A 54,827-nucleotide genomic window follows, 5' to 3' on the forward strand; every position below is an offset into this window, starting at 1 on the left:
AAGACCGCCACCGCTCGGCGCCCCGAGCTTGCAGGCCAACCATTCGCGCGGGGCGTCAAACCTTCGTCGAAACGGTAACCAAAACACAAAACTCCGGGCGAAGGCCCGGCGCCCCGCCCAGCCCTCCATAAACTTCGCAGCGAAAGCGCGAAGATGACGCCGCATGTCTGTAGCCTTCCGCCGCCCAACCCCTTAAATGCCGCCTGCTGACGAAAACGAGCCCCCCTTGTCCCTCGACGACTTCCAAAGCGACCTTCCGCAGGATCTCCAGGACGGCCTGATCGCCGTTGGCGAGGCCGCGCGCGATCTGCGCGAGCCCTGGTGGATCTTCGGCGGGGCGGCCATGGCCCTGTACGGCCTGACCGACCTGCATGTGCCCGACATCGACGTCCTGTGCGCTCCGCGCGACGCCCGCGCCCTGCTGGCGGCGCTGGGCGGCCAGGTCGTGCCCGACCCGGGCGAAGGTCTGTTCCGCTCGGCCGTCTTCGGCCGCGCCCCGGACCAGCCGATCCTGGTCGAGGTCATGGCCGATCTGGAGACCCGCGACGGCGCCGAATGGCGGCCGGTCGCCTTTACCTCGCGCCATGCCGTCTTCATCGACGACGTCCCGCTGTTCGTGCCCGACATCCGGGACCATATCGCCCTTTATCGCCTGTTCGGCCGCCCCAAGGATCTGGCGCGGGTCGAACAGCTTGAACGACTGATCGCCTGATGCCCTTCCCCTTCGAGATTTCCGCCAAAGAGGGCCGCGCCCGCACCGGCGTGCTGAAGACCGCGCGCGGCGACATCCGCACCCCCGCCTTCATGCCGGTCGGCACGGCCGCGACGGTCAAGGCGATGACGGTGGACCAGGTCAAGGCGACCGGTGCCGACATCATCCTGGGCAACACCTATCACCTGATGCTGCGCCCCGGCCCCGAGCGGATGGAGCGTCTGGGCGGGCTGCACAAATTCATGGGCTGGGACAAGCCGATCCTGACCGACAGCGGCGGCTTCCAGGTCATGTCCCTGGCCGGGATTTCAAAGGTGAAGGAAGAGGCCGTGACCTTCTCCTCCCACATCGACGGCTCCAAACACGTTCTGACGCCCGAACGCTCGATCGAGATCCAGGCCGACCGGATCGGCGCCGACATCTCGATGCAACTGGACCAGTGCGTGGCGTATCCGGCCGAGAAGGACGCGGCCCGCAAGGCCATGGAACTGTCGATCCGCTGGGGCGCCCGCTCCAAGGCCCGGTTCGGCGAGCGGGAAAACCAGGCCCTGTTCGGCATCCAGCAGGGCTCGACCTTCGAGGACCTTCGTCGCCAGTCGTCGGACCAGCTGCGCGAGATCGGCTTCGACGGCTACGCCATCGGCGGTCTGGCCGTGGGCGAAGGCCACCAGGCCATGTGCGAGGTGCTGGACTACGCCCCCGAGATGCTGCCCGCCGACCGTCCCCGCTATCTGATGGGGGTGGGCAAGCCGATCGACCTGGTCGAGGCGGTGTATCGCGGCGTCGATATGTTCGACTGCGTCTTGCCCACCCGCGCCGGCCGCCACGGCCAGGCCTGGACCTGGGACGGCCCCCTGAACCTGAAGAACGCCCGCTTCGCCGAGGACCAGGATCCGCTCGATCCCACCATCGACGGCCCGTCATCGCAGTATTCGAAGGCCTATCTGCACCACCTGATCCGCGCCGACGAAATCCTCGGCAAGGTCCTGCTCAGCTGGCACAATATCGCCTTCTACCAGGCCCTGACCGCCGCCATGCGCGCCGCAATTTCGGAAGGCCGATTCGAACAGTTCCGCCGCGACTTCCATGCGCGGCATGTGTCGAACTGACCCCCGGAACCATTTGATGCGCGTCGAGAAGTCAGGCTTCCACGCCTACAACACCTATCTGGAAGAGACGCCCCGCGACGCGGGGAACGAGACGGCCCTGCACCGCCACGTCATCATCATCGGCGGCGACAAATATTCCTTCTTCGCCCACTGGTCCGGCAAGTTCGCGCACAAGGGCGAACGGATCTCGTTCGACTGGGACTGGGACCGGACCGGCGAGTTCCGCAACATCGACAAATCGTCCTTCGAGGCCTTCGCCAAGGACGGCGCGGTACAGATCAGAGGCGATCGCACCGACAAGCGCCGGCCTGCCGGCAGACGTTAGATCCTGTCGGTCGTGGGTCGAACGGCCAAGCCGCCCCTACCGCTTCGGCCGGAACCAACTCGGCGCCGCCGGCGGGGCGCAATTCCGCTGCATCCCCATCCCCTTCAGAAAGGCGCGCCGCATCCGCCCCGACTGGATGGCCGACTGGACATGGCGGCTATGCTGATCGGCGCCGCTCAGGCGGCGGATCCAGCTTCGTCCGGGAATGAAATCGGTCGTCGTCCCGCGGATGGCGTCCAGCGCCGCCTTGGCCGCCGCATCGGCCGCCTGTTCGCTGCGGTACGAGCCGTCCTGGCGCGGCGGTTCGTCCGTATCCGGCCCCAGGGCCTCGTCCAGCCGCGCCACCTCGGCGCCGATGGTCGAGCACTGGTTCAGATTACGCAGGTCATAGGGATTGGCCTCGGCCTGCAGCAGAACCGTCGGAATCAGCTGACGCCGCAGGTTGAAATCGTCCAGCGGGGCGGTGACGGCGTCGCCCAACCCCGCCCCGACCTGTTCCGCGCCGCTCATGGCCGAACGCCCGGCGTTGCAACCGGCGAGCAGGACGGCCGCGAGGGCCAGAGGGAGGATTGGCTTCATCCGGCTCTTAGATCACGCCCGGCCGTCGCGATCAAAACCCCCACGCCCTTCGGCGGCGTCTATCCGCGATCAGGCGGCCAGATCCCGCGCCATCAGCATCGCCCCATCCAGCCCGGCGTGCTCACGCTCGGCCGCCACCAGATAGCCGCCCTCGCCCATCACCACCGCCGATCCATAGCCGTTGACCCGGCGTCGCGCCGCCGCCTCGACCTCGGCGATCAGGCCCGGCGTGGACATGACGCCGCCGCCGAACACGATCCGATCCGGCGCCCAGGCGAACACCAGGCCGGCGACCAGTTGCCCCAGATAATCGGCGACCGCCGCCCGCACCGCATCCGCGTCTTCCAGGCGTCGCCCCGCCAGCCGCGTCTGCACCGCCGGCCCCGCCGCCAGCCCCTCGACGCAATCGGCATGGAAGGGGCAGGCGCTGGGCTGGACGTCGCCCTCGGCCCGGCGCACGAACAGATGACCGATCTCCGGATGCAGCGCGCCCTTCAGCGTCCGGCCGTCCGCGCACAGGCCGCCGCCGATCCCCGTGCCCACGGTGACATAGGCCACGGCCCGCGCCCCACGGCCCGCGCCCAGTCGGGCCTCGGCCACGGCGGCGGCGTTGACGTCGGTGTCCACGGCGAAGGGGGCGTCCAGACGGTCGGCCAGGATCCTGGCCAGATTGAACCCGGTCCAGCCCGGCTTGGGCGTGGCCAGCATCAGCCCGCGCTGGGGCGAAGCCGGATCGACCACCAGAGGCCCGAAGCTGGCGACGCCCAGCCCGGCGACCGGCCGTTCGGCCGCCGCGGCGACAAGCGCCTCGACCGCCGCCTCAGGCCGCCCGGTCGCAAACCGACCCTCGTCCAGCACGACGCCCGCCGCATCGACGATGCGCCATACGATCTTGGTCCCGCCGGTCTCGACCGCGAAGAAGACGGGCTGGCTCATCGGGGGGGCTCCGCAAAAGGGAGAAATGGTACGTCCTCTCGGGCTCGAACCGAGGACCCTCTGATTAAAAGTCAGATGCTCTAACCAACTGAGCTAAGGACGCACCGTGCGACGTTCAGGACTGGCCCGAACCGTCGAAGGGCGCCTTCTGTTGCAATCCGCTCTTCCGGTCAAGACCGGGTCTGCTACTCAATGCGTATGAAACCGCTGAACGGACTGCGCATCCTGGAGTTCGACGGCCTGGGGCCGGTGACTTTCGCCGGCCTGATGCTGGCCGACATGGGGGCCGAGGTGCTGCGTCTGACCCGCGCGGCCTCGGCGGGCGCCCCCGTTTTCGCCGAGGTGGGCGGGGCCCTGCTGCATCGGGGGCGGTCCGCCGTGCCCGTCGACCTGAAGTCCGACAGCGACCGCGAGCGAATCCTGCGCCTGGTCGATGGCGCAGACGCGGTGATCGAGGGATTTCGGCCCGGCGTCATGGAGCGGCTGGGCTATGGTCCCGAGGTTCTGCACGCCCGCAACCCGACCCTGGTCTTCGGTCGGGTGACAGGCTGGGGCCAGACCGGGCCGCTGGCCGACGCCGTGGGGCACGACCTGAACTATATCGGCCTGTCGGGGGTGCTGCACGCCATGGGCGAGGCGGACCGCCCGCCGCCCCCGCCGCTGAACCTGGTCGGCGATTACGGCGGCGGGGCCATGATGCTGACGACAGGGGTGCTGGCGGCCCTGCTGGAGGCCAGGACCACGGGACGGGGCCGGATCGTGGACGCCGCCATGACCGACGGCGCGGCCCTGTTGGGCGGCCTGTTCCAGGCCCTGCGCGGCCAGGGGCTGTGGAGCGAGCGCCGCGGAGCCAACCTGCTGGACGGAGGCGCGCCCTTCTATCGCTGCTACGCCTGTCGGGACGGCGGCTTCGTCGCGGTCGCGGCGCTGGAGCCGCGCTTCTACGCCGCGCTGCTGGCGGGCCTTGGGATCAATCCGTCCGAAGCGCCTCAGCATGACAGGACCGGCTGGGCCGCCCTGCACGACCGGTTCGCCGGCCTGTTCGCGGCGCGGGACCGGGACGACTGGACGACGCATTTCGCCGGGACCGAGGCCTGCGTGACACCCGTCCTCAGCCTGGCGGAGGCGCCGGATCATCCGCACAATCGCGACCGGGCGACCTTCCGGAACGGCCTGCCCGGCCCTGCGCCCCGCTTCGACGGCGCCGAACCGCCAACGCCGACCGTCCCGCCCCTGACCGCCCTGGGTGAGGCGGCCTGGAGCAAGAGGCGGGATGACCCCTGAAGTTTTCCGCGCTATGGGAACGAGGCGGCGCCGAGGGCGTTGCAACGGACGATATCCGGGGAACTATTTCTGATGAGACGCTCGATCTTCGTTCTGACCGCGACGGCGCTGGGCGCGCTGGTGCTTGCGGGCTGCGACGACTACCAATCGAGGTCGCAGGACGACTACGCCGACGCCCCTCCTGTCGAAGAACAGGCTCCCGCCGCCGAGGATTCGGCCGAGCCGGTCGTCGCACCTGAAGTGACCGATCCGGCGCCGGCGCCCGCGCCAGCCCCCCTTCCGCCGGAAGAGCGGACGTCCGAACAGTCGGTTCAGCCGGAAAGCGAAACCCTGTTCTACTGAGGCGCGCCGCTTCGCCGCCACATCAGGATGCAAGGGCGTACCGAGACGCCGACTTGGAGTCCGCGCCCTTGACGAAAGCTAGAGTTTGACGTTCCGGCCCACCCTGTTTCTCGCTGCCCTGGCGACCTGCAGCCTTTCCGCCCAGGCCGCCTCAGCCGATCCTCGCGCCCAGATCCGCGGCGACATGGACGCCGAACTGCGCCGCATGCTGGAACGCGCGGTCGGCGAGGTGGACGGGGCCCCGGAAAGCCGTTTCGAAGCCCGCCGCCGCGCCCAGGGCGCCCTGTCGGCGGCCGAGGCCCTGCTGCGTTCCGAGGCCTATTACCAGCCCGTCCTGGAAGACGTGGTCGAGGGCGAGGATCGGCCGTCGGCCATCGTGGACGTCCAGCCTGGCCGCCGGTTCCTGCTGACCCAGCCCACAATCACCTGGACCGATCCCGCGCCCGACGCCGAAAGCGCCGCCGACGCCCTGGAGGCCATAGGCCTGAAGGCGGGAGCCCCCGGACGGGCGGTGGACGTCATCTCCGGCGAAGGCCGGGCGGTCGCCACCCTAGTTCGCGACGGCTACGCCGACGCCAAGGCCGATCCGCGCCGCGTCGTGGTTGATCACGCCGCCTTCACGGTCGCCCCGGAATACCGCATCGACTCAGGCCGACTCGTCCTGCTGGACGGCGTGGTCATGCCCCGGACCGGTCGCACCAACCCGGCCTGGGTCGCGGGCCTGGCCCCCTGGACCGAGGGCGATCGCTATGACCCCGACCAGGTGGCCGAACTGGAACGCCGGCTGCTGGACACCGGGGTGTATGACGGGGTCGGCGTCGCCCTGGCGCCCGTCGACCAGACCAACGCCGACGGGCATCGCCCCATCATCGTCAATCTGCAGGACCGGCCGCGCCGCGTGCTGGAGGCCGGCGCCACCTGGTCCACGGCCGAGGGCGCGGGGGTCGATCTGATCTGGACCCGCTACAACCGTTTCGGCCGCGCCGACACCCTTCGGCTGGAAACCCGGCTGGCCGATATCGACAGCCGGATCGGCGCCGACCTGTCCCTGCCCCACTGGCGCAAGCCGGGCCGGACGCTGAAGCTGAGCGCCGGCGTGGTCAAGGAAGACACCGACGCCTACGACCGCACCGCCCTGGTGCTGGCCGCCGAACTGCAGCAGCGGATCGGCAAGACCTCCTACTTCAACTATGGGGTCGGGCTGGACGCTGGCCGGTACAACGAGATCCGGTACGACTACACCTCCATCCCGCCCCGTGCGGTCAGCTTCGATCGCGATCTGGCCATCATCACCGGGCGGACCAGCGCCTATATCGACAACTCCAACGACCCGTTGAATCCGACCCAGGGCTGGCGCGTGACCGCCTCGGTCCAGCCGACCGCCGTCACCGGCCAGGACACGATCCTGTTCCTGCGCGGCGAAACCCAGGCCACGGCCTATCTGCCGCTCCAGGACGGGGCGCGCACGGTTCTGGCCGGCCGTCTCCGCATCGGTTCGATCATCGGCGGCGGCGAGCTGAGCGTGCCGTCGGACCGTCTGTTCTACTCGGGCGGCGGCGGGTCGGTGCGCGGCTACTCCTATCAGAGCGTCAATCCCAAACTGCCCGACCTGACCCCGCGCGGCGGCCTGTCGCTGTTCGAGACCTCGCTGGAGGTGCGCCGTGACATCGGTCAGAGCTTCCAGGCCGTGGCCTTCGTCGATGCGGGCGCCGTCGGCTTCCAGGAGACGCCGAACCTGACCAACATGCGGTACGGCGCGGGCCTGGGCGTCCGCTACAAGCTGCCGTTCGGTCCCATCCGTGCCGACATCGCCGTGCCGCTGGACAAGCGCGAGGGCGATTCCGCCTTCCAGATCTACATCAGCATCGGGCAGGCGTTTTGACCGAAGCCCCGCCCGAAAACACGCCAGACGCCGCACCGCCGGAAGAATCCGCGGCCGAGGTTCGCAAGAAGCGCAGCCTGCTGCAGCTGTTGGCCCTGGTCGTCGGCGGCGTGGTCGGCGGCCTGCTGGTGCTGCTGGTCATCGCCCTGATCGGCGGGCGGATGTACATCGTCTCGGACGGCGGGCGCGACCTGGTGACCGGCTTCGTCCAGGGTCAGAAGATCAGCCGCTATGGCCGGATCAACGTCTATGGGCTGAAGGGCGACCTGTTCGACGACTTCACCCTGGACCGGGTCACGGTGACGGACCGGGACGGCGTCTGGCTGGACGCCCGCAATGTCCGGGTCGACTGGTCCTACTGGCCGTTGATCACCCGTCGGTTCCACGCCACCGACATCAGCGCCGAGGTGATCCAGCTGGTTCGTCGGCCGGTTCTGGACGCTCCCAGCGGCGAACCCGGCGGCCCCCAACCCATCGACGTCGATATCGACCGCTTCTCCGCCAAGGTCGAACTGCTGGAAGGCTTCTCCAAGGAATACGGCCGCTGGAACCTGACGGGCGACGTCGCCCTGCCGCGACGCGGGGCCAAGACCGCGACCGTCAACGCCGACAGCCTGAACCGTCCCGGCGACTATCTGCGGCTGGCGGCGACCTTCGGCGGCAAGCTGGAAGAGACCCGCGTCAATCTGCGCGCCAATGAGGCTCAGGGCGGGCCGCTGGCCGGATCCCTGGGCTATTCGCCCGACCTGCCCTTCTCGGCCGTGGCCTTGGTGAACGCCGACATGGTCCACGCCAAGGTCCAGACCGGACAGTTCACGCCCCTGACCGTCGATGGCCGGTTCGGCGAAGACGGATCGCGCGTCTCGGGCTTCTTCGACTTCAGCGGATCGGACCTGTTCGAACCCTTTGTTCAGCGCGTGGGCCGCACCGCCCGGTTCGGCTTCGCCATGGTGCCAGCCAAGGACAAGGCGTTCCAGGGCGTGGGCTGGAAACTGATGTCGGACAATGTCGCGTCCGAGGCCCGCGGTCTGATCCGCATGTCGGATCGCAGTTCGCCTGATGGAATCAGGCTGGATCTCCAGACCGTCTCGCTGAGCCGTCTGGTCGGGTCCGACGTCGGCGGGCCGGCCGCCTATTCCGGACTGTTCAAGGGCGACGCCGAGACCTGGACCCTGGAAGGTCAGGCCAGCCTGCTGAACGCCAATCTGGCCAGCTATCGCGCCACCCGCCTGGCCGGTCCGCTGAACGTCCAGGTCAAGGACGGCCGGATCGATCTGGACGGGGACATCCGCGCCGTCGGAGGTTCATCCGAGGGGCTGATCGGCGGCCTGCTGGGCGCGACGCCGCGCGTGCAGATGGAGGCCGCCCGGATGAAGGACGGCGCCCTGTTGCTGGAAAAACTTGATCTTCAAGGCCAGGGGCTGACGCTGAAGGGCTCGGGCTCGCGCAATCTGCTGGGCGGCATGGGCTTCCGCGGCGATGCGCAACTGACCGACGCCTCGCGCATCCTGCCCGACGCCAAGGGCGCCTTTGGCGGTCCGGTCCGCGCCTCGTCGGCCAAGACCGGCGCGCCCTGGGTGCTGACCTTCGACGGCCGGGGCCGCAATCTGACGGTCGGGATGGACGAGCTGAACCGGCTGCTGGGCCGCACGCCCCGCCTGCAACTGACCGGCAAGCTGAATGGGAACCGGATCGAGGTGGATCGCGGCGAACTGACCGGAGCGGCGGGCCGCGCCGGGGCCAAGGGCCTGATCGAGACCGACGGCCGGCTGCGGCTGGCGCTGGACTGGAACGCGCGCGGCCCCTTCGCCGTGGGGCCGGTCGAGATCGGCGGCGACATGAACGGGCGCGGCGCCCTGACCGGCACATTGTCCCAGCCGCGCGTCGATCTGACCGCCGGATTCGACACGGTCACGGCCGGCGCCCTGACCCTGACCCAGGCCGACCTGATCCTGAGTTTCCGCAAGGGCGCGGATGCGTCGGACGGCCGGATCACCGTGACCAGCGGTTCGAACTACGGCCCGGCCCGGGCGTCCGGGAACTTCTTCCTGGGCGGGCGGCGGATCCGGCTGAGCGATCTGGACGTCAACGCCGGCGGAGTGACCGCCCAGGGGGCGATCGCCCTGTCCAACAACGTCCCCTCCAGCGCGGACCTGACCTTCACCGCCCGCACCGGCGCCTTCCTGGCGTCGGGCGAGGCCAACGGCCGCATTCGTCTGACCGAAGGCGGCGGATCCGAAAGCGCCATTCTGGACGTCAACGGCCGCAACATCCGCCTGGCCGGCCAGAGCTGGAACATCCGCACCATCGACCTGGACGGCCGCGGCACGCTGGACAACCTGCCCTTCACCCTGGCGCTGGACGTCGGCGGCGGCGTCCCGGCCCAGTTCAACGGCACAGGCGTCTATTCGCGGCGCGGGGCCGCCCAGACCCTGACCCTGCGCGGCGGCGGCCGGGTGCGCGAGGTGGCCTTCACCACCCGCAGCGCCGCCATGATCACCCTGAACGGCCAGAGCCGGACAGCCCATCTGGACCTGGGCGTCGGCAGCGGCGTGCTGCTGGCCGATCTGCGTCAGGACGCGCGCACGGCGATCATCCAGGCCGACCTGACCAGCGTGGACCTGCAGACCCTGTCGCCCAATCTCCGCGGCCGCGCCACCGGGCGGGTCGCCCTGCGCGGCGCGGGCGACGACCTGTCCGGGGCGGCCAACGTCACCCTGGCGGATGTCCGCAGCATCGACGCCCCTAGCGGGCTTTCGGTCGACGGCCGGCTGGACGCGACCCTGATCAACAACAGCCTGACGATCAAGGCGACGGCGTCCGACGAGGGCGCGGTCCAGGCGGCGGCCGATGTCGTCCTGCCGGTCGAGGCCTCGGCCGCCCCGCTGCGTCTGGCCATCGCCCGCCAGCGGCCCATGTCCGGCAATGTTTCGATCAACGGCCAGATCCAGCCGATCTGGGACCTGTTCCTGGGCGGCGACCGCAGTCTGGCGGGCCAGGTGGCGGGCCAGGCGACCCTCGGCGGCACCCTGGCCGCGCCGCGCCTGAACGGCCGGTTCGACCTGACCCAGGGCTCCTATCGCGAGAAGGCGGTCGGCCTGGTCCTGGGCGACCTGACCTTGAGGACAAGCTTCGACGACACCACGGCCCTGATCGAGACCTTCACCGCCAATGACACCGCCGGCGGCACGGTCGCCGGCCAGGGCCGGATCGGGCTGCGCGAAGGCTCGGGCTCGACGGCGCAGTTGAACCTCACGCGGTTCCGGGTCATCGACAACGATATCGGCGAGGCCCGCGCTTCAGGTCCGATCACCATTGTTCGCGGTCAGGACGGCAACATCCAGCTGTCGGGCCAGATGAATATCGACGAGGCCCGGATCGAGCCGGAAGTGCCCGGCGCCACCGGCATCGTCTCGATGGACGTGGTCGAGATCAATCGCCCCGGCGGCGATCCGGTCGAGACCGAGGCCCGTCAACGCGGGCCGCAGATCGGCATGGACATCGCCCTGCGCTCGACCGGCGGCAAGGTGCGGGTCAGCGGCCGCGGCCTGAACGTCGTGCTCGACGTCAACGCCCGGGTGCGCGGCACCATCGCCCAGCCGCAACTGACCGGCACGGCCAATGTGGTTCGCGGCGATTACGAGTTCGCGGGCAAGCGGTTCATCTTCAACGACACCGGCCGCGTGACCCTGTCGACCGATCCGAAGCAGATCCGCCTGAACCTGTCGGCGACGCGCGAGGATACGGCCCTGACCGCCTCCATCGCCGTGACCGGCACGGCCGACCAGCCGAAGATCGCCCTGACGTCCACCCCCGCCCTGCCCCAGGACGAAATCCTGTCGCAGGTGCTGTTCGGCCGTTCGGCCTCGCAACTGTCGCCGTTCGAGGCGGCGCAACTGGCCGCCGGGGTCGCGGCCCTGGCGGGCGGCGGCGGCTTCGACGTGATCGGGAACCTGCGCGAACTGGCCGGGCTTGACCGTCTGTCCTTCGGCGGCCAGGCCTCGGCCGTGACGGTCGCCGGCGGTCGCTACATCACCGACAACGTCTATCTGGAGGTCATCGGCGGCGGCGAAGGCGGAGCGGCGGTCAAGGTCGAATGGCAGCCGCGCCGCAACCTGGCCATCAGTTCGCAGTTCGGCGGTCAGGGCGACACCAGCCTGTCGATCCGCTGGCGCCGCGAAAGCCGCGAAGCCGGCCAGCGCACCGACCGCCGCCCGAACCGGAACTAAGCCTCAGCCGCCCGACGTGCCCCACGCGACCTTCACCTTTGGCCCCGCGACGGCTAGGGTCCGGCCGATGCGGATTCTGACCACGGACCAGGCCGTCCTCGACCACGTCGCCGCGCGACGCGAGGCGATTATCGGCCGCACCATCGACTGGGCGAACATCAACTCCGGCAGCCGCAACGCCGCCGGTTTGAACGCCGTGCTGGACGCGCTGGAGGCCGTAGCCAGGGCCCTGCCCGGCGCCGTCGTCGAACGGATCGCCACCCAGGGCTCCACCACCGTCGCCGACGACGGCTCGGTGCGGACCGAGGCTCACGCCGACGCGCTGAAGATCACCGCCCGTCCCGAGGCGCCGATCCAGGTCGTCCTGACCGGCCACTACGACACCGTCTTCCCTGCCGACAGCCGCTTCCAGACCGTCACGACCCGCGCGGACGGCGCCCTGAACGGCCCCGGCGTCGCCGACATGAAGGGCGGGATCAGCGTGCTGCTGGCCGCGCTGGACGCCTTCGAGACCCACCCCGAAAAGCACGGCGTCGGCTGGACCGTGCTGCTGAGCCCCGACGAGGAGATCGGCTCGCCCGCCTCGGCCCCGCTGCTGGCCGAACTGGGCGCGCGCGGCCATGTGGGCCTCACCTATGAACCGGCCCTGGCGGACGGCACCCTGGCCGGTGCGCGCAAGGGCAGCGGCAACTATCATCTGATCGTGACGGGCAAGGCCGCCCATGCCGGCCGCGCCTTCGAAGAGGGCCGCAACGCCATAGCGGGAGCGGCCATGATCGCCGCCGCCCTGCACGGGCTGAACGGCCAGCACGAGGGCGTCACCGTCAATGTGGCCAAGATTTCGGGCGGCGGGGCCCTGAACGTCGTCGCCGACAACGCCGTGGTGCGGTTCAACGTTCGTGTGCCGGACAAGGCCGCCGCCGACTGGATCGACGCCTCGGTCCGCGCCATCGCCGCCACGCCGCCGTTCGAGGGTCTGACCCTGGACCTGCACGGCGGCTTCACCCGTCCGCCCAAACCGATGGACGCGGCCCAGACCGCCCTGTTCGAGGCGGTGAAGGAAGCCGGCGCCCTGCTGGGCCAGCCCATCGCCTGGAAGCCTTCGGGCGGCGTCTGCGAAGGCAACAACCTCCACGCCGCCGGCCTGCCCAATATTGACACCCTGGGCGTCCGCGGCGGCGACATCCATTCGGACCAGGAGTTCGCCTGGCCCGACAGCTTCGTCGAACGCGCCCAGTTGAGCGCGCTGATCCTGTGCAAGATCGCCTCGGGCGAGATCGACGCGGCCAAACTGAAATCCCTGCGGATGGAAACCCTCTGAATGCTCGTCGTCCGTCCCGCCGGCCCCGCCGATCTCGACTATCTGCTGGAGCTGGCCATCCTGTCCGGCCCCGGCTTCACCAGCCTGCCGGAAGATCCCGACGCCCTGGCGGAAAGGCTGGAGCTGAGCCAGGCCAGTTTCCGGGGCGAGGTGACGCACCAGGAGGCCTGGTACACCCTGATGCTGGAAGACGGCGACACCGGCGACATCGACGGGGTCGGATCGGTCAAGGCGACCGTGGGGCTGAAACGGCCCTTCTTCTCGTTCCGCATCGTCAACAACACGGCCTCGTCGCCGTCCCTCGGGGTCAAGCTGGATCACCAGACCCTGGTGCTGGTCAATGAATGCACCGGCTGGACCGAGGTCGGGTCGCTGTTCCTCAAGGCCGATCGGAGGAAGGGCGGCGCGGGCCGTCTGCTCAGCCAGTCGCGCTATATGCTGATCGGCGCCCAGCCTGAACTGTTCGCCGAAAATGTGCTGGCCGAACTGCGCGGCGTCTTCTCGCCCGACGGGGCCTGCCCGTTCTGGGACCATGTGGCGCACAAGTTCTTCCCGATGGAGTTTGATCACGCCGACCGGATGAGCGGATCGACCGACAAGCAGTTCATCCTGGACCTGGCCCCGCGCCACCCGATCTATACCGAGTTGCTGCCCGAGCCGGCGCGCGCCGTGATCGGCAAGGTCCACCCCCAGGGCGTGCCGGCCATGGCCCTGCTGGAAAGCGAAGGCTTCCGGCCCAACGGTCTGGTGGACATCTTCGACGCCGGTCCGACCGTGTCGTGCGGGCGCGACAATATTCGCACCGTGCGCGACGCGCGCCGCCTGACGGTCGAGATCGCCGACCGGGTCGAGGCCGAACTGCCGGCCCTGATCTCGACCGACAGCATCGCCGCCTTCCGCGCCGTCCGCGCCAAGGCGGACATCGACGGCGACACGGTTCGCATCGGCGCCGAGACCGCTGCGGCCCTGAAGGTGGGCGCCGGCGCCAGCGTGCGGGTGAAATCGTGATGAGCGGACTGGAATAGAGCCATGACCATTTTCAACTCCATCGACCCCGCCACCGAAGCCGTGAACTGGGAAGGCGAGGCCGCCAGTCCGGTTCAGGTCCAGGCCGCCGTGGACGCCGCCCGCGCCGCCTTCCCCGCCTGGGCCGACGCCCCACGCGCCGACCGCATCGACGCCGTCAAACGCTATCAGGCCGTGCTGAAGGACCGCGCGCCCCAGATCGCCGAGGCCATCGCCCGCGAGACCGGCAAGCCCCTGTGGGAGACGAAGACCGAGGCCGCCGCCATGATCGGCAAGGTCGACATCTCGATCCGCGCCTATGACGAACGCACCGGCGAACGGACCAGCGACACCGCCTTCGGCCGGGCCACCCTGCGTCACCGCCCGCACGGCGTGGCGGCGGTGCTGGGCCCGTTCAACTTCCCCGGCCATCTGCCCAACGGCCACATCGTCCCGGCCCTGCTGGCTGGCGACACCGTCGTCTTCAAGCCGTCGGAAGAGACGCCCCTGGTCGGCCAGGTGATGGCCGAGGCCTTCGCCGCCGCCGACCTGCCGACCGGCGTGGTCAATGTCGTCCAGGGCGGACGCGAGACCGGCGCGGCCCTGCTCGACGCCGGGATCGACGCCCTGATGTTCACCGGCTCGGGCGCGGCCGGCGCCCATTTCCGGCGCAAGTTCGCCGACGATCCGCACGTCATCCTGGCGCTGGAGCTGGGCGGCAACAATCCGCTGGTCGTCTGGGATGCGGCAGACGCTGAGGCGGTGGCCGGCATCGCGGTCCAGTCCGCCTTCATCACCACGGGCCAGCGCTGTTCGTGCGCCCGACGCCTGATCGTGCCGGAGGGCGCGCAGGGCGACGCCATCATCGAAGCCATCGCCGCCCTGTCCGATCGGCTAGTGTTCGGGCCTTGGGACAGTAATCCCGAACCCTACGCCGGACCGCTGATCTCAGCCCGGGCCGCCGAAGCGGCATTGAAATCGCTGCAGGAACGGATCGACGCCGGAGCCAAGGTCATCCGCGCCTCGGGTCCTGTCGCCAACCTGCCCGGCGCCTTCGTCAAACCGGCCATCATCGACGTGACCGGGATCGACGTTCCCGACGAGGAGATGTTCGCCCCCTTCCTGTCGGTGATCCGCGTCCCGACGTTCGACGCCGCGATCCAGGCGGCCAATGCGACCCGCTACGGTCTGTCGGCGGGCCTGGTCAGCGACGATCCGAAAAACTGGGACCATTTCATTCGCCGCATCCGGGCCGGCGTGGTCAACTTCAACCGTCCGACCACCGGCGCGGCCGGCGACATGCCGTTCGGCGGCCTGGGTGCCAGCGGAAACCATCGGCCGTCGGCCTATTACGCCGCCGACTACTGCGCCTATCCGGTGGCCAGCTTCGAGGCGGACGCGGTCGCGAACATCGAGGGCGAGATCAAGGGGTTACGGTCGTGAGTCCTTCTCCCCTTGCGGGAGAAGGTGGCCCGCGCAGCGGGTCGGATGAGGGGTTTCTCCCTGCCGACCGCCTGCGTGACCCCTCACCCGCTCGCGCCAGGACGACGGCTTGCGCCGTCGTGCGCGACCTCCCTCTCCCGCAAGGGGAGAGGGCCGAATGACCCACGCCATCGAAGCCAACGCCGACGGCCTGATCGGACCGACCCACTCCTACGCGGGCCTGTCGCCGGGCAATCTCGCCTCCAGCCTGAACAAGGGCGAGGCGTCGAACCCGCGCGCGGCGGTGCTGCAGGGGCTCGACAAGATGAAGACCCTGGCGGACCTGGGCCTGCCCCAGTTCGTCTTGCCGCCGCATGAGCGGCCGAACATTCCCTTCCTGCGGACCCTGGGCTTCACCGGCTCGGACGCTCAGGTGTTGGAGCGGGCCTGGAAGGACGCGCCATCCTTCGCCGCCGCCGCCTGTTCCGCCTCGCCCATGTGGGCCGCCAACGCCGCGACCGTGACGCCCAGCGCCGACGCCGCCGACGGCCGGGTGCACTTCACCCCGGCTAACCTGGTCACCAACCTGCACCGGTCACTGGAACACCAGCAGACAAAACGGGCGCTGGACGCCCTCTTCCCCGATGGCGACCGGTTCGCCGTCCATGACGCTCTGCCCTCCGTCGCCCATCTGGCCGACGAGGGCGCCGCCAATCACGTCCGCCTGTGCGCGGAACACGGCGCGGCGGGCGTCAATCTTCTGGTCTGGGGTCGAGAGGCGTTCGAGCCCTGGGACGGCCCCTACCCCGCCCGCCAGACGCGCGAGGCGTCGCAGGCCGTCGGTCGTCGCCACGGCGCCAGCGGCGTCGTCCTGGCCCAGCAGTCAAAGGCCGCCATCGCCGGCGGCACCTTCCACAATGACGTGGTCTGCGTCGGGGCGCGGGACACCCTGTTCTTCCACGACCTCGCCTTCGAGGACACGGCCGGAACCCAGGCGGCCATCCGTCGCGCGGCCGAAGGCCTGTTCGACCCGATCTTCGTCGAGGTGTCGTCCGCCGACCTGCCCCTGGCCGACGCCATCAGCAGCTACCTGTTCAACTCGATGCTGATCCAGATTCCGGGCGAGGACCGCCTGACCCTGATCTGTCCGACCGAGACCCGCGAGAACCCGCGCAGCCATGCGGTGGCGCAATCCCTGGCCGCCTCCAACGGTCCCATCGGCCAGGTCCGGTACGTCGATGTGCGCCAGTCGATGCGCAACGGCGGGGGGCCGGCCTGCCTGCGCCTGCGGGTCGTGCTGACCGAGGCCGAGCTGGCCGCGACCAACCCGGCCATGCGCCTGACGGACGCGCTGCACGCTCGGCTCAAGACATGGGGCGAGCGCTGGTACCGCGACGAATTGCGCCCCGCTGACCTCGCCGATCCGGCCCTGCTGGACGAGAGCCGGAGCGCGCTGGATGAACTGACGGCGATTCTGGATTTGGGCGGCGGCTTCTATCCGTTCCAGCGGCCCTAGGCCGCGAACCGCCCGCCCTTGGACGCATAGGCCTGAGTCCCACGCGTGAAGACCTGATCGCTGGGCAGGACGGTCTCAATCGGCAGGTCTACCTGGCCCTTCAAGGCGTCATAGACGGGGCCGAAGTCCTTCAGCGTCTCGTCCTTCAGCGCTTCCAGGCTGTCGATGACGAAATAGACCTGCTGGAAGTCGTCGATCCGGTACAGGGTCCGCATCACCCGCTCCAGATCGAAACCCAGCCGGTTCGGCGACGGATCTTCCAGCGCAAAGACGCTTTCGGTCGCCGACGAGACGATGCCGGCGCCGTAGATGCGCAAGGCTCCGGCCTCCTGCATCAGGCCGAACTCGACCGTGTACCAGTAGAGCCGGGCCAGGTTCGGCAGCATGCCCAGACCGGCGGCGCGCTGTCCGCCCTTGCCGTAGGCCTCCATATAGGCGGCGAAATCGGGGTCGGTCAGCATGGGCACATGGCCGAAGACATCGTGGAAGATGTCGGGTTCCTGGAGGTAATCCAGTTGGTCCGGTTTGCGGATGAACTGGCCCGAGACGAAGCGGCGATTGGCCAGGTGATCGAAGAAGACCTCGTCGGGCACCAGACCGGGCACGCAGACCACTGTCCAGCCGGTCAGGGCCTGGAGCTTGGGATTGATGATCTCGAAATCGGGAATGCCGCCTGCATTCAGGTCCAGCGCCCTCAACCCGTTCAGGAAGGCGTCACAGGCCCGGCCGGGCAGGATCTTCATCTGGCGGGCGTACAGCGTATCCCAGGTCTGGTGTTCGACCTCGGTATAGGCGGCCCAGTTCTGGGGAATGGTCCAGTCGGCGGCCGCGCCCTCGGGCGGTTGTTCGAAGACGTGTTCGAAGTCGGACATGGACGCTCCTCTTTGCCCCATCCTAACGCCCGGCGGGCGCCCCTTCCAAGTCTTCCTCAGTGAATGCCTTCATGCAGGGGGGCGTGATGGCCTTCGGCGTCGGTGGTGAACCAGCGCTGGGCGTCATCGGGCAGCAGGACGGACTGGCCGTCTTCCAGCACCCCCTCCGCCGCATAGGCGACGAAGCCGCCGTCCTCGCCCAGGGCGAAGACGCGGTAGAAGGGCTGGTCCGCCGCCACAGCGCCGGTTTCGACGGCGGGGCCGGCGTAGCCGTGATCGACGTCCATCACCACGCCGCGAAAGGCGTTGTCGCGGTGACGAACGATCTGGCCGATGGCGAAACGGGCCGTGTGAACCTGGGTCATGAGGTCTTGTTACGCTGGTGCGGATGACCGGGACGCCCACAGGTCCGTTCATCTTCCTGACAGAATGGCTTGGCGCGGACGATCTTCGCGGGCTAGGCTGATCGGGACGGGCGCCGCTTTGGACCGCCCACATCGGAATGACGGCCCATGCCGGAGACCCACGGCGCGCCCCGACGGCGCGACGAGCGGTCCCAGCCTTCCCGCGAGCGGGATGCGTCGGGTCGGGACGCGCCCCTGTATGGCGCGCTCGATCTGGGGACCAATAATTGCCGGCTGCTGATCGCGCGGCCGTCGCGCGACGGCTTTCGGGTGGTCGACAGCTTCAGCCGGATCGTGCGGCTGGGCGAAGGCCTGTCCCGCACGGGACGGCTGGACCCGCGGGCGATGGACCGGGCCTATGACGCCCTGGCCCTGTGCGCCGACCGGATCGTCAGGAAGGGCGTGGAGTCGGTTCGGCTGAGCGCGGTCGCCACCCAGGCCTGCCGCGCCGCCGAGAACGGCGCCGAGTTCATCGATCGTGTGCGCAAGGGCACCGGCTTGCGGCTGCGGATCATCGATCCGGCCGAAGAGGCGCGACTGGCGGTCGAGGGCTGTCTGAACCTGATCGATCCCAAGGCCGAGGCCGTGCTGATCATCGATGTCGGCGGCGGTTCGACCGAACTGTCCTGGCTGAAGCGGGAAGACGCCGACTGGAAGACCACCGCCTGGATGTCCGCGCCCCTGGGCGTGGTCACCCTGGCCGAGCGCCACCCGGAGCCGCAAGGCGCGGGCGAGGACTGGTACGAGGCCATGGTGAACGACATGGGCGCGGCCATTGCGGCGGGCGGGATCGAGGATGCGGCCATGATGGAGCTGTTCCTGGCGGACCGCGCCCATCTGGTCGGCACCTCGGGCGCGATCACCAGCCTGGCGGGCATTCACCTGAACCTGCCGCGCTACAATCGCGACCGGGTCGATGGGCTGTGGATGACGCGGAGCGAGTGCGAGGCGGCGGCCGAACGGCTGAAGGCCCTGGGCCCGGACGGACGGGCCAAGGAGGCCTGTATTGGACCCGATCGCGCCGATCTGGTCCTGGCCGGCGCCGCCATTCTGGAGGCCATACAGCGCGCCTGGCCGTCGGAACGGGTGCGGGTCGCCGACCGCGGTCTGCGTGAAGGCCTGTTGCTGCAGCAGATGCGCGAAGACAAGAAGCCGCCCAAGCGGCGCAGGCGTCGGCGGGGCCGAGGCCGGGGACCTGTGGCGACCTGAGCGTCAGCTCGCCGCCGCCAGCCGCACCGGCACGTCGATGTCGCAGACCGAGAAATCCGCCCCCTTGGCCTGACGCGCCTGATCGACCAGGGCGCGGAAGGTCGGCGAGGTGGTGTTCAGCATCTGCACCGCCGGGCGCTCGGCCGACGGCAGGTCAGACGCCAGGCGGACGCGGGTCATCCGGTCGGGATCGGTGACGACGCCGTCCGGATTGGGGCTGGCTTTCAAGGCGCGCACGACCTCAAGCCCGACGACGACGCGGCCCCAGACGGTGTAGCGCTTGTCCAGAGCCGGATAGGCCTGACGCATCAGGAAGAACTGGCTGTTGGCGGTGTCATTGCCCTCGTCGCGGGCCATGCCGGCGACGCCCGGGCAATAGAGACCCCAGCCATGCACCTTGCGGTCGGCCGTGCCCGCCATCAGGGCGTCGGGCTGGGTCTGGACCGGGAGGGAATGGTAGAAGCCGATCAGGGCCCCGGCCGGCGCGGCGGCGGGGGTGAAGGCCATGTCCGGTCCGCGTCGGAAGGTGAACTCGGCCTTCAGGTCAGGATACCAGCTCTGGCCGTCGCCGGTGCCCAGGGGGTCGCCGGTCTGGGCCATGAACCAGTCGATGACCCGGTGCCAGGCCAGATTGTCGTAGAAGCCGCGCGACGCCAGCAGCTTGATCCGCTCGACATGGGCCGGAGCGATCTCGGGCGCCAGTTCGACCAGAATCCGGCCCTTGGTCGTGTCGATGACCAGCAGATTGTCGGGCGCGACGGCGCGCCATTCGGTTGGCGCGGGCGGGGGCGGCGGCACGGCCGCCTGCTGCGCCAGAGCCGGACTGGCCAGCAGCGCCGCAAGGCCCGCCGCCATCAGCGTGTTTCGAATGGTCATCGCCCGGCCCTCCTCTGTATTTTGGCGATCAGCCGCCGACGACCTCGGCCACCGGTTGAACGTCGCAGATATTGAAGCTGCCGCCGCGCGCCGTGCGGGCCGCCGCGATCCGTTCGGCGAAGGCGGCGCTGGCCGGATTCAGCACACGGACGGTGGGCCGTTCGCCCTCCGGCAGGGCCGAGGCCATGCGGACCCGCGTCATGACGTCGGGGTTGGCGACCTTGCCGTCTTCGGCGTCGGAGCCTTTATTCAGCTTGTTCACCACGTCCAGGCCCGAAACCACGCGGCCGAAGGCGGTGTAGACGCCGTTCAACTGGTCCCGGTCGCCCATCATCAGGAAGAACTGGCTGTTGGCGCTGTCGGGCGCGCCGGCGCGGGCCATGCCCAGGACGCCGGGGCAGAACAGGCCGTGAGCCTCGACCTTGAAGTCGGCGGTGATCATCATCTGGGCGTCGGGCTGGGTCTCGACCGGCAGGACGCCGACCAGGCCGCGCACGCCCTGTCCCGCGTTCGGCACGGCGACGAAGCCGGCGTCACGCCCGCGGCGGAAGCTGAACTCGGCCTTCAGATCGGGCAGTTCGCTGCCGCCCTCGCCCGTGCCCTGGGGGTCGCCGGTCTGGGCCATGAAGTCGGGGATGACGCGGTGGAACTTCAGCCCGTCATAGAAGCCCTGGTTGGCCAGGGTGCGGATGCGTTCGGCGTGGGCGGGGGCGGCGACCGGCGTCAGCTCGACCAGGATCCGGCCCTTGGGGGTGTCGATGACCAGCAGGTTCTCGGGCGCGACGGTGCGCCAGTCCGCAGCGGGAGCCTGAACCTGGGCTTGGGCCACGGCCGGAGCCTGGGTCGCAACCGACGCCAGAAGAGCGGCGGCGGCCGCCGCGATCACACCAAGACGCATTGACGAACTCATCCTCTGTTCTTGACCTTGTCCCGCACGCGCGCGGCGATGGCGGGGCTGACGAAACTGTCGATCGCGCCGTCCAGACGGGCGATTTCCTTGACCAGCCGCGAGGCGATGGCCTGATGCCGGGGATCGGCCATCAGGAATACCGTCTCGATGTCCTGATTGAGGCGCTGATTCATGGCCGTCATCTGGAACTCGTATTCGAAGTCGGCGACCGCGCGCAAACCGCGAATGATGACATTGGCGTTCAGCTCTTCCGCGAAATGCATCAGCAGGGTCGAGAAGGGCTGGACCACGATGTCGCCGCCCAGGTTCGCCACCTCGGCCTGGAGCATCTCGACCCGCTCGGCCGTGGTGAACAACGGCCCCTTGTCGTCGTTCTGAGCCACGCCGATGACCACCCGGTCCACCAGCTTCAACGCCCGTTTGATGATGTCGGTGTGACCGTTGGTCACTGGATCGAAGGTGCCCGGATAGAGTCCGATGCGCATGGCGTGTCTCCCCAGCCTGTCGCCTGCTGTTCGGCGTGACTTAGCAGGTGCGAAAGGTTCGGCCTAGCAGGCCGTTGGCGTGGAGGCGTGTCGCAAAAACAGGGTGACAAGGCGCCAAAAGCGCCAAAGCAGGCGGGTGGACGGCGGGGCGGGTTTTGGCGTCACATCGGTCATCGCGCGATTTTACGCCCGCCGTAAACCCAGGCGCGCCGATTGCTGAGCTCGCTGACGGCGACGCTGAATTCATTAGGCTTTTCTTGCAGAATTAGGAGAGCTGGACCGCCAAGGGCAGCGGGTCATTGGCGGCCCAGGCGGTTTCGATCGCCGTCAGCAGGGTCGGATCGACGGCGAAAACCGTGTCGTCAACTGCCGTGATGGGACAGGCGGGGGTGGCGCTGTTGCACAGGAATGCGCCATCGAACCCCGCCAGTTCGGACACATGCACCGGGCGGGTCTGCGACGATAGGCCCAGTCCAGCCAAGCCGCGCTCGATCAGGACCTGGGTCACGCCCGCCAGCATCGGCGCCTGGGGCCAGACGATGCGATCCCCCTGGATGAAGCCGATGTTCCAGGTCACGCCCTCGGACACATGGCCTTGGTCATCGACGAACAGGGCGTCGTCGAAGCCCGCCGCCCGCACGGCCCGGCGCACGCGCGTCTGACCGAAGGTGGCGACGTGTTTCAGGTGGGGCGTCTCGCGGCCATGAGGCACAGCCGTCACCCGCATTTGGGTCGCCAGGGGCGGCGGGGGCGGCGAGACAACGGTCATCACCTTGGGGCGGCCGACGAAGGACGGATTTCGATGACCGATCTCGGGCGAGAACAGGCTGACGCGCATCCAGGCCTTGTCACGTCCCTCAACAGCGCGCGCCAACAGACGTCGGAACTCAGCCTCGCCGGGGCTTTCGCCGAACAGTTCGACGGCGGCCTGGTCAAGGCGGGTGAGGTGTAGATCCAGGCCGCGGACCGCGCCGTGCTCGACGCGGAAGGAGGTGTAGGCGCCGTAGTTGACCAGGGCCTGGTGGGCCAGGTCGTCAGGGCTGGCGGGAAGGCCGTCGATCAGGATGTCAGACGTCATGGCCGCTCCCCTCTCCTCCTTTCCTTCTCCCGTGGGGAGAAGGTGGCCCGAAGGGCCGGATGAGGGGTCCGCTGGTGGGCCAGTTCGCACCACCGTTCCCCTCACCCTTTCGCGCAAGACCGATCGCTATGCTCTCGGGCGCTCAAGCCCTCTCCCGGCGGGAGAGGGTGTGAACTTAGTCCTCGCCACCCTCTTCACTCGCGACGTCCGCCTCGTCCGTCCCGCCGCTTTCCGGCAGGCGTTCGACCGAGACGACCTTTTCGTCCTTGCCGGTGCGGAAGATGGTGACGCCCTGGCTGGAGCGGCCGACGATGCGGACCTGATCCATCCGCGTGCGGATCATCTGTCCGCCCGAGGTGACCAGCAGCAGGTCGTCCGTCTCCTCGACCGGGAAGGCCGCCGCCAGGCGCGTGCCGGCGCGACCGCCCAGGCCATGGGCCGTCAGACCCTGACCGCCGCGACCGGTGCGGCGATATTCATAGGCCGAGGACCGCTTGCCGAAGCCGGTCTCGGTGACCGTCAGGATGAACTGTTCGGCGGCGCCCAGTTCGGCGATCCGTTCGACGGTCAGAGCCGCGTCAGCGACCTCGTCTTCAGCCTCGGCCGGAGCCGGGACATCCTCTTCCGCCTCCGCGCCGGCCAGCGCCTTGCGCATGGCGTTGGCGTGCTTGACGTAGGCCGAGCGTTCTTCCGGCGTCGCATCGACGCGGCCCAGGATGGCCATGGAGATGACCTCGTCGCCGTCCTGCAGGCGCACGCCCCGGACGCCGGTCGAATCCCGGCCCTTGAACACGCGCACGTCGTCGGCCTTGAACCGGATCGCCCGGCCCAGGGCCGTGGTCAGCAGCACGTCGTCGTCGGCGGTGCACAGGCCGACGCCGACCATGCGGTCGTCGCCTTCCAGCTTCATGGCGATCTTGCCGGCGCGGTTGACGGTGGCGAAGTCCGACAGCTTGTTGCGGCGCACGTCGCCCGAGCTGGTGGCGAACATGATGTCGTAGTCGCCCCAGGTCGTCTCGTCCTCGGGCAGGGGCAGGACGTTCATGATGCTGTCGCCCGGCTCGATGGGCAGCAGGTTGACGAAGGCCTTGCCGCGCGACTGCGGATTGCCCAGCGGCAGACGCCAGGTCTTCAGCTTGTAGGCCTTGCCGTTGGTGGCGAAGAACAGGACCGGGGTGTGGGTCGAGGCGCTGAACACGCCGGTGATGGCGTCCTCGTCCTTCATCGTCATGCCGGACTTGCCCTTGCCGCCGCGATGCTGGGTCCGATAGGCGTTCAGGGCGACGCGCTTGACGTAGCCGCCGTGGGTGACGGTGACGACCATGTCCTCGCGCGGGATCAGGTCCTCGTCCTCCATCTCGCCGTCGCCTTCCCCGATCAGGGTGCGACGCGGCACGGCGAACTTGTCCTTCACGTCGATCAGGTCGTCGCGAATGATGGCCAGGACGTTCTTGCGGTCCGACAGGATGGTCAGGTGGCCCTGGATGGTGTCGGCTAGGCCGTTCGCCTCGCCGAAGATGTCGTCACGGCCCAGACCGGTCAGGCGCGACAGCGTCAGGGCCAGGATGGCGCGGGCCTGTTCGTCGGTCAGTTGCAGGCTGTCGCCGTTGATGACGACGCTGCGGGGGTCGGCGATCAGTTCGACCAGGGCCATCATGTCGCCGACGGGCCAGGGCTTGGCCTGCAGCCGTTCGCGCGCCTCGGTCGGATCGGCCGAGGAACGGATGATGTGGATGACCTCGTCGATATTGGCGACGGCGACGGCCAGACCGACCAGGACGTGGCCGCGGTCGCGAGCCTTGTTCAGCTCGAACTTGACGCGGCGGACGACGACTTCCTCGCGGAAGTCGAGGAAGATCTGCAGCAGGTCGCGCAGGCCCATCTGTTCGGGCCGGCCGTGGTTCAGCGCCAGCATGTTGACGCCGAACGAGCTTTGCATGGCGGTGTAGCGCCACAGCTGGTTCAGGATCACATCGCCCGAGGCGTCGCGCTTCAGCTCGATGACGATCCGCATGCCCTGACGGTCGGATTCGTCGCGGACGTCGGAAATGCCTTCCAGACGCTTCTCGCGCACCATTTCGGCGATGCGCTCGATCAGGGTCTGCTTGTTGACCTGATAGGGCAGTTCGGTGACGACGATGGCTTCGCGATCCTTGCGGATCTCTTCCACCGAGGCGCGGCCGCGCACGACCACCGAGCCGCGACCGTCGCGCAGGGCGTTGCGCGGCGCGGTTCGGCCCATGATCTCGCCGCCGGTCGGGAAGTCGGGACCGGGCACGATATCCAGCAGGGCGTCGTCGGTGACGTTGGGGTCGTCCAGCAGGGCCAGGGCCGCATCCACGACCTCGCCCAGATTATGCGGCGGGATATTGGTCGCCATGCCGACGGCGATGCCGCCCGCGCCATTGACCAGCAAGTTCGGAATCCGGCTGGGCAGGACGACCGGCTCCAGCTCCTTCTCGTCGTAGTTGGGCTGGAAATCGACGGTGTCCTTGTCGATGTCGGCCATCAGGGCGACGGCGGCCGGGGCCATCTTGGCCTCGGTGTAACGCATCGAGGCGGGCATATCGCCGTCGACCGAGCCGAAGTTCCCTTGGCCGTCGACCAGCATCAGACCCATCGAGAAGGGCTGAGCCATCCGCACCAGGGCCATATAGACCGAGGCGTCGCCGTGGGGGTGGAACCGGCCCAGCACGTCGCCGACCACGCGGGCGCATTTCGAATAGCTGCGCTCGGGCGTCATGTTCAGGTCGTGCATCGAATACAGGATGCGACGGTGAACCGGCTTGAGGCCGTCACGGGCGTCGGGAAGCGCGCGCGAGACGATCACGCTCATGGCGTAGTCGAGGTACGAACGCTTCAGTTCGTCCTCGATCGTGATCGTGGAAATGTCGGAGCCGCCGCCTCCCGGAACGATCGGAGTTGCGGCGTTTTCGTAGCTGTCGTCGGTCAAGGAAGCGTGGCTTTATGCGGCCGGAATCGGAACGTGATCCGCTGTGACGATTTCTAGCATTCCAGGGCCTCGGTGGCAAAGCGACGTCGCCGTGAAAGCCCGTCTCTGAAAGGACGTTCCACATGCGCTTCACGCCTCTCGCCGCCGCCCTCGCTCTCGCCGCCCCGCTGGCCCTCGCCGGGGCCTGCGCTTCAACCGCCGACGCGGCCCAGATGCAGGCCGAACGCGCGCCCGTCGGCGCGACCGGACAGGCCGTTCTGATCAACGCCCAGGGGGCCAATATCGGACGCGTCGATCTGCGCCAGGGACCGACCGGCCTGGTGATCAAGGTCGAGGCCTCGGGCCTGACGCCCGGCTGGCACGGCATCCATATCCATGCGACCGGCCAATGCGCCGCGCCCTTCACCTCGTCCGGCGCCCATATCAACCACGGCGAGCCCAAGGCGCCGCACGGCCTGCTGAACGCCGCCGGTCCCGATGACGGCGACCTGCCGAACGTCTATGCCGGCGCCGACGGCAAGGTGAACGCCGAACTGTTCACCACCCGCGCGCGGATTTCGTCGGAAGGTCCGGGACAATGGCTGTGGGACGCCGACGGATCGGCGATCATCATCCACGCCAATCCGGACGACCACGCCAGCCAGCCCATCGGCGGCGCCGGCGATCGGGTCGCCTGCGCGGCGTTGAGCGCGAGCTGACGCACTAACGCCCCTTCTCGGCCAGCAACCGCTCGATCATTTCGGTCTGTTCCTGCTGGCGCGCCGTCAGGTGTTCCACCTTGTCCAGCAGGGCCATGATCTCGATCTCGGCCTTCAGATTGACCTGGTAATCGTTGCCGGCGTCCAGCCGGTCCTTCGAGGCCTGACGGTTCTGGCTCATCATGATGATCGGCGCCTGGGCCGCCGCGATCATCGACAGCATCAGGTTCAGGAAGATGAAGGGATAGGGGTCGAACGCATCCCGTCTCAGAACCAGATTGAGCAACGTCCAGGTCACGAGGAACAGGCCGAAGGCGATCAGGAAGGTCCAGGATCCGCCGAACTCCGCCACCCGGTCGGCCAAACGGTCGCCGAAACTCTGGCGGTCGTCGAAGGCCTCGTTCACATCCTCCGAGATCGGGCGGCGTTCGGCGGCGCTGCGAACGACGCTGGCCTCGTTCGCGGCCAGTTCATGCGTCTCCTTGCCCAGCCAGCGGCGGGAAACATGATCGGCGTCGAGAGGGGCGTGTGACATGACGGATTCCTGAATCGCTCAGGAAACAGATCAAGCCTTGGCGGCCCCCGCGCGCAAGCCCCGTTCGGCCAGGGCGACCAGGGCGACCCCGCCCATGGTGATGGCCGAGCCGGTCAGGATCTGGGGCGTCAGCACGTCGCCCATCAAGCCCCAGCCGATCAGCATCGACACCACGGGCGTCACCAGAAGATAGGGCGTCACCCGCCCGGCCTCGCGCCGCTGCACCAGCCAGAACAACAGGGTGGTGGCCAGGACGGAGGAGACGATCCCCGCCCACAGCAGCGAAGCCCAGACCATGGGCGTGGCGGACTTCACCGCCTCCCACTGCCCGTGCTCGAACACCGCCGAACCGAAGGCCATGACCGGAAAGGCGCCGAGCGCCAGCAGCCCCTGCATCTTCAGCGGCGGGATCGAAGTCGTGCGCCGCGCGACCACCGTCGTCACGCCCCAGGCCGCCCCGGCGGCGATGGCGACCAGGATGGCCTTCCAGTCCTGAAGCGCATGGGCGTCCAGCGTCATCCAGGCCACGCCGACAAAGGCCACCCCCATGCCGACCAGGGCGGCCCTGCTCAGTCGCTCGCCAAGGATCAGGAAGGCGAACAGGGCGGTGAAGGGGATCCAGAGCTGGTTGGCCACCGTCACGGGGCTGACGTCGGTCGCCATCCAGTAGGCGGTGTAGGCCAGACCATACTGGATCGGCCCGCCGACGATGACGATCAGCAGCAGGCTCCTCCAGTCCGGGAACGGCGGACGGACGAAGACGATCAGACAGGCCGTTGCGAGACCGAAGCGGATCGCCCCGACCAGCAACGGCGGCAGGGTCTCGGTCGCCAGCTTGGCCCCCGCATTGTTCACGCCCCAAACGACAATGATCGCCACGATGGCGGCGATCTCCAAACTGGTCAGGGCGTGGGGCTTGTGCGACGGCGGGGCGGGGGTGGCGGCGGTCATGATCCGGCTATCGCACGGCGTAAGCCGCTTCGCCCGTCAAATGGCGTGTCGGCTCATTGCATTGACATGTACATGCCTCAAGCGCAGCATGTACATATGATCGAAGTCACCCTGACCGCCCTGCGCAAGGACCTGTTCCGGCTGGTCGACAGCGTGCTGGAGACGGGCGAGCCGCTGGTCATCCGGCGTGGCGGTCGGCGGCTGACCTTGATCGCCGAGACCCCCGCAAAACCGACGACGCCCGAGGAACGCTGGAACGCCTATATGGCCCAAGGGGTGCGGGAAGGTTGGGAGGACTGCCCCGACGACATCGACACCAACAAGAGCCACTGGACTTGGGATCCGGACACCAAGTTCGATTTCGACGACAAGTGACACATCTCGACACCCAGGTCGCCCTCTGGCTCTACTATCGGCTGGATCGGCAGATCAGCCGCCCGGCGCAGGCGCAGCTGGCGCGGGCTCCCGATTTGCGTCTGTCCCCCCTGGTGCTGGTGGAGATCGAAATCCTGATCGAGATCGGTCGGGTCAAGCTGAAGACGGCCGATCTTCTGCTGCGGGATATTCAGGACCGGCTGGACCTGTCGCTATCGGACGCTTCGACCGCCGCCGTCGCTGAGGCGGCCTGCCGCTTCGCCTGGACGCGCGATCCGTTCGACCGGCTGATCGTCGCCAACGCCATGGCCGACGGGGCGAAGCTGATCACCGCCGACCATATGATCCTGCATCATTTCGACAAGGCGGTCTGGTAGGCCTCAGAACGTCGGCTTGGCGACCATCAGCCAGTAGATGGCCAGGACGCCCGCAAACGCCGGCCAGCCCAGGGCGAACCACCAGCCGAACAGGCGATGATAGGCGGGCGGCAACGCCGCCCCCTGCCCCGCCGCCTGCTCGGCCAGCTTCATCATCCGATACTGGATCCAGACGACCGGCAGCCAGCAGACGCCGACGAAGACATAGAGACCATAGGCCGCCAGCAGCCAGGGACTGGTCAGGGACCAGCCCTGCAGATGGATCAGGCCCAGGCCGCTGATCGGCTGGACCACCACGGCGCTGGTGGTGAAGACGAAATCGGCTAGGACGACGATCCGTCCCACCTCAGCGACCGTGCGGGCGTCGCGCGTGGCGTGGGCGCGCAGCATGAAGAAGGCGATGCCCGCCCCTGTGCCGAACAGGACGGCGCCGGACAGGATGTGGATGATCTTCAACGCGAAATAGAGACTCATCGGCGGGCGTCCGTTGCGGCCACGAACAGGCACAGCGCCATCATCGGCAGGACTTTCAGCCACGGCCCCAGCGGATCGATCCAGTAATGGGGCAGGCTGAGCGTGCCCGCGATCAGATAACCGATGGTGGCCAGACACATGAAGATCGCCACCCGCGCCGTCCAGGGCCGGACGAACAGCAGCAGTCCCAGCACGACGTCCAGCAGGGCGCCCCACCAGGCCACCGGCCCGGCCCAGCGGTCGTAGCCCCCCTCATGAAGGATGGCGACGGCGCCGTTCCAGCCCGGCCCGAAGCTGATCAGGCCCGTGATCAGCCAGAACAGGCCCAGGGTCAGGATGGAGATCGGGCGGACGAACCACAGCCGCGCGTGCCAGACGTCCTGGACCGAAGCCGGGGTCTCGGCCAGGAAACGCGTAAAGCCGCGCGAAGACACGCCCAGTTGCTCAGCCCAGCCGCTGTCGTGGCCGGAGACGTCGTAGTCCATCTGTTTGATCGCGGTCGTGCGGATCGGCGAGGACCAACCCAGCCGACCCAGCAGGTCGCCGACGGCCAGGGCCGGCGCAGCCAAGGCGCGGGGCACAGGCAGGACCGGCGCAGGCTTCAAACCGAGCCAGCCGCGATAAAGGCGCACCGTCTCGACCATGGTCACCGCCTCCGGCCCCGGCATGTCCAGCGACTGACGCGACGGGGCGCCCGCTTTCAAGGCCGCGACGACCGCGGCGCACAGATCGCCCAGCGGGATCGGACGGAAGGTCTGATCGCCCCCCACGACGGGGCTGAACAGAGGAAAGGCCGCCAGTGCGCGGATCAGACCCGTGCCGCCGAAGGCCGCCCGATCCACCACCAGCGACGGCCGCAGGATCAGCCAGTCCAGCGCGCTATCTGCGACCAGTCGTTCGGTCTGCGCCTTGGTGCGGGCGTAGTCGGTGCCGGCTTCTTCGTCCGCGCCGACGGCGGAGATATGCACCAGACGCCGGACGCCCGCCGCCTCGCAGGCCGCGATCAGGGCGCGGGGACCGTCGACGTGCGCGGCGCGTGTGCTGTCGCCGCCGCCGTCCTGCAAGACGCCGACGCAGTTCACCACGGCCGAAACTCCGTCCAGAAGGGGCGCCCAGGCCTGGGCCGTCGTCAGTTTTGAAAAGTCGGCCGCGACCCAGTCGAAGCTCGGGGCGCGTCGGGACGGCTCGGCGACGCGCCGCGCCCCGGCCCGCACGCGCCAGCCCTCTGCGGACAGGGCGGCCGCTACGTGCGAGCCGATGAAGCCGTTGGCGCCCAGCACCAGCACGCGACCGCTCATCCCAGCACTCTATCCTTCAGATCGACGCCCGCCGGAGGAAGGGCGCACCAGGTCGAACCGGGAAACCGGCGACGGCGACGCGCCACGAAGTCATACAGGCGGTCGCGAATGAACCGTGGCGCGATCCGACCGATGATCGCCCACCGATAGGGTGCAGGCAGCTGGGCGGCGATGGCCAGGACGGCGTCGGAGCGTTCGCGCGCCACGCCATCCTGGATCAGCAGCATGGTGGCGGGGTCGTCGGGGCTGACGCCGTAATGCGTCAACAGCGCCTGCCCCAACGGCGACTGCGTCGGGACCAGCCGGAACAGCCGGCCCGGTCGGCCTTCAGGATCTTGCGCGCCGAGCCGGAGCAAAGCGCGCAGTCGCCGTCGAACAGGACCAGGGGTCGCTCGTCCGGGAAGGCCGGGACGGCGGGATCCTCACGATAGCTGTAAGGCCCCCGCCCCATGGTTGGTTCGGATCGACCTTAGAACGGAATGTCGTCGTTCAGGTCGTAGCTTTCCTTCGGGCCGCTCGGCTTGTTGGCGCCGCCGGTGGAGAAGCCCGAGGAGTAGTCGTCGTCACCGCGACCACCGCCGCCGCCGCCGTAACCGCCGCCTTGCGAGCCGCCTTCCGAACGGCCGCCCAGCATGGTCAGTTCACCCTTGAAGCGGCTGACCACGATCTCGGTCGAATATTTCTCGACGCCCTGCTGATCGGTCCATTTGCGAGTCTGGAGCGCGCCCTCGATATAGACGGTCGAGCCCTTCTTCACATAGTTCTCGACCACCTTGACGATGTTGTCGTTGAAGATGACGACCCGGTGCCACTCGGTCTTTTCCTTGCGCTCGCCCGAGGACTTGTCGCGCCAGGTTTCCGAGGTGGCGATCGACAGGTTGGCGATGCGGTCGCCGTTCGGCATCGACCGGATTTCGGGATCGCGGCCCAGATTGCCGACCAGAATGACCTTGTTGACGCTGCCCGCCATGGAAACTTCCTTCTCGTAGGGAGCGGCGAGTCCCTCGCCCGCTCCGTAATTCAGCCGGATGTCTTAGAGCCGCCGCCGTTCACCGCCAGCCGCATTCGACATCAGACCCGCCAAACCGGTGGATTAACGAAATGTTCCACCTTTGTTCACGTCACGCAAGTCTCTTCTACGACAGCCCGGGCCCTACTTGGTCTCGGGCGGCGGCGCAGCGATCGCGATCGGGCGACCGGTCTCGTCGCGCTGGATGGCGCCGGGGATGGCCAGACGGCCGTCGCCGGTGCGGGCCATGGCGAAGAAGCGGCTGCCGGTCAGGCTCTTGCCGAACTTCACGCCCTCGCGGTCCACGAAGATGAAGCGGCCCTGATAGGCACCCGCGACTTCTTGATTGGAGCCGCCCATGCGCAGGAAGCGCAGACGCATCTCCTCCAGCTGGCCGGCGCACAGTTCGATCTGGGCGACGTTCTCGCCCATCTTCTGCAGGCGCGGCGGCTGACCGTCCGGGGTGGCGACGAAATAGCAGACGCCGGGCTCGAAATCGAACTTCGGCTGGTTGCTGCACGCCGCCAGGACGGCGGCGGCGGCGATGACGGAAAGGGCGAGCACGCGCATCAGTTCAGACCCGGGAATTGGCAGTTGCGGTCCTGCTCCGCCAGAGTGCGGAAACGGCTGTTGTCGCCCGACTGTTCCACCCGGCGCGGGACGAGGCGAAGGGTCGTGTCTCCCCAGCGGCCGTACTGGGCGTCGCCCGGACGCACGCAGGTGCCGGCGTACAGGGCCTGGACGCAGGCGTTCAGGCTCATGCCGCTGGACAGGACGCGCCAGTCCGAACCGGAGTGACGCAGGCACTGGGCGCCGGCGGACGGCGCGGGCGCCGGATTGCTGGGCGCAGCGGCGCCCGGAGCCGGACTCGGCAGGGGATCGGCCTGGGCCATCTCGACCGGCGGCAGTTCCGGCGGCGGGGCGAAGGCGGCGGTGGGGGCGGCCGCCAGGGCGCCCGTCTCGTCGATGCCGACATCCAGGGCGTCGGTCGCTAGGCCGTTGCGTTGGGCGCAGACGGCCAGTGTCGCCATGCCCACGAACTGGCCGTCCACGAAGCAGCGCAACTCGCGTGTCGGCTCCAGCGTCGGGGCGTCGGCCAGGTCGACGGTCAGACCGCCCCTCGCGGCCGGCGGGGCCTCCGGCGTCTTGTCGCCGCCGCCGGTGAAGATGAGCGCCAGCACCACGGCGGCGATGATCACCAGACCGGCGCCGATGGCGATGATGACGCGATTGTCGTTCGGAAGGGCCATGAGGGGCTTTCGCAACTGAAGCGCCCAATAACCCGGAACGCACGCCGGGCGTCAACCGCCTAGGCGCGCATGACGCCGATCAGACCGACAGGCGGCTCAGCGCGGCCTGGAAGTTGGCGAGTTGGGTCTGGTAGTAGGCGGTCGATGAACCTTTTCCGGTCTGGGTGTTGGTGATCGTCCCGGTCGAGGGCGCCAGCGACTTGTAGGCGGACCGGACGGCCGTCATCGCCTGGGCGATGCCCTCGTTCGCCGCCTTGATCGAGGCCGGATCGTTCAGGTTCAACAGGGTCGACAGATTCAGACCGAAGGTCTTTGGCGCATCCTTGTCCGGCTTGACGGGGCTGACGAAGCCGGGGGTCAGACCCAGGGCCGCCAGGGCGTCCTTGCCGACGGCGCCCGACGAAATGATGGCGCCTTCCCGGTTCGCCGCCGTGGATATCTGCAGCCGCTGGGTGACGGGTACGGCCTTCAGGTCCGTCACCACCTTGGCGTCCAGCTGGCGGCCCGAGGCGTTCACGATCTTCTTGGCCAGGGTCTCCAGCGTGTCCTTGGCCTCGATCGTCACGGTGACGGCCCGCCCGCCGCCTGCCGGCGAAATGCTGAACTGATCCCCGACCCGCGCGGCGGTGCCGACGGTCAGCAGCTTGGAGTCCGCCTGCATGATCTCGCCCTGCGGCAGCCCCAGCCGGTCCAGCACGCTGGAACCGCCTGCGGCGAAGCTCAGACTGGTCGGCTTGGCCTGGTCGTCAGCGGCGCGCCAGGTCTTGTTCTGCTCCACCGCGCCTGTCGCCAGGTCGATACGCGCCAGATAGCCCTGGGTCGGACTGTCCTTGGTCGCGCCCTCGGCCCGGTTCGTGCCGGTGATCCAGACCTTGCCGTTCTTGATTTCGACATCGGCGGCGGTGTCGTCGCCCGCCCCGCCGAAATAGGTCAGCCGGTCGCTGCCCGAAGCCTGAAGATCGGCCGACAGGGTGGCGACGAACACGTCCTTGCCGCCGGCGTGGGCGTTGGTCACCGTGCCGATGTCCAGCGCGGCGTTATCGGTATGGCCGGTCACGACGACCTTGCCGTTTTCCACCGATACGCCCGCGATTTCACCGCTGGCGTAGCCCAGGTCGCGGGTCGAGGCCAAGGTCGGCACACCCCCTGCATCGAGGGTGAAGCGCCGCACGATGGCCTTCCCGTTCTCGACCCCGGCCGTATAGAGGTCTGAACCGGACACGGTCATCGCCTGGACGGAATCGTCGCCGGCGCTGCCGAACTGCAAGGTGGAGGCGTTCACCCCGGTGATCGGCCCGGTCACGGTCAGGGGCTTTTCCTGGAAGGTCTGCAGATAGGAATCCCATCCGCCCAGGGCCACAGTCCCCGACATGGCCGATTTGGACCGCCCCGCCACATACACCACGCCGTCGGCGCCGAAACTGACCTCCGTCGCCTCGTCGGCGGCCTTGGCGCCTCGGCGCTGGGTCCACAGTTCCTTGCCGGAGTCATCGAAAAGCGTGACGAAACTATCGGCGGTCGTGGGGCTGTCGCCGCTCTTGCCCGGCACCAGCGCCCCTGTGACCGAACCGGCCAGGGCCACGCGTCCATCGTCGTCGATGGCGATGGAGAAGCCGTTCGCGCTGGACGCCGCCCCCAACAGCTTGGTCTGCATCAGATTGCCGGCGGAATCATACTTCATCAGGGCGACGTCGCGCGTGCCCTTGATCGGCTGGGCTGCGTCGCCGGCCTTCAGATCGGCCACGACCCAGACCGAACCGTCCGGAGCCACGGCGCTGGCTCGCACCGCCTCGACGCCCTCGGGCATCTCGGTATGCCCGACCCGGCCCTCGACCCAGAAGGGATCGTTTACGCCCTGCTGCGCGGCGGGCGCAGCGCCGCCGTCGGCCTGGAACTTCAATATCTGTCCCGCGCCGGCCTTGCCGACGCCCTGGGTCACATAGACGGCGTCGGACGTATCGACCGCCGCGAAACTGACCTTCTCGCCCGCGCCGCTCGTGACCTTCAGAGCCCATTGGTCCGGCCCGGCCGGCAGGGTGATGGTCTTGTCGCCGGACTTGATCGTCTTGGGCTCCGCGGGGATGTATTGCGTCCCGACCCGCGTCGCGACGCCGGCCGCCTCCAGCTTGCCGTTCATATAGTTGACGACATTGACCATCGACCGTTCGGTGGAGCCCATCTCGGACAGGTCCATGGCGACGGTCTGGCTTCCGGTCTCGGTCTTGGCCGTCATCGAGAACTTGACGTCGCCTTCGAACGCGGCGACCGGGCTTGTGGCGACGCCCTGGTGAAGCGGTGCGGTCGTGAAGGTCGTCGGCGCCCGCTCCAGCGCATAGCTGGTCTTGACCTTGGTCTGCGACACGCCCTGCACCAGGCGGACGTCCTCGAATTCGGCGGTCTTGAGATAGGCCGACATCTCGGCCAATCCCTCGCTGAAGCGTTTCGACACCTGTGCGGCTTCCGCAGCCGTCAATCCCTTGACGCTCGCCCGATCCGCCAGGGCGCTGAGGCTGTTCAGTCCCTGATAAAGGGCGAACATCTTGCGATAGTCGCTGGACGCGCCCGACAGGTCCAGTTCGACCGAACCTTCGTTGATGATGTTTCGTCCCGCCAGGGCCGCCCGCACCAGCTCGCTGGCCTTGGGCGCAGTCGCCGACGCGGTCGAAGCCCAGGGCGCCGTGGGCTGGGTCTTCTTTGGCTTGGCTGCAGGCGTGTTTGAGCCGATCAGCGACCCGGTGTCCGTCGTGATCCCGTAGAGACCCAGCAGATAGCTGTTGTTGATCATCTCACATGGCTCCGGCGTTTACAGTGCGGCCGAGCCCGATAACGAAGTCTTAAGCCGCGGCGTCAGTTCTTAAACAGCGACAGGATCATCTGCGGCGCCTGGTTGGCGATCGACAGGGCCTGGACGCCGAGCTGTTGCTGCACCTGCAGGGCCTGGAGACGGGCGCTTTCCTTGGCCAGGTCGGCGTCGACCAGATTGCCGATGCCGGCTTCCAGCGAGTCCGAAAGCTTGCCGACATAGGTGGTGTGGCGTTCGATCTGCTTGGCCTGCGCCCCCAGTTCGGACAGTCGTGAACTGGCCACGGTGATGGCGTCGTCGATCCGCTGCAGCGCGAACTTGGCTTTTTCCTGGGTGAGCAGGTCAGGGGCGGCGTTCAGCAGGGTCTCGTCTTCCGGCGTGCCGGCATTGTCGGTCCAGGCGTCGATCGCCGCAGTCGCCTTGTTCGAGTCATAGGAGTTGGCCGCCAGGCCCAGGCCGACAAGCGTCAGATTCTGACGCTTCATCGCAATGGTTTCATTGCCGTCCGCACTCGCCAGGAACGTCATGTCGGTCGTGGCGGAGCCGTCGAGAATATTGGCCCCGTCGAAAATGGCGTTGTCGGCGAAGGACTGCACCGACTTCAACAGCGCCTGGAATTCCTGGTCATAGGAGGCGCGCGTCGCGGCGGTCTGGCTAGGATCGGCTGCGGCGGTCGCCTTCTGCTTCATTTCCAGCAGAATGTCCGAGATCTGTTCGCCCGCGGCCAGAGAGACATCGGCGATCGAGGTCGCCCGGTTCAGGCTGGTCGTGACGGCTTCCAGAGACCCCTTGTCCGCGCGCTGTCCCTGGGCGACAGCCCAGACGGCGGCGTTGTCCTTGGCGCCCTGGACCTTCAGGCCCGTATTCACCCGGCTCTGCGTCGACGCCAGCTGGTCGCTGGTGCGGTTCAGATTCTGCAGGGCGATCATCGCCGAGGTATTGGTGTGGATGCTGGTGGTCATGGCTTCAAGCCCCGGACGTTCTGTTCCCTGCAGGATTAACCATGAGTCGTGAGCGTATGGTTAACGGCGAAGAAAGCATGTTTGCGCCGCCCGGCAAGCCGGCGACGTTGGGTCCGCTTGACTGAAAGACCTCGCTAGATGGAGGTCTTCAGCAGATTTCCGCCCTTGTAGTCCGGGTCCTTGGCCAGATCCTGAACCACCTCTCGCGGCAGTTTCAGCACCACCTGACCCGTAACCGGGTCGCTGATCGTATAGATGTAACGGCCGTTTTCAGCCGTCTCGATGGTCAGGCGGTAGTTGCTGGACTCGCCCTTTTCCTCGACTGCGGTCTTTGGCGACTGCGGCTTGGCTGGAGGCGAATAGGCTGCGAGGTCGGTGTTTTCGGAAGCAAAAATCTTTACCGGCGGTACGCTCGCGACATTGTCTACCATGGCTCCTCGCGCGGATGGACCGCGCCCTTCTAGGTTTGAACGAGAGCGAAGGGTCGGGACGGCGAGCGCCGTCCCGACCGATCATTCTTAGCGGAAGAGGCTCAGCAGCGTCTGGCTGGCCGAGTTGGCGATCGACAGCGCCTGCACGCCCAGCTGTTGCTTGGTTTGCAGGGCGGTCAGCTTGGCGCTTTCCTTGGCCAGGTCGGCGTCCACCAGATTGCCCACGCCGGCTTCAAGAGCGTCCTGAAGCTTGTTGACGAAGGTGATGCTACGTCCCAGCGACTTCGACTTGGTGCCGAAATCGGACAGGACGCTGGTGAAGGCGGTGATGGCCGAGTCGACCGTGGCCACGATAGTGGCCGCGTCGCCGGCCACGGCCGCCGTCGTGGTCGCCACGGCGGTGTCCGCCCCCGCGATGGCCTTCAGCGTGTAGGAGGTCGAAGGACCCGTCTGCACGGTGATGGCGGCTGCGTTCGCCTTGTACAGATTGACGCCGTCGAAGGTGGCGCCCGCCAGCGCGCTGGCGATTTCAGTGCCGATGGCGTTGTATTCCGCCAGATATGAAGTCTGGGCGGCGCCGGTGGATCCGGCGATGCTGACCGCCAGGCCCTTCTGTTCTTCCAGCGCGCTCGTGATCGTATCGCCGGCGGCCAGGGCCACGTCGACGATGGATTGACCACGCTGGATCGAGCTGCGGACCGCATCCTGGGACGCAGCGGTGGCGCGTTGAGCCGTGGCGATCGAGAAGATCGCCCCGCTGTCCTTGGCCGAAGAGACCTTCATGCCGGTGTTGATGCGGTTTTGTGTCCGCTCCAGCTCCGAGTTGGTCTTGTTCAGGTTCTGCAGCGCGATGGCCGCGCCGTAGTTCGTATTGATGCTCGCCATTTTGGCGTTCCTTCTTCACTTCGTGATGGCCGGCGCCGTTTTGGCGACGGGAGCGTTTTGCTCGGGGTTCAAGACCTATGGCCCGGCCGTCGAGACGACCGGGCCTCCGGGCCTTAGCGGAAGAGGCTCAGCAGCGTCTGGCTGGCCGAGTTGGCGATCGACAGCGCCTGCACGCCCAGCTGTTGCTTGGTTTGCAGGGCGGTCAGCTTGGCGCTTTCCTTGGCCAGGTCGGCGTCCACCAGGTTGCCCACGCCGGCTTCAAGAGCGTCCTGAAGCTTGTTGACGAAGGTGATCTGGCGACCCAGCGACTTGGACTGGGTGCCCAGAGTCGACAGAGCCGTCGTCGTCGCCGTGATTGCGGCATCGACGTTTGCGGTCGTGGCGTTGGCGGCGGTGACGCTGCCCGTATTCACGGCCGTGATCGCCGCATCGGCGCCCAGAGTGGTCAGGCTGTTGACGCCGTCGAACGACGCGCCCGTGATCGCCGAAGCGATTTCGGTTCCCAGGGCGTTGTATTCGGCCAGGTACGAGGTCTGCGCATTACCGGTGGATCCGGCGATGCTGACCGCAAGGCCTTTCATCTCTTCCAGAGCGGAAGTGATGGTGTCGCCGGCGGCCAGGGCCACGTCGGTGATCGACTGGGTGCGTTGCAGACCCGAGCGGACCGCGTCCTGGGACGCAGCGGCGGCGCGTTGCGACGTGGCGATCGAGAAGATCGCCCCGCTGTCCTTGGCCGAAGAGACCTTCATGCCGGTGTTGATGCGGTTTTGCGTCCGCTCCAGCTCCGAGTTGGTCTTGTTCAGGTTCTGCAGCGCGATGGCCGCGCCGTAGTTCGTATTGATGCTCGCCATTTTGGCGTTCCTTCTTCACTTCGTGATGGCCGTCGTCATTTTGGCGACGGGAGCGTTTTGCTCGGGGTTCAAGACCTATGGCCCGGCCGTCGAGACGACCGGGCCTCCGGGCCTTAGCGGAAGAGGCTCAGCAGGGTCTGGCTGGCAGAGTTGGCGATCGACAGCGCCTGCACGCCCAGCTGTTGCTTGGTTTGCAGGGCGGTCAGCTTGGCGCTTTCCTTGGCCAGGTCGGCGTCCACCAGATTGCCCACACCGGCTTCAATCGAGTCCTGAAGCTTGTTGGTGAAGCTGATGCTGCGACCCAGCGACTTGGACTGGGTGCCCAGGGTCGAAAGGGCGCCGGTGACAGCCGTGACGACCAGATCGACGTTGGCGGTCGTGAAGTCGGCGACATCCGGCGTCGCCGCCGTAAACTTGGCCAGGTCGGTATTGGCGCTGAGAGCGGCGGCCGTACCCAGAACCTTGGTGTCGGTCGCGCCCGTGCCGGTGCGAACCGTGGTGGTCGCGCCGGAGGCGGTGGTCAGCAGGTTGACGCCGTCGAAGCTTGCGCCGTCCAGAGCGGACTTGATTTCCACACCCAGAGCCTTGAACTCATCCTCGTAAGACGTCTTTGCCGCGCCGGTGGATCCGGCGATGCTGACCGCGAGGCCTTTCATCTCTTCCAGAGCGGAAGTGATGGTGTCGCCGGCGGCCAGGGCCACATCGACGATCGATTGACCGCGCTGCATGGAACTGCGGACCGCATCCTGAGCGGAGGCGTTGGCCCGCTGTCCGGTGGCGATCGAGAAGATCGCCCCGCTGTCCTTGGCCGTAGAGACCTTCATGCCGGTGTTGATGCGGTTTTGCGTCCGCTCCAGCTCCGAGTTGGTCTTGTTCAGGTTTTGCAGCGCGATGGCTGCGCCGTAGTTCGTATTGATGCTCGCCATTTTGGCGTTCCTTCTTCACTTCGTGATGGCCGGCGCCGTTTTGGCGACGGGAGCGTTTTGCTCGAGGTTCAAGACCTATGGCCCGGCCGTCGAGACGACCGGGCCTCCGGGCCTTAGCGGAAGAGACTCAGCAGCGTCTGGCTGGCCGAGTTGGCGATCGACAGCGCCTGCACGCCCAGCTGTTGCTTGGTTTGCAGGGCGGTCAGCTTGGCGCTTTCCTTGGCCAGGTCGGCGTCCACCAGGTTGCCCACGCCGGCTTCAAGCGCGTCCTGATACTTGTTCACGAAGGTGATCTGGCGACCCAGCGACTTGGACTGGGTGCCCAGCGTCGATAGAGCGCCGGTGACGGTGGAGATGGCGGTATCGATCTTGGCGGTTGTGGCGTCTGCGCGAGCCTTGCTACCGCCGCTGACGTCAGTCACGCCGGCGACGCCCAGAGGCGTCGTCAGGCTGTTGACGCCATCAAACGAGGCGCCGGAGATCGCAGAGGTGATTTCCAGGCTCAAGGCGTTGTATTCGGCCAGATAAGAGGTCTCAGCGCTGGAGCCGGCTTCCGAGGCCTGGATGCTGACCGCCAGACCCTTCATCTCTTCCAACGCGGTCGTGATCGTGTCGCCGGCGGCTAGGGCCACGTCGGTGATCGACTGGGAGCGTTGCAGACCCGAGCGGACCGCATCCTGGGACGCAGCGGTGGCGCGTTGAGCCGTGGCGATCGAGAAGATCGCCCCGCTGTCCTTGGCCGAAGAGACCTTCATGCCGGTATTGATGCGGTTTTGCGTCCGCTCCAGCTCCGAGTTGGTCTTGTTCAGGTTCTGCAGCGCGATGGCCGCGCCGTAGTTCGTATTGATGCTCGCCATTTTGGCGTTCCTTTCACTTCGTGAGATCCAACGCCATTTTGGCGAAGGGAGCTTTTTGCTCGGTGGGTAAGAAGCAATTGCCGGGCCAGAGGCGACGGCGAAATATCATCGTAACCTATTGAAAAGTCGCGTTTACTATTGATTTACCCTCCCTGGATGCCCGGCAATATTTGCCCACTTCAGCCCGCACTTCGGCAAATTTTGCCGGGCAGAGCCTAAAAAGGTGGAGCGGCCGGCGACCGACCGCGCCCCGAAAGAGACGCGCCTGAAGGCCGCCCTAGTTCCGGAAGAGGCTCAGCAGGGTCTGGCTGGCAGAGTTGGCGATCGACAGCGCCTGCACGCCCAGCTGTTGCTTGGTTTGCAGGGCGGTCAGCTTGGCGCTTTCCTTGGCCAGGTCAGCGTCAACTAGGTTGCCGATGCCGTTCTCGGTAGCGTCCTGCAGCTTGTTGACGAAGGTGACCTGACGGCCGACCGACTTGGACTGGGTGCCCAACGTCGACAGGGCGCCAGTGATTTTGGTGATGGCCGCATCGACGGCCGCCGTCGTCGCGGCTGCTGCGGTGATGGTCTGGCTGGTGATGGTGGTGATGTCGGTGTCCGCCGCCATGCCGCCGGCGACCGTGAAGCCGATGGCGGTGGTGCCGCCGCTCACGTCCTTGATCAAGTCCGTCGCGGTCGCGCCGGTCCACAGATTGACGCCGTCGAAGGTCGCGCCGGCCAGGGACGAGGTGATTTCAGCGCCCAGCGCACGGAATTCGGTCAAGTAGGAGGTCTGGGCTGCGCCGGTGGAGGCGGCCAGGCTGACGGCCAAACCCTTCATCTCTTCCAGGGCGGCCGTCACGGTGTCGCCCGAGGCCAGGGCCACGTCGACGATGGATTGGCCGCGTTGCAGAGACGCCCGCACGGATTCCATGGCGCCCATGTTGGCGCGCTGGCCGGTCGCGATGGAGTAGATCGCGCCGCTGTCCTTGGCGGAGGAGACCTTCATGCCGGTGTTGACGCGATTTTGCGTCATTTCCAGCTGAGCGTTGGTCTTGTTCAGGTTCTGGAGCGCAATTGCTGCGCCGTAATTCGTATTGATGCTCGCCATTTTGGCTGCCCTCTTCACTTCTGTGCATGTACGACGCCGTTTTGGCGTCGGGAGCATTTTGCTCCGCCCTCCTAAGAGCAAAGGCGGGGCCAGGCTGGCACGGCGAGAAAACCGAGATGAACTGCTGATTTTGTTGGATTTTCAAAGTCCGCCGCACGCTGACCCGGCATTTTCCGTCGCATGGCGGCAGAAGTTGCCGAGTCGTTTTTGCCGCTTTGCCGTCAGGGTCGCTCTTTCGCCGCCTCCGAGATCCGGGCGTCCTGCATGGCCCGCTCCGCCAGCAGGGTCTCGACCGCCAACCGCCTCGCCCCGTCGCAGGCCAGGAGCTGGGCGCCGCGCTGCACATAGGCGGCGTCCAGGTCCGCGGCTGTGGGTTCAGCCGGCAAAACCGCCAGGGCGCACGGCCGCCTCGCCGCCTCCGGCAGGCTGAGCCGCACCGGCGCAACCGTCGAGGTCGGTAGCGAGCCCGCACAGCTCGCGGTCATGAGCGCGCAGACGGTCGGCGCGGCGGCTTTCCAGAGGGATTTCGGCGTCATCGGCGTTCCTGGCCTTTGCGACGGCGGTCGCGGTCGCGCGCGCCGCCGCCGTCTGCTGTTGTTGAAATTCATCGAGACGACGCAACTGTGCGTCCGCCCCCTCGCTCTCAAGACGACGCGCCGCCGCCTGGGCCCGGGCGTCACGTTCCCCGGACGCGGCCCGCGCCTCGGCCGCCGCCAACCGGCGCTGCTGCAGGCCCAGCGGGTCCCAGCGGAAACCGAGACCGCCCAGAAGCGCCGCCGCCAACCCCGCCACGACACCCGCGACGGCGAACCAGCCGAGCGGCGTCAGCGCCTTCAGGATGGACACGGCCCTCATGGGAAAATCCTTCGATCCAGTTCGAAATGCGGGCCGTCGCGCAGGCTCTTCCAGTCGCCGCCCCAGACGATGGGGGTCTTCAGCTCCACAGCCGCCGCCTTGAAGGCCGAGGCGATGCGTCCATACAGCGGCCAGTCCCAACGGACCTGTCCGTCGACCAGGGCCGCCACATCGACGGCGTGGCCGCTCAGATGGCGAGACCTCAAGGTCCGGCTGGCTCCGGCCTGGACCAGAGCCGCCTGCCGTTCAGGCGATCGCAGCCCCTCCGTGATCATGAAATCAACAGGGCTGCGTGCGACCGCCGCCTCGACCACAGCCACCAGGGCTGGATGCACCCCCTTCAATCGCGCCCTTGAGCGAACGGACAACAGGCCGCTCATGGCCGGCCTCCCGTCAACCGCACCCGCGCATTGGCGATGAGCGCCACCAATTGCTCGGCCGTGGGCGCAACCAGATACAGAACCAGGATCAGGGCCAGCAGCCCCATCAGCCCATCGGTCATCTTGGGCAGCATCTCGGCCGGCATCCGCGCCACCGTCCGCATCAACAGCAGCCACAGGCCGACGCTGACGGCGAAGGCGTACAGCCTGCGCCACAGCCAGCGTCCCTCGGCCAGGGTTCCGTTCTGGGGCCGGATCGGATCCGGCGTCGTCGATCTCGTCATTCCTCGTCCTCCTTGTCGAAGATTTCGGTCGCGCACCGGCCGTCGAAGCCGGTCTGGGCGCGCCAGGCCGTGTCATTCAATCTGTCGGGGGCGTCCCAGACCTCGGGCTCCAGCACCTCCACAGGCTCAGGTCGGTTCAGCCGCCGGCTCATCCGACAGCCGTGAGTCGAACCACGCCTCCCCCGCCTGCGCCGCCCGCGCCCGACAGGGTCAGGCCCGCCCCCCCGCCGCCGCCGCCCGCACCGAACAGGCCGCCCGCGCCACCCGCTGTTCCCGCACCGACGGCGGAAGCGCCGCCCCCGCCGCCCCCGCCGCCGGCCCAGGCCAGGTTTGGCGCCGACGACGCCTGCCCCGCCGCACCGGCCGCCCCGCCCGGCGCCTGACGGACCGCCCAGCCGCCTGCGCCGCCCGGGCCGCCAGACCGCGCTGTATTGGCTGTGCTCAACCCGCCGCCGCCGCCTCCCCCGCCAGGACCGTCGGGACAGGCGGTCTCGCCGCCGACGAAGGCCGTCGCCGTGATCGAACCGCCGCCACCGGCGTTTCCCGCCCGCAGGCCCTGACCGCCGGCCCCTCCTGCGCTCGCCGAAGCCGTTCCGCCGAGGCCGCCCGCCCCGCCTCCGGCCCGCAGCAACAGGGTTCCGCCCAGGCTCACCGCGCTCTGCCCGCCCGCGCCGCCCAAGGCGCCCGCGCCTGAGCCGGCCGTCCCCGCTGCACCGCCGGCTCCGACCCCGACAACCAGGGTTTCGTTCAAGTCGGCGGCCGCCCAACAGGCCTCGCTCAGTCCGCCCGCGCCGCCGCCGCCGCCGCCGAAGCGCGCGGTTCCCGACGCCCCCGCCATGCCCGATCCGCCGCCGCCGCCCCCGCCGACGCAGACCGCCTCGATCCACCGCGCCCAGGACGGCGGTTCATAGGCGCCGTCGCCAGTGAAGACCGTCGTCTCTCGCCGCGTCGCGCCCTTGTCGAATGCGATCCGCCCTGTTGCGCGATCCACCCCGAAGGCCCGGAGCCAGGTCGATCCGTCGGGACTCACCTTCAGGCTCAGGTTCTCGTCGCCTGCCAGGCCCAGTTCCGCCCGGCCGCCGTAGCCGCTCTGGAACAGCAGCGACAGGACATCCCCCGCCGCCTCCTTGTTCAGGGTCAGACGCAGGTCTCCGTCGCCGCCCTCGGCCGCGCCGCGTGCAGTGAACAGGGCGGTGTTGGTCTTTACCGCCAGCGGATTGGCGGCGTCGGCCGTCGTGCCGAGACCCAGCCGCGACAGCCCCTGCACTTCGCCCAGCCGATGTCCCAACGGGCTCCAGCCCCCTTCACCGCGCACCACCAGGACGGCCGTATCCAGCACCAGGGCGATCATCCCCATCGGCGCGGCCACGACGCTCCAGCCGCCGCTCTCGAACCGCATCAGGGCGCCGGCGGGCCGGCCGCTCCACGCCGTCCCTGCGGCGCCTGGCGGCAGAATGTAGAGATCGCCGTCGAACGGCGCGGCCGGCTGGGTCGTCAGGGTCCGGCTGACCACCGCCGTCTGCAACAGGGCGTCCAGGCGCGTCAGGGCCGCGTTCAGGGTCACATGCTTCTGCATCTGACCGGCTGCGAGATAAGGCAGGGCTAGCCGCGCGGTGAAATCGTCGCTCATCAGGATCTCCGTTGTTGTCGGAGATCAGTCTGCAGGCGCGGTCAGATCAGGCGGGTTGAACGGCGAATTTATCACTCAACCCACGGTATGAGTTGAAGAAAATCGCCAGAATTAGGTGATCAGGGCGCGGCTTGCGCCCGTAATTCAGTCGTGCAGATAGACGATGCGGCGCAGCTTCTTGTCGTTTCGCACCGTCTCCAGGTGGCGCTCGTGGTCGCCGCTGGCCCTGGCGTTGGCTTCGGAATCCTCGACCCAGTGGCTGGTCTCGATATCCTTCTGCAGCGCCTTGGCCGCCAACAACTGACCGGGGAAGAAGGTGTCGACCACGTCGCCGGCGATCGGCACCGTGCCTGTCGCCGTATCCACCGCCATATAGGCCGCCATCCGCGCCAGGGTCGCCGGCGACGCCTTGGCGCGTACCGCCTGCATCACCAGCCAGGCCCCGGTTCCGACCGTATAGACCGTACCCACCACCGGGACCCAGGTCAGCAGTCCGTCCATGCCGATGCCGAACGGTCCTATGCCGATCACCCGGTCCGACAGCTTCTTGATCCCCTCGACATTGGACCAGATCTTCTCGATATCCGTGATGGACCGTCTGATCATGTCGCGCCTCTCCAAGCGTCGCCCTAACGCGGTATAGCCGACACCGTTCACCAAGAAAGGCAATAAGCCATGTCCCTGCTGAAGCCGGCGAGCAATGCGGCGGCCAGCCTCGTTCTGATCGGGCTGTCGGGCTTCGGCGTGGCTGGTCTCAGCGGGATCGGCCATCGATGGGTGGACATCCTGGCCCAGTTCACCGCCCCCGTGCTGCTGGCTGCGACGGTGCTGACCCTGGCCTGCCTGGTCCTGCGTCTGTGGCCGGCCTTCGTCGTAGGCGTGCTGGCCGGCCTTGTCCTGCTGGCCGCTGTCTGGCCCCAGTGGATGACGCCCCTTGGCCGTCCTCAACCCGACCAGCCGATAATCCGCCTGTACTCAGCCAATCTCTGGGTGGACAACACCGACGTCGCCGCGATCCGACGATCCATCGTCGACGCCGACGCCGACATCGTCGTTCTGGTCGAGGTCGGAGATGCGCCGGCGGACCGGCTCGACGAGGTTCTGGCCGGCTATCCCAATCGGGCGGTCATGGGCCGCATCGAAGACCCCAGCGGCCGGGCCCTGTCGATCGTCGCCTCGCGCTATCCGATCCAGGGCAAGCTGCCGTCGTTTCGCGACGATCTGGCGGCGATAGGCGCCGTCGTCGAAACGCCGGTCGGGGCCGTCAATGTCTTCGGCGTCCACCTGACCCGCCCCTGGCCGTACCAGTATCAATGGGGCCAGATAAACCAGGTCATGGCCCTGACCGCACGACGGGAAAAGGCGGCGCCTCATCCGACCATCGTCGCCGGCGATTTCAACAGCGTGTCCAGCGCCCGGATCGGCCGTCAGATCCAGTCCGACATGAACCTGTCGCCCGCTCCCGGCTTCCCCGGCACCTGGCCCAGCCGCCTGCCCGCCTTCGCCGGCATCACCATCGATCAGGTCTATCGTTCGCCGGACCTGGCCCTGATCAGCCGCCGTATCGGCGAACCGACCGGGTCGGACCACTATCCCGTCGTCACCGAATTCACGCGGGCGACGCCATAGCGGCCTTCAGCCGCGCCTCGTGACCGTCCGAGGGAAAATCGTCGGCGATCCAGCCCGTCTCGAAGGCGTTCAGAACACGGCCCGTCTCCGGGCCCGGCTTCAGGCCCAGCCGCGCCAGGTCCCGCCCGCCGACCGGCATTTTCGGCGGCGTCCACTCGGCCGCCAGCCGTCGCAAGGCCGCGCCGTCTCCGCCCGCCGCCTCGGCCCGTGTCAGCCGATCCTCGAAGGCGCCGCGTCCCAGCCGATAGATGGCCGCCCGCGCCTCGGCCTCGGTCATGTCGGGCGCCACGACCGGCCCCTCCGCAACAGCCGCCGCCAGCCGGTCCCGCGTCCCGTTCGACAGCCGCAGGCTCCCCGCGATCCTCACGACTGCGCCCTCATCCGCCGGCAACAGGGCCGACAGACGCAGCACCGGATCGCCTGTCAGTCCGCACATCGCCTCGAACAGGTTCAGCGGCTGCGCCTCGGGCAAGACCTGACCCAGAACGCCCGTCTCGGCCATCGCCCGCACCGTGGATCGCGGATCGCGCGCCGCCAGCAGTTTCAGCAATTCCTTGGACACCCGTTCGGCCGAAAGTTGCGCCATCCCGGCCTTCAGCGCCGCGCAGGCCGTCAGCCCGGACGCATCGGGCTCTCCCCGCCCGTACCAGGCCTGGAACCGGAAGAACCGCAGGATGCGCAGATAGTCCTCGCGGATCCGCGTCTCGGCCTCGCCGACAAAGACGATCCGCCCCTTGGCCGCATCCGCCAGGCCGCCGCCGGTCGGGTCGAACACCGTGCCGGCCGCATCGGCGTACAGGGCGTTCAGGCGGAAGTCCCGCCGCGCCGCGTCCTCGGCCCAGTCCTCGGTGAAGGCCACGACCGCGCGCCGTCCGTCGGTCTCCACGTCCCGGCGCAGGGTGGTGATCTCATAGGGTTTGCGCTCGGACACCCCCGTGACCGTGCCATGCTCCAGTCCCGTAGGCACGGCCTTCAGCCCCGCGGCCTGCAAGGCCGCCATCGTCTCTTCGGGCCTCAATCGGGTGGCGATGTCGATGTCGTCCACCGGCTGGCCCAGCAGACTGTTCCGCACGCAGCCGCCGACGAACCGGGCGCAGTCGGGGCCGCCGGCAGCCAGCAAGGCCGCCATGACCGCCCGTGTGGCCTTGGCCTCAAGCCAGGGCTGGCCCCGCATGGACACGGTCATGCCGCATCTTCCTCGGCGGCGACCTCGGGCGCCGGCTCGTCGCCGTACAGCCGGACATGCAGCGCCTTCAGGATCCCGGCCGTCACGCCCCAGATATAGCGTTCCCCCCACGGCATGGCCCAGAACCAGCGCCGCAGTCCCTCGTCCATGTCATAGAAGTCCTGGCGGTGGTTGGCCGCATCCATCAGGAAGTCCCACGGCGTCTCGAACACCTCGGCCACTTCGGCCGGCGCCGGCGTCGTGACCGGCGCCTCGTGCAGCCAGCCGATCACGGGCGTGACCAGAAACCCGGTGCCGGTCTCATAGGCGTCGGACAGGCCCAGCACCTCGACCTTCGCCGGGTTCAGGGCCACCTCCTCGTCCGCCTCGCGCAGCGCCGCCTGGACCGCGTTTTCGCCGGGATCCAGCCGTCCGCCTGGAAAAGCGATCTGCCCCGTATGCCGCACCAGGGTGTCCGCCCGCCGCGTCAGCAGCACCGTCGCCCCCTCGGGCCGCGCCACCACCGGGATCAGCACCGCCGCCGGCCGCAACTCCCGCATCGGCCGCGCCGCCTTGGGGTTCAGGTCGAAGTCGGACCGCGCCGCCAGCCCTTCCGGACGCCAGGCTTCGACCGGGTCCAGCCGCTGGACCAGCCGGTTCCTCAAGGTCGCCAGGGTCACGCCACAGCCCCCAGGGAAAACGCCCGCCCGCCGGACCGCACAACCAGCCGACCATCGACCTCCTCGGCCATCTCGACCAGTTCATAGAAAACCGAGCGCGCAATCCGCGCCCACAGGTCGCGCCGCACATGGACGCGCGGCGCCGGCTCTCCCGTCTCCGGGTCGGTCTCCACCACAATCGCGTCGGCCTCGCCCGCGCGCGTCTCGTCGCCGACGTCGGTGGTGAAGATCAGGTCGTCGCCCTCCCGCCGCACCGCCACGGCCCGAAACGGCAGATCCTCGACCGCGATCTTCAACTTCTCGACCGGCGTCACCAGATGATAGCCGTCCGGGTCCTTGCGCAAGACGGTCGAGAACAGCCGCACCAGCGCCTCGCGGCCGATGGGCGATCCCTCGTGCATCCAGACGCCGTCGCGTCGAATGACGATGTCGATCTCGCCGCAGTGTTCGGGGTTCCACAGGTGGACCGGCGGCAGGCCCCGCCCGGGCGCCTGTTTCGCCGCCTCGACGATCGCTTTCAGTCCCGGCTTCTGGTCATCCATGTGCGTCATATCGGACCATGACTTAGGCCCCGCCAAGGCCAGGCGAAAGATCAGCCGATGCGAACAGGCCCGGAGACGGTCTCGACGCCCGTCGCCAGCCACAGCACTCGACGACGATCCACCGGCCCCGGCATCTCGGCTTCGGGCGCGCCGACGAAGCCGAAACGTTCGAAATAGGCCCGGTCGCCGACCAGCAGCACCCCGCCGACCGCCAGGGTCCGCGCTTGGTCCAAACAGGCCTGCACTAGTTCGGCGCCCAGGCCGTCGCTGCGACTGGCAGCGTCCACGGCGATGGGTCCCAGGAACAGACCCGGCGTCTGACCGATCAGGACCGGCCACAGCCGCACCGAACCGACGATCCGGCCGTCCCGGCGCGCGACGAATCCGGCCGCTGGCCGCGAACCCTCACGCAGTCGCTCCGCCGTCTTGGCGAAACGACCCGGCCCGAAGGCGGCCAGAACCAGGGCCTCCACGCCGTCGGCGTCGGCCGGGATCTCGGCGTCGATACGGCCGGCGACAGCGGCCATCTGGGCAAGGGCGTGCGACATGGGCGCTCCAGAAAGAGGCGCGCGCACCTAGAACCAAAGCTGCGCCAAATCAAGGCGCAGTCTTGTGACGCTGGCGTCAGCCCAGCTTGGAAAAGTCCGGCGCCCGTTTCTGGGTGAAGGCCATGAAGGCCTCCATGGCCTCCGGGCTCTTCATCTGCGAACCGAAGGCCTCGCCCTCGCGCTGCATCAGCGCCCACAGGCCGTCGGCGTCGCGCATCAGCCGCTTAGTCTTGCGCAGGGAGTTGGGCGCGCGGGCCGCGACGCGGGCCGCCAGGTCCGCCGCCGTCGCCTCGACCTGATCGGCCGGAACCGCCCGGTTCGCCAGGCCCCAGGCCACGGCCGTCTTGCCGTCCAAGGGCTCGCCCAGGGCGAACATCTCGAACGCCCGCTGATGGCCGATCACGGCCGGCAGCAACAGGCTGGACGCCGCCTCGGGCGCCAGGGCCAGGTTGACGAAGGGCACGGACAGCAGGGCGTCCTCGGCCACCACCACCAGATCGCAATGCAGCAGCATGGTCAGGCCGATGCCGACCGCCCGGCCCTTCACCGCCGCCACCAGCGGCTTGTCGAGATCGGCCAGCGCCTTCAGGAAGCGGAACACCGACATGTCGAACGGCTGTTCCGTCTGGGAGCCGATGGCGATGAAGTCGCCGATGTCGTTGCCGGCCGAGAAGCTGTCGCCCTCGGCGCGCAGCAGCAGCACCCGCACCGTATCGTCGGTCCGTGCCTGTTCCACGGCCTCGGACAGGGCCGAATACATGGCCTGGGTGATGGCGTTCTTCTTGTCGGCCCGGTCCAGCGTCAGGGTCAGGACGCCGTCGGCCAGTTGGGTGCGGATATGTTCGCTCACGTCGTTTCCTCGTCCCATTTGACGGCTGTCCACCAGTCGACGCCGTTCTCGTCGCGCGTCCGCTCGGCGCGGCCGCGCTTTTCCAGATAGTTCAGGTGCGCCTGGGCCTCGCCCGTGGCCATGCCCAGCACCCCGTCTCCGACCGCCCGACCGAACACGGCCGGGAAGCCGTCGATCACCCTAGACGGTTGACGCAACGTCCGCTCAAGCCGTTTCAGCGCGACTTCATGCCCGCGTTTCAGCGCGTCCAGCCTGACGTGAACGCCGTGGAAGGGTTCGCCGTGCGCCGGCAGAACGAATGCGCCCTCAGGCAGCAGGTCCCGCAGCTTCTCCAGGGAGTCCATCCAGTCGCCCAAAGGATCGGCTTCAGGCTCGGTCGGCCAGACCGAGATATTGGATGAAATCCGGGGCAGGATCTGGTCTCCGGCGATGAAGACATCATCCGAGCGCCGCCACAGGCAGACATGTTCGGGACTGTGGCCGGATCCGACCACCACGGTCCAGTCGTCCCCGTCGATCTGGATCACATCCTCATCCGACAGCCGCAGATAGCTGCGCGGCATCGGCGACACCCCCTTGGCGAAACCGCCGTAGTCCGCGCGCCAGCGATCGATCTGAGCCTCGCTCCAGCCCGCAGCGCGATAATAGCGTTCACCGTCTTCGGGCGCGTCGCCACCCTCGGCCATCAACATCCGGGCGGTGACATATTCCAGCCGCGACATCAGCAGGGGCGCGCCGCTGCGCGCGCACAGCCAACCCGCCAGGCCGATGTGGTCGGGGTGCATATGGGTGCAGATCAGCCGGTGGATCGAGCGCGCTTCCAAAGGTCCGGCCAGCGCCGCCTCCCACGCCGCCACGGCGTCCGGCGTCCGCAGTCCCGTATCGACGACCGTCCAGCCGTCGCCGTCCCGCAGGACATAGACGTTCACATGGTTCAGCTGAAACGGCAGGGCGAACCGCAACCAGAACACCCCGCGCGCGACCTCGACCGCCACGCCGGGCACGGGCGCATCGGGCATGGGATAGGTCAGGCCTCGCACCTCCATCCCCTGGTTCAGGGCCGCTGCATCGTCCGCCAAGTGCGTCTCCAATAAAAACGATCAAACCTTAGTCAGGTCTTGCCCACGCCGTCCACAGCCGCCTTGACCCCGCCCGATTAGACCGCCACGAAGCCTTCAGCCGTTCCCAACCGAAGGTGTTCCATGAAAGCCCGCATCGCCGCCGCCCTCGCGGCGCTCCTGTTCAGCGCCATATCGGTCGCTCCCGCCTTCGCGCAACAGCAGCGCGGCCCCGAAAACCAGCCCGCCACTGTTGAAGGCGGCTCGCGCGCCTCGGCCTCTCGTCAACGCCGCGAACGCCGCCCCGCCGCCCCGACGGCCGAGCAGATCCAGGCTGCCGCCCAGGAGCAGGCCACCCTGGCCAACACCGGATGCCAGGTCAGCGAATCCAAGCTTCTCGGCCAGACGACCGCCAACACCACAGTTTATGAAGTCGCCTGCGCCGCCGGCCCGGGCTTCATCATCGAAGCCAAGACCCCGCCCGAGGCGGCCAGCTGCATCCTGCTGGCCCATTCGGCCGAAACCCTGCGTGCGCGTGACCCGGCCGCCGACCCTGGTCCCCAGTGCACGATCGCCGCCAACACCGACACGCAGAAATTCCTGCGCGAATACGCCGTCCAGGCAGGCGTCGCCTGCACGGTCGACGAGGTCAAGGTGCTGGGCAAGGCCAACGACGGCGGCGTCATGTACGAAGCCGGCTGCTCCGACGGCGCGGGCTTCTGGCTCAAGCAACTGAACAATACCTGGACCAAAACCCCCTGCATCCAGGTGCTGGCCGAAAATGGAACCTGCGCCTTCACCACCTCGGCCGAGAACGCCACCCTTGTGAAATCCTATTTCGCGGGTTCGGACGCCGCCTCCTGCGACGTGACCGAAGCCCGTCTGATGGGCCGCAACGCCAACGGCGTCTTCTATGAAGCCAAATGCGCGGCCGGCGACGGCCTCATCGCCCGCTTGAACACCGAGAACGTCGTGCAGCAGGTCTATCCCTGCGCCACCGCCCAGCAGATCGGCGGCGGATGCAAGCTGACGACGGCTCCGGCCGCCGCCCCGGCGCCCGCCGGCGGCCGTCCCTAAGCGACCACTGCAGACCAAACGAAGGGCCGCCGGAGCGATCCGGCGGCCCTTTTGTTTTGCGCGGCCTCTTTTCCGAAACCGAGACGCAGCCTAGCGTCGCCGTCATGCGCATCGCCACCTGGAACGTGAACTCGGTCAACGCCCGCCTGCCCACCGTGCTGGCCTGGCTGGAGCAGGCCGCCCCCGACGTCGCCTGTTTCCAGGAGATCAAATGCGTGGACGAGAAATTCCCGCGCGAGGCCTTCGAGAGCCTGGGCTATAATGTCGAGACCCACGGCCAGAAGAGCTACAACGGCGTGGCCCTGCTGTCGAAATACCCGCTGTCGGACATCCGGCGCGGCCTGCCCGGCGACGAGACCGATGAACAGGCCCGCTATCTGGAAGCCGTGATCGAGGCGCCCCGGCCGCTCCGGGTGGCGTCCATCTATCTGCCCAACGGCAATCCGATCGGGACCGAGAAATTCGACTACAAGCTGGCCTGGTTCGAGCGATTAAACCGTCACGCCCGCGACCTGCTGGCCTTCGAAGAGCCGCTGGCCCTGTGCGGCGACTATAACGTCATTCCCGAGCCGGAAGACGCCAAGAACCCCGCCGCCTGGACTGACGACGCCCTGTTCCAGCCCCAGAGCCGCCAGGCCTTCCGCGCCCTGAAGAACCTGGGCCTGGCCGACGCGCACGAGGTCGGGGGCGAACCGGCCGGGACCTACAGCTTCTGGGACTATCAGGCCGGCGCCTGGCAGAGGAACCACGGCATCCGCATCGACTTCGCCCTGCTGTCGCCCCAGGCGGCGGATCGGCTGCGGGGGATCGAGACCCATCGCGACGCGCGCGACATGGACAAGCCCAGCGACCATGTGCCGGTGGTGGTCGATATCGACCTATCGGCCGGGACGGAGGTCTGAGCCATGGCCGAGGTCGTGCGGGTGATCCTGCTGATCGCCTTGGCGGCGGCCCTGCTGACGACCCTGGCCCTGGCCCTCTCTTGGTGGATGGAGCCGCCCCGCCGCATCCGCCGCGCCCTTCTGAAGGCTCTGGGCGTCCCGCCTGAGGTCGAGGCCGTTTCGCCCCGCGAAGGCCGGGCCTGCGCTCTGAACTTCGACATCGAACAGGTTGTCGTGCTGTGGGCCAACGGCGCCCACGGCCTGGCCTACGCCTTCGAGGAGGTCGAGGGCGGCGAAATCATCGTCGACGGCCATGTGGTGGCCCGCATCCGGCGTGGCGAGGCGCGCAAGTCGCTGGACGTGCTGGCGCCTGACGCCGAACAGGTGGTGCTGCGGCTGATGTTCGCAGACGCCCGCCATCCGGAGTTCGAACTGGCCCTGTGGGACGCCGCCTTGGCAGGCGAGACCGGCTCGCCTGGCGAGGCGCTGCGGCTGGGCCGACGGTGGCTGTCGCACCTGGAAGCCCTGTTGAAGAGCTGACCGCCCCCCTTCCGATTGGGCGGCGAGAGGTCTAGAACCCCCGCTCATTCCTATCGACACGCCTTTTTACGGGAGGCCGCCTTGGCCCGCCTATTCGACGCCTATGTCGTCGCCGACTGGACCGCCGCCGAAACCAAGAAACTCGGCGACACCTCGCTGTGGATCGGGGTGGCGAAGCGCGACGTGCGGTTCCGCCTCTATACCGAGACGCACAATGTCGCCACGCGGGCCGAGGGCGAGGCCCTGCTGGCCTCGATCCTGGCGGATCACAGGAAGCGCGGCGACCGGGTTCTGGTCGGGCTGGACTTCAACTTCGGCTATCCGGTCGGCACGGCCGCGCGGCTGAAGCTGGACGGAACCCCCTGGCAAGCCATGTGGAAATTCATCGCCGCCAATGTGGTGGACAAGGCCGACAATACGAACAACCGCTATCAGGTGGCGGCCAAGATGAACCGGCTGATGACGGACGAGGCCTGGCCGCTGTGGGGGGCGCCGGCGAAACAGGCGCAGCGCTGGCTGACGACCACCAAGCCGCCCGCAGGCGCGGGCGCCGACATCCCCGAGTTCCGGGCGACCGAGAATGCGGCGCGCAAGGGCAAGCTTCAGCCCAAGAGCGTGTGGCAGATGCACGGGGCGGGCGCCGTGGGCGGCCAGACCCTGGTGGGAATCCCGGCTGTGCGTAGACTGTTGGAAAGCCTGGGGTCTTCGGGCGCCGTCTGGCCGTTCGGCACCGGCTGGCGCGAACTGACGCCCGAGGACGTCGAGCCCCTGTCGGCCCTGGTGGTCGAGGTCTGGCCGTCCATGTTCGACGGCAAGACCAACGAGGGCGAGTTCAAGGATCAGGCCCAGGTCCGCTCCACCGCCGAGGCCCTGGCCCACATGGACGAGGCCGGCGACCTAGCCAAGGCCTTCGGCCCGCCCAAGGACGCCACGCCCGAACTGATCGCCCAGGTGGAGCAGGAAGAAGGCTGGATTCTGGGGGTCTGAACCTGGAGAAAACCTCGACAAATTCTGGAGAATTTGTCGAGGTTCTCGATATCAGGACAGGCGGTCGCGGAACTCTGAATAGTCGAATTCGCGGACCAGCTTCAGCGCGTCGGTGTCGCTGTTCCACAGGGCGATGGCCGGCAGCGGCACCCCGTTGAAGGTGTTGGTCTTCACCATCGAATAGTGGGCCTGATCCAGGAAGGCGATGCGGGTTCCGGCGGTCGGCGCAGTGGCGAAGCCATAGTCGCCGATGATGTCGCCGGCCAGGCAGGACGGCCCGCCCAGGCGATAGGTCACACCCGCCTCGGCCTCGTTCAGCATGGCGGGGCGATAGGGCGCCTCGATCACATCCGGCATGTGGCAGGTCGCCGAGATGTCGGTGATGGCGATGGGCAGGCCGTTATGGAAGGTGTCCAGCACCTCGCCCACCAGTATGCCGGCGTCGAGCGCAATGGCCTCGCCCGGCTCGATATAGACCTGAAGCCCGTAGCGTTCGCCCA

The 54,827-nt window shown here is 68.1% G+C and carries 59 protein-coding genes and 1 tRNA gene (1 of these 60 running past the window's edge); 20 read left to right on the forward strand and 40 right to left on the reverse strand.

Annotation, left to right across the window (positions count from 1 at the left end):
* Nucleotides 1–226 precede the first annotated feature (226 nt).
* From AC07NC_RS08095 to AC07NC_RS08105, 3 genes are read left to right on the forward strand one after another with little or no spacing between them, the layout of a single operon-like run.
* Nucleotides 227–712 (forward strand): hypothetical protein, encoded by a 486-nt coding sequence (locus AC07NC_RS08095; RefSeq protein ID WP_494569195.1) that lies wholly within the window; start codon nt 227–229, stop codon nt 710–712.
* On the forward strand, nt 709–1,821 hold the full coding sequence (tgt, locus tag AC07NC_RS08100) for a tRNA guanosine(34) transglycosylase Tgt (protein WP_494569322.1): 1,113 nt from the start codon (nt 709–711) through the stop codon (nt 1,819–1,821). Before AC07NC_RS08095 ends, tgt begins: the two co-directional genes overlap by 4 nt.
* A gap of 16 nt (nt 1,822–1,837) precedes the next feature.
* The gene (locus AC07NC_RS08105; RefSeq protein ID WP_494569196.1) at nt 1,838–2,146 is read left to right on the forward strand and encodes a hypothetical protein; all 309 of its coding nucleotides are present in this window, start codon (nt 1,838–1,840) and stop codon (nt 2,144–2,146) included.
* A 36-nt stretch (nt 2,147–2,182) separates the two neighbouring features.
* On the opposite strand, the gene AC07NC_RS08110 is transcribed toward AC07NC_RS08105, so the two are convergent.
* The 3 genes from AC07NC_RS08110 to AC07NC_RS08120 all read right to left on the reverse strand — a co-directional run bounded on the left by AC07NC_RS08110 (nt 2,183) and on the right by AC07NC_RS08120 (nt 3,764).
* Complete coding sequence (locus tag AC07NC_RS08110) at nt 2,183–2,725, reverse strand: hypothetical protein (protein WP_494569197.1); 543 nt, start codon at nt 2,723–2,725, stop codon at nt 2,183–2,185.
* Between the two features lie 69 nt (nt 2,726–2,794).
* Complete coding sequence (locus AC07NC_RS08115; RefSeq protein WP_494569198.1) at nt 2,795–3,661, reverse strand: ROK family protein; 867 nt, start codon at nt 3,659–3,661, stop codon at nt 2,795–2,797.
* Nucleotides 3,662–3,687: 26 nt separating this feature from the next.
* Nucleotides 3,688–3,764 (reverse strand) — tRNA-Lys (locus tag AC07NC_RS08120).
* A gap of 89 nt (nt 3,765–3,853) precedes the next feature.
* Between AC07NC_RS08120 and AC07NC_RS08125 the strand changes: the two genes are divergently transcribed.
* The 8 genes from AC07NC_RS08125 to astB all read left to right on the forward strand — a co-directional run bounded on the left by AC07NC_RS08125 (nt 3,854) and on the right by astB (nt 16,662).
* On the forward strand, nt 3,854–4,945 hold the full coding sequence (locus AC07NC_RS08125; RefSeq protein ID WP_494569199.1) for a CaiB/BaiF CoA transferase family protein: 1,092 nt from the start codon (nt 3,854–3,856) through the stop codon (nt 4,943–4,945).
* 72 nt (nt 4,946–5,017) lie between these two features.
* Nucleotides 5,018–5,287 (forward strand): hypothetical protein, encoded by a 270-nt coding sequence (locus AC07NC_RS08130; RefSeq protein ID WP_008258639.1) that lies wholly within the window; start codon nt 5,018–5,020, stop codon nt 5,285–5,287.
* Nucleotides 5,288–5,372: 85 nt separating this feature from the next.
* Nucleotides 5,373–7,169: an autotransporter assembly complex protein TamA gene (locus AC07NC_RS08135; RefSeq protein WP_292149065.1), complete on the forward strand. Its 1,797-nt coding sequence runs from the start codon at nt 5,373–5,375 to the stop codon at nt 7,167–7,169.
* Entirely contained in the window at nt 7,166–11,398 is a 4,233-nt protein-coding gene (locus tag AC07NC_RS08140) for a translocation/assembly module TamB domain-containing protein (protein ID WP_494569200.1), read from the forward strand. Before AC07NC_RS08135 ends, AC07NC_RS08140 begins: the two co-directional genes overlap by 4 nt.
* Nucleotides 11,399–11,465: 67 nt before the next feature.
* Nucleotides 11,466–12,719 carry a hydrolase gene (locus tag AC07NC_RS08145; protein ID WP_494569201.1) on the forward strand — a complete coding sequence of 418 codons (1,254 nt, stop codon included), beginning with the start codon at nt 11,466–11,468 and terminating at the stop codon, nt 12,717–12,719.
* Entirely contained in the window at nt 12,720–13,727 is a 1,008-nt protein-coding gene (locus AC07NC_RS08150; RefSeq protein WP_372705504.1) for an arginine N-succinyltransferase, read from the forward strand.
* 21 nt (nt 13,728–13,748) lie between these two features.
* Nucleotides 13,749–15,167: a succinylglutamate-semialdehyde dehydrogenase gene (gene astD / locus AC07NC_RS08155; RefSeq protein ID WP_494569202.1), complete on the forward strand. Its 1,419-nt coding sequence runs from the start codon at nt 13,749–13,751 to the stop codon at nt 15,165–15,167.
* A gap of 157 nt (nt 15,168–15,324) precedes the next feature.
* Nucleotides 15,325–16,662, forward strand: a complete 1,338-nt coding sequence (astB, locus tag AC07NC_RS08160; protein ID WP_494569203.1) for an N-succinylarginine dihydrolase — start codon at nt 15,325–15,327, stop codon at nt 16,660–16,662.
* On the opposite strand, the gene phhA is transcribed toward astB, so the two are convergent.
* The gene (gene phhA / locus AC07NC_RS08165; RefSeq protein ID WP_008260790.1) at nt 16,659–17,534 is read right to left on the reverse strand and encodes a phenylalanine 4-monooxygenase; all 876 of its coding nucleotides are present in this window, start codon (nt 17,532–17,534) and stop codon (nt 16,659–16,661) included. The two genes, astB and phhA, sit on opposite strands and share 4 nt — an antisense overlap.
* A gap of 56 nt (nt 17,535–17,590) precedes the next feature.
* Nucleotides 17,591–17,899: a heat shock protein HspQ gene (gene hspQ / locus AC07NC_RS08170; RefSeq protein ID WP_008263584.1), complete on the reverse strand. Its 309-nt coding sequence runs from the start codon at nt 17,897–17,899 to the stop codon at nt 17,591–17,593.
* A gap of 147 nt (nt 17,900–18,046) precedes the next feature.
* On the opposite strand from hspQ, the gene AC07NC_RS08175 reads away from it, so the two are divergent.
* A complete protein-coding gene (locus AC07NC_RS08175; RefSeq protein ID WP_494569204.1) occupies nt 18,047–19,147 on the forward strand; it encodes a Ppx/GppA phosphatase family protein in 1,101 nt (366 codons plus the stop codon).
* A gap of 3 nt (nt 19,148–19,150) precedes the next feature.
* Here the strand turns inward: AC07NC_RS08175 and AC07NC_RS08180 are convergent, their stop codons facing one another.
* The 5 genes from AC07NC_RS08180 to gyrA form a co-directional block, all read right to left on the reverse strand.
* Complete coding sequence (locus tag AC07NC_RS08180; RefSeq protein WP_492073166.1) at nt 19,151–20,023, reverse strand: peptidylprolyl isomerase; 873 nt, start codon at nt 20,021–20,023, stop codon at nt 19,151–19,153.
* A gap of 28 nt (nt 20,024–20,051) precedes the next feature.
* Nucleotides 20,052–20,921 carry a peptidylprolyl isomerase gene (locus AC07NC_RS08185; RefSeq protein ID WP_494569205.1) on the reverse strand — a complete coding sequence of 290 codons (870 nt, stop codon included), beginning with the start codon at nt 20,919–20,921 and terminating at the stop codon, nt 20,052–20,054.
* 8 nt (nt 20,922–20,929) lie between these two features.
* The gene (gene coaD, locus AC07NC_RS08190) at nt 20,930–21,418 is read right to left on the reverse strand and encodes a pantetheine-phosphate adenylyltransferase (protein WP_008263176.1); all 489 of its coding nucleotides are present in this window, start codon (nt 21,416–21,418) and stop codon (nt 20,930–20,932) included.
* A 265-nt stretch (nt 21,419–21,683) separates the two neighbouring features.
* On the reverse strand, nt 21,684–22,496 hold the full coding sequence (locus AC07NC_RS08195; RefSeq protein WP_494569206.1) for an aminotransferase class IV: 813 nt from the start codon (nt 22,494–22,496) through the stop codon (nt 21,684–21,686).
* A 175-nt stretch (nt 22,497–22,671) separates the two neighbouring features.
* Nucleotides 22,672–25,449: a DNA gyrase subunit A gene (gene gyrA, locus AC07NC_RS08200; protein WP_494569207.1), complete on the reverse strand. Its 2,778-nt coding sequence runs from the start codon at nt 25,447–25,449 to the stop codon at nt 22,672–22,674.
* A 122-nt stretch (nt 25,450–25,571) separates the two neighbouring features.
* Here gyrA and AC07NC_RS08205 point away from each other — a divergent pair, with 122 nt between their 5' ends.
* Entirely contained in the window at nt 25,572–26,147 is a 576-nt protein-coding gene (locus tag AC07NC_RS08205; protein WP_494569208.1) for a superoxide dismutase family protein, read from the forward strand.
* 4 nt (nt 26,148–26,151) lie between these two features.
* Here the strand turns inward: AC07NC_RS08205 and AC07NC_RS08210 are convergent, their stop codons facing one another.
* Nucleotides 26,152–26,682 (reverse strand): DUF1003 domain-containing protein, encoded by a 531-nt coding sequence (locus AC07NC_RS08210; protein ID WP_494569209.1) that lies wholly within the window; start codon nt 26,680–26,682, stop codon nt 26,152–26,154.
* Nucleotides 26,683–26,712: 30 nt separating this feature from the next.
* Complete coding sequence (locus AC07NC_RS08215; protein WP_494569210.1) at nt 26,713–27,633, reverse strand: DMT family transporter; 921 nt, start codon at nt 27,631–27,633, stop codon at nt 26,713–26,715.
* A 96-nt stretch (nt 27,634–27,729) separates the two neighbouring features.
* Here AC07NC_RS08215 and AC07NC_RS08220 point away from each other — a divergent pair, with 96 nt between their 5' ends.
* Complete coding sequence (locus AC07NC_RS08220; RefSeq protein WP_494569211.1) at nt 27,730–28,008, forward strand: type II toxin-antitoxin system Phd/YefM family antitoxin; 279 nt, start codon at nt 27,730–27,732, stop codon at nt 28,006–28,008.
* Nucleotides 28,005–28,385: a type II toxin-antitoxin system VapC family toxin gene (locus AC07NC_RS08225; protein ID WP_494569212.1), complete on the forward strand. Its 381-nt coding sequence runs from the start codon at nt 28,005–28,007 to the stop codon at nt 28,383–28,385. Before AC07NC_RS08220 ends, AC07NC_RS08225 begins: the two co-directional genes overlap by 4 nt.
* A 3-nt stretch (nt 28,386–28,388) precedes the next feature.
* Here the strand turns inward: AC07NC_RS08225 and AC07NC_RS08230 are convergent, their stop codons facing one another.
* The 21 genes from AC07NC_RS08230 to AC07NC_RS08330 form a co-directional block, all read right to left on the reverse strand.
* Nucleotides 28,389–28,859 (reverse strand): DUF2269 family protein, encoded by a 471-nt coding sequence (locus tag AC07NC_RS08230; protein WP_494569213.1) that lies wholly within the window; start codon nt 28,857–28,859, stop codon nt 28,389–28,391.
* On the reverse strand, nt 28,856–30,157 hold the full coding sequence (locus AC07NC_RS08235; RefSeq protein ID WP_494569214.1) for an SDR family oxidoreductase: 1,302 nt from the start codon (nt 30,155–30,157) through the stop codon (nt 28,856–28,858). Before AC07NC_RS08235 ends, AC07NC_RS08230 begins: the two co-directional genes overlap by 4 nt.
* Nucleotides 30,154–30,423 carry a thiol-disulfide oxidoreductase DCC family protein gene (locus tag AC07NC_RS08240; protein ID WP_494569215.1) on the reverse strand — a complete coding sequence of 90 codons (270 nt, stop codon included), beginning with the start codon at nt 30,421–30,423 and terminating at the stop codon, nt 30,154–30,156. The genes AC07NC_RS08235 and AC07NC_RS08240 overlap by 4 nt, the downstream gene beginning before the upstream one ends.
* Before the next feature lie 203 nt (nt 30,424–30,626).
* On the reverse strand, nt 30,627–31,127 hold the full coding sequence (gene ssb / locus AC07NC_RS08245) for a single-stranded DNA-binding protein (protein WP_154726903.1): 501 nt from the start codon (nt 31,125–31,127) through the stop codon (nt 30,627–30,629).
* Between the two features lie 183 nt (nt 31,128–31,310).
* Nucleotides 31,311–31,736, reverse strand: coding sequence for a PDC sensor domain-containing protein (locus tag AC07NC_RS08250; RefSeq protein WP_494569216.1), 426 nt, complete (start codon nt 31,734–31,736; stop codon nt 31,311–31,313).
* Nucleotides 31,736–32,416: a hypothetical protein gene (locus AC07NC_RS08255; protein ID WP_008262702.1), complete on the reverse strand. Its 681-nt coding sequence runs from the start codon at nt 32,414–32,416 to the stop codon at nt 31,736–31,738. The genes AC07NC_RS08250 and AC07NC_RS08255 overlap by 1 nt, the downstream gene beginning before the upstream one ends.
* 79 nt (nt 32,417–32,495) lie before the next feature.
* Nucleotides 32,496–35,201 (reverse strand): transcriptional regulator, encoded by a 2,706-nt coding sequence (locus AC07NC_RS08260; protein ID WP_494569217.1) that lies wholly within the window; start codon nt 35,199–35,201, stop codon nt 32,496–32,498.
* Nucleotides 35,202–35,263: 62 nt separating this feature from the next.
* Nucleotides 35,264–36,181: a flagellin gene (locus tag AC07NC_RS08265; protein WP_426024988.1), complete on the reverse strand. Its 918-nt coding sequence runs from the start codon at nt 36,179–36,181 to the stop codon at nt 35,264–35,266.
* 134 nt (nt 36,182–36,315) lie between these two features.
* On the reverse strand, nt 36,316–36,612 hold the full coding sequence (locus tag AC07NC_RS08270; protein WP_492073142.1) for a hypothetical protein: 297 nt from the start codon (nt 36,610–36,612) through the stop codon (nt 36,316–36,318).
* Between the two features lie 87 nt (nt 36,613–36,699).
* Nucleotides 36,700–37,497 (reverse strand): flagellin, encoded by a 798-nt coding sequence (locus tag AC07NC_RS08275; protein ID WP_494569218.1) that lies wholly within the window; start codon nt 37,495–37,497, stop codon nt 36,700–36,702.
* A 113-nt stretch (nt 37,498–37,610) separates the two neighbouring features.
* Entirely contained in the window at nt 37,611–38,348 is a 738-nt protein-coding gene (locus tag AC07NC_RS08280) for a flagellin (RefSeq protein WP_494569219.1), read from the reverse strand.
* A 113-nt stretch (nt 38,349–38,461) separates the two neighbouring features.
* On the reverse strand, nt 38,462–39,274 hold the full coding sequence (locus AC07NC_RS08285; protein WP_494569220.1) for a flagellin N-terminal helical domain-containing protein: 813 nt from the start codon (nt 39,272–39,274) through the stop codon (nt 38,462–38,464).
* Between the two features lie 113 nt (nt 39,275–39,387).
* Nucleotides 39,388–40,131, reverse strand: a complete 744-nt coding sequence (locus AC07NC_RS08290; protein WP_494569221.1) for a flagellin — start codon at nt 40,129–40,131, stop codon at nt 39,388–39,390.
* A gap of 277 nt (nt 40,132–40,408) precedes the next feature.
* On the reverse strand, nt 40,409–41,221 hold the full coding sequence (locus AC07NC_RS08295) for a flagellin (RefSeq protein ID WP_494569222.1): 813 nt from the start codon (nt 41,219–41,221) through the stop codon (nt 40,409–40,411).
* A 221-nt stretch (nt 41,222–41,442) separates the two neighbouring features.
* Nucleotides 41,443–41,607, reverse strand: coding sequence for a hypothetical protein (locus AC07NC_RS08300; RefSeq protein ID WP_494569223.1), 165 nt, complete (start codon nt 41,605–41,607; stop codon nt 41,443–41,445).
* Entirely contained in the window at nt 41,597–42,076 is a 480-nt protein-coding gene (locus AC07NC_RS08305; protein ID WP_494569224.1) for a hypothetical protein, read from the reverse strand. Before AC07NC_RS08305 ends, AC07NC_RS08300 begins: the two co-directional genes overlap by 11 nt.
* Complete coding sequence (locus tag AC07NC_RS08310; RefSeq protein WP_494569225.1) at nt 42,073–42,456, reverse strand: M15 family metallopeptidase; 384 nt, start codon at nt 42,454–42,456, stop codon at nt 42,073–42,075. Before AC07NC_RS08310 ends, AC07NC_RS08305 begins: the two co-directional genes overlap by 4 nt.
* Entirely contained in the window at nt 42,453–42,740 is a 288-nt protein-coding gene (locus tag AC07NC_RS08315) for a hypothetical protein (RefSeq protein WP_008258731.1), read from the reverse strand. The genes AC07NC_RS08310 and AC07NC_RS08315 overlap by 4 nt, the downstream gene beginning before the upstream one ends.
* Nucleotides 42,737–42,892, reverse strand: coding sequence for a hypothetical protein (locus AC07NC_RS08320; RefSeq protein ID WP_154726910.1), 156 nt, complete (start codon nt 42,890–42,892; stop codon nt 42,737–42,739). Before AC07NC_RS08320 ends, AC07NC_RS08315 begins: the two co-directional genes overlap by 4 nt.
* Nucleotides 42,889–44,370, reverse strand: coding sequence for a DUF2793 domain-containing protein (locus tag AC07NC_RS08325; protein ID WP_494569226.1), 1,482 nt, complete (start codon nt 44,368–44,370; stop codon nt 42,889–42,891). The genes AC07NC_RS08320 and AC07NC_RS08325 overlap by 4 nt, the downstream gene beginning before the upstream one ends.
* 144 nt (nt 44,371–44,514) lie before the next feature.
* A complete protein-coding gene (locus tag AC07NC_RS08330) occupies nt 44,515–44,976 on the reverse strand; it encodes a DUF4112 domain-containing protein (RefSeq protein ID WP_494569227.1) in 462 nt (153 codons plus the stop codon).
* A gap of 69 nt (nt 44,977–45,045) precedes the next feature.
* On the opposite strand from AC07NC_RS08330, the gene AC07NC_RS08335 reads away from it, so the two are divergent.
* Nucleotides 45,046–45,999 (forward strand): endonuclease/exonuclease/phosphatase family protein, encoded by a 954-nt coding sequence (locus AC07NC_RS08335; RefSeq protein ID WP_494569228.1) that lies wholly within the window; start codon nt 45,046–45,048, stop codon nt 45,997–45,999.
* Here the strand turns inward: AC07NC_RS08335 and AC07NC_RS08340 are convergent.
* The 6 genes from AC07NC_RS08340 to AC07NC_RS08365 all read right to left on the reverse strand — a co-directional run bounded on the left by AC07NC_RS08340 (nt 45,980) and on the right by AC07NC_RS08365 (nt 50,863).
* On the reverse strand, nt 45,980–47,185 hold the full coding sequence (locus AC07NC_RS08340) for a CCA tRNA nucleotidyltransferase (protein ID WP_494569229.1): 1,206 nt from the start codon (nt 47,183–47,185) through the stop codon (nt 45,980–45,982). The two genes, AC07NC_RS08335 and AC07NC_RS08340, sit on opposite strands and share 20 nt — an antisense overlap.
* Nucleotides 47,182–47,844, reverse strand: coding sequence for a CoA pyrophosphatase (locus AC07NC_RS08345; protein ID WP_035308807.1), 663 nt, complete (start codon nt 47,842–47,844; stop codon nt 47,182–47,184). Before AC07NC_RS08345 ends, AC07NC_RS08340 begins: the two co-directional genes overlap by 4 nt.
* On the reverse strand, nt 47,841–48,386 hold the full coding sequence (locus AC07NC_RS08350; protein WP_494569323.1) for a DUF1285 domain-containing protein: 546 nt from the start codon (nt 48,384–48,386) through the stop codon (nt 47,841–47,843). The genes AC07NC_RS08345 and AC07NC_RS08350 overlap by 4 nt, the downstream gene beginning before the upstream one ends.
* A 50-nt stretch (nt 48,387–48,436) precedes the next feature.
* Entirely contained in the window at nt 48,437–48,934 is a 498-nt protein-coding gene (locus tag AC07NC_RS08355; protein ID WP_494569230.1) for a GNAT family N-acetyltransferase, read from the reverse strand.
* Nucleotides 48,935–49,010: 76 nt separating this feature from the next.
* Nucleotides 49,011–49,784 (reverse strand): enoyl-CoA hydratase, encoded by a 774-nt coding sequence (locus AC07NC_RS08360; protein ID WP_494569231.1) that lies wholly within the window; start codon nt 49,782–49,784, stop codon nt 49,011–49,013.
* On the reverse strand, nt 49,781–50,863 hold the full coding sequence (locus tag AC07NC_RS08365) for an MBL fold metallo-hydrolase (protein WP_494569232.1): 1,083 nt from the start codon (nt 50,861–50,863) through the stop codon (nt 49,781–49,783). The genes AC07NC_RS08360 and AC07NC_RS08365 overlap by 4 nt, the downstream gene beginning before the upstream one ends.
* Before the next feature lie 123 nt (nt 50,864–50,986).
* Here AC07NC_RS08365 and AC07NC_RS08370 point away from each other — a divergent pair, with 123 nt between their 5' ends.
* The 4 genes from AC07NC_RS08370 (at nt 50,987) to AC07NC_RS08385 (ending at nt 54,327) form a co-directional block, all read left to right on the forward strand.
* The gene (locus AC07NC_RS08370) at nt 50,987–51,919 is read left to right on the forward strand and encodes a hypothetical protein (protein ID WP_494569233.1); all 933 of its coding nucleotides are present in this window, start codon (nt 50,987–50,989) and stop codon (nt 51,917–51,919) included.
* Nucleotides 51,920–52,023: 104 nt separating this feature from the next.
* Nucleotides 52,024–52,821, forward strand: a complete 798-nt coding sequence (xth, locus tag AC07NC_RS08375; RefSeq protein WP_494569234.1) for an exodeoxyribonuclease III — start codon at nt 52,024–52,026, stop codon at nt 52,819–52,821.
* A 3-nt stretch (nt 52,822–52,824) separates the two neighbouring features.
* Nucleotides 52,825–53,340 (forward strand): hypothetical protein, encoded by a 516-nt coding sequence (locus tag AC07NC_RS08380; protein ID WP_154726545.1) that lies wholly within the window; start codon nt 52,825–52,827, stop codon nt 53,338–53,340.
* Nucleotides 53,341–53,421: 81 nt separating this feature from the next.
* The gene (locus AC07NC_RS08385; RefSeq protein ID WP_494569235.1) at nt 53,422–54,327 is read left to right on the forward strand and encodes a cobalamin biosynthesis protein CbiG; all 906 of its coding nucleotides are present in this window, start codon (nt 53,422–53,424) and stop codon (nt 54,325–54,327) included.
* 51 nt (nt 54,328–54,378) lie between these two features.
* Here AC07NC_RS08385 and AC07NC_RS08390 read toward each other — a convergent pair whose 3' ends face one another.
* On the reverse strand, nt 54,379–54,827 hold the final stretch of the coding sequence (locus AC07NC_RS08390; protein ID WP_494569236.1) for a carboxynorspermidine decarboxylase. Its footprint extends 730 nt past the window's final position; the window shows 449 of its 1,179 coding nt (coding positions 731–1,179); the start codon falls outside the window, past its right edge — the gene reads right to left on this strand; it ends in the stop codon at nt 54,379–54,381.

The organism is Brevundimonas sp. GW821-FHT10A07 (assembly GCF_059415785.1).

Excerpts from the sequence above, each read along its gene's own strand:
- AC07NC_RS08105 (WP_494569196.1), top strand. The coding sequence starts at position 1,838 with ATGCGCGTCGAGAAGTCAGGCTTCCACGCCTACAACACCTATCTGGAA.
- AC07NC_RS08110 (WP_494569197.1), bottom strand. The coding sequence starts at position 2,725 with ATGAAGCCAATCCTCCCTCTGGCCCTCGCGGCCGTCCTGCTCGCCGGT.
- AC07NC_RS08115 (WP_494569198.1), bottom strand. The coding sequence starts at position 3,661 with ATGAGCCAGCCCGTCTTCTTCGCGGTCGAGACCGGCGGGACCAAGATC.
- AC07NC_RS08125 (WP_494569199.1), top strand. The coding sequence starts at position 3,854 with ATGCGTATGAAACCGCTGAACGGACTGCGCATCCTGGAGTTCGACGGC.
- AC07NC_RS08130 (WP_008258639.1), top strand. The coding sequence starts at position 5,018 with ATGAGACGCTCGATCTTCGTTCTGACCGCGACGGCGCTGGGCGCGCTG.
- AC07NC_RS08145 (WP_494569201.1), top strand. The coding sequence starts at position 11,466 with ATGCGGATTCTGACCACGGACCAGGCCGTCCTCGACCACGTCGCCGCG.
- AC07NC_RS08150 (WP_372705504.1), top strand. The coding sequence starts at position 12,720 with ATGCTCGTCGTCCGTCCCGCCGGCCCCGCCGATCTCGACTATCTGCTG.
- astD (WP_494569202.1), top strand. The coding sequence starts at position 13,749 with ATGACCATTTTCAACTCCATCGACCCCGCCACCGAAGCCGTGAACTGG.
- astB (WP_494569203.1), top strand. The coding sequence starts at position 15,325 with ATGACCCACGCCATCGAAGCCAACGCCGACGGCCTGATCGGACCGACC.
- phhA (WP_008260790.1), bottom strand. The coding sequence starts at position 17,534 with ATGTCCGACTTCGAACACGTCTTCGAACAACCGCCCGAGGGCGCGGCC.
- hspQ (WP_008263584.1), bottom strand. The coding sequence starts at position 17,899 with ATGACCCAGGTTCACACGGCCCGTTTCGCCATCGGCCAGATCGTTCGT.
- AC07NC_RS08175 (WP_494569204.1), top strand. The coding sequence starts at position 18,047 with ATGCCGGAGACCCACGGCGCGCCCCGACGGCGCGACGAGCGGTCCCAG.
- AC07NC_RS08180 (WP_492073166.1), bottom strand. The coding sequence starts at position 20,023 with ATGACCATTCGAAACACGCTGATGGCGGCGGGCCTTGCGGCGCTGCTG.
- AC07NC_RS08185 (WP_494569205.1), bottom strand. The coding sequence starts at position 20,921 with ATGCGTCTTGGTGTGATCGCGGCGGCCGCCGCCGCTCTTCTGGCGTCG.
- coaD (WP_008263176.1), bottom strand. The coding sequence starts at position 21,418 with ATGCGCATCGGACTCTATCCGGGCACCTTCGATCCAGTGACCAACGGT.
- AC07NC_RS08195 (WP_494569206.1), bottom strand. The coding sequence starts at position 22,496 with ATGACGTCTGACATCCTGATCGACGGCCTTCCCGCCAGCCCTGACGAC.
- AC07NC_RS08205 (WP_494569208.1), top strand. The coding sequence starts at position 25,572 with ATGCGCTTCACGCCTCTCGCCGCCGCCCTCGCTCTCGCCGCCCCGCTG.
- AC07NC_RS08210 (WP_494569209.1), bottom strand. The coding sequence starts at position 26,682 with ATGTCACACGCCCCTCTCGACGCCGATCATGTTTCCCGCCGCTGGCTG.
- AC07NC_RS08215 (WP_494569210.1), bottom strand. The coding sequence starts at position 27,633 with ATGACCGCCGCCACCCCCGCCCCGCCGTCGCACAAGCCCCACGCCCTG.
- AC07NC_RS08220 (WP_494569211.1), top strand. The coding sequence starts at position 27,730 with ATGATCGAAGTCACCCTGACCGCCCTGCGCAAGGACCTGTTCCGGCTG.
- AC07NC_RS08230 (WP_494569213.1), bottom strand. The coding sequence starts at position 28,859 with ATGAGTCTCTATTTCGCGTTGAAGATCATCCACATCCTGTCCGGCGCC.
- AC07NC_RS08235 (WP_494569214.1), bottom strand. The coding sequence starts at position 30,157 with ATGAGCGGTCGCGTGCTGGTGCTGGGCGCCAACGGCTTCATCGGCTCG.
- ssb (WP_154726903.1), bottom strand. The coding sequence starts at position 31,127 with ATGGCGGGCAGCGTCAACAAGGTCATTCTGGTCGGCAATCTGGGCCGC.
- AC07NC_RS08250 (WP_494569216.1), bottom strand. The coding sequence starts at position 31,736 with ATGCGCGTGCTCGCCCTTTCCGTCATCGCCGCCGCCGCCGTCCTGGCG.
- AC07NC_RS08255 (WP_008262702.1), bottom strand. The coding sequence starts at position 32,416 with ATGGCCCTTCCGAACGACAATCGCGTCATCATCGCCATCGGCGCCGGT.
- AC07NC_RS08260 (WP_494569217.1), bottom strand. The coding sequence starts at position 35,201 with ATGATCAACAACAGCTATCTGCTGGGTCTCTACGGGATCACGACGGAC.
- AC07NC_RS08265 (WP_426024988.1), bottom strand. The coding sequence starts at position 36,181 with ATGACCACCAGCATCCACACCAATACCTCGGCGATGATCGCCCTGCAG.
- AC07NC_RS08270 (WP_492073142.1), bottom strand. The coding sequence starts at position 36,612 with ATGGTAGACAATGTCGCGAGCGTACCGCCGGTAAAGATTTTTGCTTCC.
- AC07NC_RS08275 (WP_494569218.1), bottom strand. The coding sequence starts at position 37,497 with ATGGCGAGCATCAATACGAACTACGGCGCGGCCATCGCGCTGCAGAAC.
- AC07NC_RS08280 (WP_494569219.1), bottom strand. The coding sequence starts at position 38,348 with ATGGCGAGCATCAATACGAACTACGGCGCGGCCATCGCGCTGCAGAAC.
- AC07NC_RS08285 (WP_494569220.1), bottom strand. The coding sequence starts at position 39,274 with ATGGCGAGCATCAATACGAACTACGGCGCAGCCATCGCGCTGCAAAAC.
- AC07NC_RS08290 (WP_494569221.1), bottom strand. The coding sequence starts at position 40,131 with ATGGCGAGCATCAATACGAACTACGGCGCGGCCATCGCGCTGCAGAAC.
- AC07NC_RS08295 (WP_494569222.1), bottom strand. The coding sequence starts at position 41,221 with ATGGCGAGCATCAATACGAATTACGGCGCAGCAATTGCGCTCCAGAAC.
- AC07NC_RS08305 (WP_494569224.1), bottom strand. The coding sequence starts at position 42,076 with ATGAGGGCCGTGTCCATCCTGAAGGCGCTGACGCCGCTCGGCTGGTTC.
- AC07NC_RS08310 (WP_494569225.1), bottom strand. The coding sequence starts at position 42,456 with ATGAGCGGCCTGTTGTCCGTTCGCTCAAGGGCGCGATTGAAGGGGGTG.
- AC07NC_RS08315 (WP_008258731.1), bottom strand. The coding sequence starts at position 42,740 with ATGACGAGATCGACGACGCCGGATCCGATCCGGCCCCAGAACGGAACC.
- AC07NC_RS08320 (WP_154726910.1), bottom strand. The coding sequence starts at position 42,892 with ATGAGCCGGCGGCTGAACCGACCTGAGCCTGTGGAGGTGCTGGAGCCC.
- AC07NC_RS08325 (WP_494569226.1), bottom strand. The coding sequence starts at position 44,370 with ATGAGCGACGATTTCACCGCGCGGCTAGCCCTGCCTTATCTCGCAGCC.
- AC07NC_RS08330 (WP_494569227.1), bottom strand. The coding sequence starts at position 44,976 with ATGATCAGACGGTCCATCACGGATATCGAGAAGATCTGGTCCAATGTC.
- AC07NC_RS08335 (WP_494569228.1), top strand. The coding sequence starts at position 45,046 with ATGTCCCTGCTGAAGCCGGCGAGCAATGCGGCGGCCAGCCTCGTTCTG.
- AC07NC_RS08340 (WP_494569229.1), bottom strand. The coding sequence starts at position 47,185 with ATGACCGTGTCCATGCGGGGCCAGCCCTGGCTTGAGGCCAAGGCCACA.
- AC07NC_RS08350 (WP_494569323.1), bottom strand. The coding sequence starts at position 48,386 with ATGGATGACCAGAAGCCGGGACTGAAAGCGATCGTCGAGGCGGCGAAA.
- AC07NC_RS08355 (WP_494569230.1), bottom strand. The coding sequence starts at position 48,934 with ATGTCGCACGCCCTTGCCCAGATGGCCGCTGTCGCCGGCCGTATCGAC.
- AC07NC_RS08370 (WP_494569233.1), top strand. The coding sequence starts at position 50,987 with ATGAAAGCCCGCATCGCCGCCGCCCTCGCGGCGCTCCTGTTCAGCGCC.
- xth (WP_494569234.1), top strand. The coding sequence starts at position 52,024 with ATGCGCATCGCCACCTGGAACGTGAACTCGGTCAACGCCCGCCTGCCC.
- AC07NC_RS08380 (WP_154726545.1), top strand. The coding sequence starts at position 52,825 with ATGGCCGAGGTCGTGCGGGTGATCCTGCTGATCGCCTTGGCGGCGGCC.